Raw genomic sequence first — 45,089 nt, forward strand, 5'->3', positions numbered from 1 at the left:
CCCCCGCGCACCCTCCCCGACCGGCTCCAGCACATGCCCGCCCAGGCCGACGACCCGCGCCACCGCGTCGTCCACGTCGGCCGTCTCGAAGTACGTCACCCAGTGCGGCCCCCGGTCCCGGGGCAGGGCGTCGCCCACACCGCGGACATCGGCGACGGGCCGGCCGTCGACATGCAGGGTCACGTGGTCGGGGCCGGCGGCGGACCCCGCCTTCGGCGCGTGGCCGAACACGGTCGCGTAGAACGTGGCGACGCCCGCCGCCTCGTAGGTGATCAGCTCGTTCCAGGCGGGCGTGCCCGGGACCCCGGTGACGGCCGTGCCGAGGTGGGCCGCGGCCTGCCAGACGCCGAAGACGGCGCCGGCCGGGTCGGAGGCGATCAGCATCCGCCCGGCCTCGGCCGCGTCCAGCGGCCCCACGCCGATCGTGCCGCCGCACAGCCGGACGGCGCCGGCCGTCCGGTCCACGTCGTCGGAGGCCAGGTACGGCGTCCAGGCGACGGGCAGGTGCCGGTCCGGGGGCAGTTGTCCGAGGCCGGCCACCTCCCGTCCGTCGAGCAGGGCCCGTACGTAGGGGCCGAGCTGCTGGGGGCCCGGCCGGAACTCCCAGCCGAACAGCGCTCCGTAGAACTCCTGGGTGGCGTCCAGGCCGTGCACCATCAGGCTCACCCAGCACGGTGTGCCGGGCGGGCGCCGGGCGCGCCGGTCGCCATCGCGGCCGGTCCGTCCCCGTGACTCGGTCATCGTCGCTCTTCTCTCGGCCCCTCGCGGTGGCCGGTCGCTTCCGCACTGACGGACCCCGTGGCCGTACGGCATCGCGCCGGCTCGCTCCGCGCTGTCCGTTTCCGCACGCTGGTGGTCGGATGCCGATCGGCTGTACAGCATGTGCCCGATCCCGTACGCCTCGTGATCGAGGCTGCCCGGCGGGCAGGTTAACGCGACAACGACATGTCGGCCAGACGGTGCGTCAGGATGGTGGCCATGAACGCCATCATCTCCGCACCCGACCTCGCCGACGACCTCGCGGGCACCGACCCGCCGGTCCTGCTCGACGTCCGCTGGCAGCTCAGCGTGGCCAAGGCGGCCGGTGAGCCGCCGTTCGACGGCCGGGCCGAGTACGCGGCCGGTCACCTCCCCGGCGCGGTCTACGTCGACCTGGACCGGGAACTCGCCGCCCCGCCCGGGCCGGGCGGCCGGCACCCGCTGCCCGACCTCGCGGAGTTCGGCGCCGCGATGCGCCGGGCGGGCGTGTCGGCCCGGCGGCCGGTCGTCGTCTACGACGGCGGGCAGGGCTGGGCGGCGGCCCGTGCCTGGTGGCTGCTGCGCTGGACCGGCCACCCCGACGTGCGGGTCCTGGACGGCGGGCTGCCGGCCTGGCAGGGGCCGCTCGTGACCGACGCGCCGGTCCCCGCGCCCGGCGACTTCGAGCCGGCCCCGGCCGCTACCGGCCTGCTCGACGCGGACGGCGCCGCCGAACTGGCGCGCACCGGTCTGCTGCTGGACGCCCGCGCGGGGGAGCGCTACCGGGGCGAGGCCGAGCCGATCGACCCGGTCGGCGGGCACATCCCGGGCGCGGTGTCGGCCCCGACGGCCGAGAACGTCGCGGCGGACGGGCGGTTCCGGTCCGCCGGGGAACTCCGCGCCCGCTTCGCGGAACTGGGCGCCGCCGGGGACACCGAGGTCGGCGTGTACTGCGGGTCGGGCGTCTCCGCCGCGCACGAGGTGCTGGCCCTCGCGGTGGCGGGCATTCCGGCCGCGCTGTACGTGGGGTCGTGGTCGGAGTGGTCGGCGGACCCGCAGCGGCCGGTCGCCGTGGGACCGGACCCGCGCTGAAGGCACGGGTAAGGGCCGCTCTCCTGGAGAGCGGCTCTTGCCTATGGGCCGTACGGCAGCCCGTCTACTCCTGCTTCTTGCGCCGCGTCCCGAACACGATCTCGTCCCAGCTCGGGACCGCCGCCCGGCGCCCGGGCCGGACCCCGTCGGCCTCGGCCTGCCGGTCGGTGGAGCCGACCAGCCGGTCCCGGTGGCTGCCCACCGAACGCGGCATCAGCACATCGGCGTACGCGGAGCCCGCCCCGGCCGACGCGGCGGGGGCCGGGGGCTCCTCGGCCTCCGGTTCCTCGGCCGGCTCCTCCACGGGCTCGGGTGCGGCGGCCGGGCGCTCGGGCACGACCAGGTCGCCCCGGAAACTCGGCACCGCCTCAAGGAGGCTGGTCAGCGAGTCGCGCTCGCTCTCCTCGGCGACCGGCTCGGCCGACGGGGCCGGCAGGCCCGGCCGCTCGCGCTCCCGGTCGCCGGGCCGGTCCAGCGGCCGGTCGCGCGGCAGCCGGGCGATGCGCGGCACGAACGGGAAGCTCGGCTCGGGCGCGGCGAGGTCGTCGGACTCGCCGATCAGCGCGCGCGCCTCGTCGTCGACGGCCTGGACGAGCCGCCGGGGCGGGTCGTACGTCCAGCTCGCCGAGTGCGGTTCGCCCGCGACCAGGTAGACCAGCAGCACTTCCCAGGTGCCGTCGTCGCGGCGCCAGGAGTCCCACTGGACGGTGTCCTTGTCGGCGCCGCGCAGCAGCAGCCGCTCCTGGACGGCCTCGCCGAGCGGCGGACCGGAGTTCTCGCCGGGGCGGCGGACGGGTGTCTTGCGGGCCCGCTCGGCCATGAAGGCGCGCTCGGCTAGGACGGGTCCCTCGAACCGGCGGACCCGGTCGACGGGGATGCCGGCCATCTGGGCGACCTCTTCCGCGGTCGCGCCGGCTCGTATACGTGCCTGGATGTCGCGGGGGCGGAGATGGCTCTCCACCTCGATCTCGATCTGGCCGAGGCGAGGACGGTCGCCGCGTACGGCGGCGCGGAGGCGCTCGTCGATCGGAAGCGTGTACTCCGTCGCGTCGGCAGCCTTCAGCACCAGCCGTGTGCCGTCATTCGAGACGGCCACGACACGCAGTTCGGGCATGGGGACCTCCCGGGTGGTGCCTGCCGACGTCACGTGCGTCGCTGCTTCCGCTCTGTCGAGTGTGGCCTGCCCGGGTGCAGCCTGCCACAACCTTGCCGAGTTGCCCGGCGTGTCGGGCGAGGGCCCTGGATCGCCGTTATGGCACGGTTACCTATTCGCAACGCTAAGTGACCACTTTAGTCACCCAGTGCAACTAGCCCCCTCCCGGCGGTCCTTGCAGGCCCTGAACCCCCTGACGGGAGACCGGACCCAGGGCTCGCAACAGTACTCCATTCGGGCCACGCGCGTGGATCGGCGCGCCGCCCGACTTCCACCGGGAAGGGGCGCCCGGCCCCTTCCCGCCCGGTACCTGGACCTTTCGGGTGGCGTACTTCACGTAATCACCAGAAACGGAACTAAAGATTTCGCCTGTACGTCCCCCTCTCGTGCAGTTGTCGGCTCACGTTCGGAAAAGACAGGCAAGGTCCGGTGATGCGGGAAAGGTCCGTTGACGACGTCACGGAGAACAGCACCGAGGGCGACTCGGGCAGGCGGATCGACCTGAGCGTGCCCCAGGTCGCGGGCAGCGCCCTGGCGGCCGTGGTGGCCGCCAAGCTCGCCGCCTCCTTCGGGGTGTACGGCACGATCCTCGGCGCCGGTGTGGTCAGCGTCGTCGCCACCTGCGGCGGCACGCTCTTCCAGCACTTCTTCCGGCGTACCGGTGAGCAGTTGAAGGTCCGGCGCACCGCCGAGCAGCCCCGGGCGGCCGGCGGCCCGTCCCGCTCCGGGGAGTTCGGCGAGGGCACGGTCTACCGGGCGCGGGTCAGGAGCTGGCGGCGGCCGGTGGTCGCCGCGGCCGTCGTCTTCGGCGTCACCATGGGCGGCATCACGACCTACGAGCTGATCACCGGTCAGAACCTGAGCGGCGGCAGCAGTACGACGGTGAGCGACGCGCTCTCCGGCCACAGCGGCTCCTCCTCGGACTCCGGGGACTCGGGCGGCACGGGGGACGAGGACGGCTCCACGGCGTCGCCCGACCCGGGGGAGTCCACCGGCTCCGGTGCGGGCGGCACCCCGGCGGCCACCCCGTCCGGCTCGGCGGACGCGACCGACGACGGCACGTCCACGCCGGACGACGGCTCCGCGGCGGACGGCGGTACGACGACCTCCCCGACGCCCACGCCGAGCGCCACCGCCGGTCAGGACGACGCCGACGGCTCCGGCGACACCGCCGCCCAGGACCCCACCGCGTCGGCTACGGCCCCAGAATCCTCCGCAAGTGGTCGTTCCGGAACCGACGATCAGGGTCAAGACGATCCCGCAACGCCGTGAACTCACCGAAGCGCGGATACACCCGGGAGAGGTACTCCGCGTCCCGGGTGTGCAGCTTGCCCCAGTGCGGCCGGCCCTCGTGCGCGGTGAAAACACGCTCGGCGGCGGTGAAGTACGACCGGTAGGGCGTGCCGCGGAACATGTGGACGGCGATGTAGGCGCTGTCCCGGCCCGACGCGGTGGAGAGCGCGATGTCGTCGGCCGGGGCGGTGCGCACCTCGACCGGGAAGCTGATCCGCAGCCGGGAGCGGTCCACCATCGCCTTCAGCTCGCGCAGCGTCTCGACCACGGCCGCGCGCGGAACGGCGTACTCCATCTCCACGAAGCGCACCCGGCGCGGTGAGGTGAAGACCTTGTAGGGGATGTCCGTGTACGTACGCGCGGACAGGGCCCTGCTGGAGATCCGGGCGATCGCCGGGACCGTGGCGGGTACGGCGCGGCCGACCCAGTTGGCGGCCTGGAAGACGCCGTTGGAGAGGAACTCGTCCTCGTAGAAGCTCCGCAGCCGTCCCACCGGGCGCTCCGGGCCCGCGCTGCGGTTGTTGCGCTTGGTGTTGGTGTTCCCGGTGTGCGGGAACCAGTAGAACTCGAAGTGCTCGTTCTCCGTCCACAGTTCGTCGAACCGGGACAGGACCTGGTCCAGCGGCATCGGTTCCTCGCGCGCGGTGAGCAGGAAGAGCGGTTCCACGGCGAGGGTGAGGGCGGTGACGACGCCCAGCGCGCCGAGGCCGACGCGGGCGGCGGCGAAGACGTCCGGGTTCCGCTCCGCGGAGCAGGTGAGGACGGAGCCGTCGGCGGTGACCAGTTCCAGGGCCCGGATCTGGGCGGCGAGCGAGGCGGAGTCGCGGCCCGTGCCGTGGGTGCCGGTGGAGGTCGCCCCGGAGACGGTCTGCTCCATGATGTCGCCCATGTTGGCCAGCGACAGGCCCTCGCGCGCGAGGGCGAGGTTGAGCCGCCTGAGCGGTGTGCCGGCCTCCACCGTGACGGTCATCGCCTCCCGGTCGATGTGGCGGATGCCGGTCAGCAGGTCGGGGCGTATCAGCAGTCCGTCGGTGGCCGCTATCGACGTGAACGAGTGCCCGGTGCCCACGGCCTTGACCGGCAGTCCGTCCTCGGCGGCCCGGCGCACCGCCTCGGCCAGTTCCTCGGCCGAGGCGGGGGCGACCACCCGCGCGGGACGGGCGGAGACGGTGCCGCCCCAGTTACGCCAGGTGCCGTTCCTGCCGCTCACGCTCGCTGTGCTGCTCAACGATGCCTCCCCGACCCGCGGCCGGCCGCTCGAGCCGGCGGAACCCGAGGAAACCGACCGCCAGCGCGACGGCTCCGGCCACCGCCGGAACCCCGTACCCGGCACTCGCCCCCGCCGCGTCGATCACCCAGCCGCCGGCGGCGGAGCCGAGCGCGACGCCGACCGCGAGGCCGGTGCTCACCCAGGTCATGCCCTCGGTGAGCTGTGCGCGTGGTACGTGCTCTTCGATGAGGGACATCGTCGTGATCATCGTCGGAGCGATGGACAGGCCCGCAACGAACAGCGCCACGGCCAGAGACGGCAGGTTTCCGACCAGTAGGGGTGGGATCATACTCACGGCCATCGCGCAGACGCCCAGCAGCCAGCGGCGCGCGGGCGGTCCCGCGAAGCGCAGCAGCCCGAACACCATGCCCGCCACGCAGGACCCGGCCGCGTAGACGGCGAGGACCAGGCTCGCGGCGGCCTTGTGCCCCTCCTCCTCGGCGAAGGCCACGGTGACCACGTCGACCGACCCGAAGATCGCGCCGGTGGCCACGAAGGTGCCGACGAAGACCTGGAGCCCCTTGGAGCGCAGCGCGCTGCCGCCGCTGCCCCGGTCACGCGGATGCGGCGCGGGCTCGGTGGCGCGCTGCGCGGTCAGCCAGAAGACGCCGGCCGCCAGGAAGCAGGCGGCCAGCAGCGGCCCGGCCTCCGGGAACCAGGCCGTGGACAGGCCGATGGAGATGATCGGCCCGAAGATGAAGCAGACCTCGTCGACCACGGACTCGAAGCTGTACGCGGTGTGCAACTGGGGCGTGCCCCGGTACAGGGCCGCCCAGCGGGCCCGGACCATCGCGCCGAGGCTGGGCACACAGCCGATGCCGGCGCAGCACACGAACAGCACCCAGTCCGGCCACCGGGAGTGCGCGGCGAGCAGCAGCCCGGCCGCCGCGGCCAGCGAGACCAGGGTGGCGGGCCGCAGCACCCGCCGCTGCCCGTACTGGTCCACCAGCCGGGAGACCTGGGGGCCGCACAGCGCGGCGGCCAGCGCGATGGTGGCGGAGAGCGCCCCGGCCAGCCCGTACCGCCCGGTGAGCTGCGAGACCATGGTCACCACGCCGATGCCCATCATCGACAGCGGCATCCGGCCGAGGAAGCCCGCGGCGGAGAAGCCCTTGGAGCCGGGGGCGGCGAACAGGGCGCGGTAGGGGCTGGGCAACGGGGTCTCCGGGAAACGGCTCAGTAACGGCTCAGTGGGATCCGAGTAAGGTCCGAACGCAGTCGATACAGCTTACTGGGCGGGTGACCCGGGTGCACCCGTCCGGACCAGCCGGTACGGGGAACACCCCCGCCGTGGCCCCGTTGTCAGTGGGGGGTGGCAGGATCGAGACATGCCAGACGTGCTCGATGCCACCCCCTACGACGCCCTCCTCCTGCTCTCCTTCGGCGGCCCTGAAGGACCCGACGACGTCGTCCCGTTCCTGGAGAACGTGACGCGCGGCCGCGGCATCCCCAAGGAACGCCTGAAGGAGGTGGGCCAGCACTACTTCCTCTTCGGCGGGGTCAGCCCGATCAACGACCAGAACCGCGCCCTGCTGGACGCCCTGCGCAAGGACTTCGCCGAGCACGGCCTGGACCTGCCGGTCTACTGGGGCAACCGCAACTGGGCGCCCTACCTGACGGACACCCTGCGCGAGATGGTCCGCGACGGCCGCCGCCGCATCCTGGTCCTCGCCACCAGCGCGTACGCCTCCTACTCGGGCTGCCGCCAGTACCGCGAGAACCTCGCCGACGCCCTGGCCACCCTCCAGGAGGAGGGCCTGGAGCTGCCGAAGATCGACAAGCTGCGGCACTACTTCAACCACCCGGGCTTCGTCGAGCCGATGGCCGACGGCCTGGTGCAGTCGATCAACGACCTTCCCGAGGAGGTCCGCGACGGCGCCCAGATCGCCTTCACCACCCACTCCATCCCGACCTCCGCCGCCGACACCTCCGGCCCGGTGGAGGGGCACGGCGACGGCGGCGCCTACGTCCGCCAGCACCTGGACGTGGCCCAGGTGATCGCCGACGCGGTCCGCGAGCGCACCGGCATCGACCGGCCCTGGCAGCTCGTCTACCAGTCCCGTTCCGGCGCCCCGCACATCCCGTGGCTGGAGCCCGACATCTGCGACCACCTGGAGGAGCGGCACGCGGCCGGGGTCCCGGCCGTCGTCATGGCCCCCATCGGCTTCGTCTCCGACCACATGGAGGTCCTCTACGACCTCGACACGGAGGCCACGGCCAAGGCCGAGGAGCTGGGGCTGCCGGTGCGCCGGTCGGCCACCGTCGGCGCCGACCCGCGGTTCGCCGCCGCGATCCGCGACATGATCCTGGAGCGCGCCGCCGCCGAGCAGGGCCGCGGCGTCACGCCGTGCGCCCTGGGAGCGCTGGGCGCCAGTCACAACCTCTGCCCGGTGGGCTGCTGCCCGGCCCGCGCCCCCCGCCCCGCCGCCGCGGGCGCCGACAGCCCCTACGCGTGAGGAAGGCCGTGACCAGCCCTGTGACCGACGTGACCGACCCCCTGTACGCCGAGCTGTCGGAGACCGCCCGGGAGGCCGCCCGCCGCGCCGGTGAGCTGCTGCGGGACGGGCGCCCCGCCGACCTCGCGGTCGCCGCCACCAAGTCCAGCCCGATCGACGTGGTCACCGAGATGGACATCGCGGCGGAGAAGCTGATCACGACGCTGATCGCCGACCGCCGCCCGGACGACGGCTTCCTCGGCGAGGAGGGCGCCTCCGTCGAGGGCACCAGCGGCATTCGCTGGGTGATCGACCCGCTCGACGGCACGGTGAACTACCTCTACGGGCTGCCGACCTGGTCCGTCTCCATCGCCGCCGAGCAGGACGGCGAGACCGTCGCCGGAGTGGTCGCGGCGCCGATGCGCGGCGAGACGTACCACGCGATACGCGGCGGCGGGGCCTGGGCGACCGGCTCCTGGGACGGCGAGCGCCGGCTCACCTGCCGGCCCGCGCCGCCGCTGGACCAGGCCCTGGTCTCCACCGGGTTCAACTACGTCGCCGAGGTCCGCGCGCACCAGGCGGAGGTCGCCCGGCAGCTGATCCCGCGGCTGCGGGACATCCGGCGCGGCGGCTCGGCCGCGATCGACCTGTGCGACCTGGCCGCGGGCCGCCTCGACGGGTACTACGAGCGCGGTCTGCACCCCTGGGACCGTGCCGCCGGTGACCTCATCGCCCGGGAGGCGGGCGCGCTGACCGGCGGACGTCCCGGTGAGCGCCCGACGGACGACCTGACGGTCGCCGCCACCCCGGGCGTCTTCGAGCCCCTCCAGCGGCTCCTGGAGGAACTCGGCGCCTGGCACGACTGAGGCCGCCCGCTCCGACGGACGCACCGCACCCCCGGCGCTGGATTCGCCGGGGGTGCGGTGTCGTGCGGGCGCGGTCCTGCGAGCGCGCGGGGCGGTCAGCCGCTGGTCGCGGTGACCTCCACGCCGTGCTCGGCGGCGAGGCGGCGGAGGTCGTCCAGCTCGCCGAGTTCCACCTCGACGAGGAAGTCGTCCCCCTCGTCACGGGCCCGCGACAGGTCGGACTCGGTCGCCTTTATGCGCTGCAGAAGTCCTGTGGTGAAAGCGTCCATGCTGCGCCCCCTCGTCCTGGGTCGTGGGTCGATGGCACGGGGGTGTGCCGTTCGGAAGGGGCGATCACGTCTGCGACAGGTGCCCAGCGCCGCGCGGCCGGGCGGCGACGGTGCCGGACACCCGCGCCCGCCCTGCGGCGAAGGGTCGCCGCGTACCGCCGGTCGTGCGGTACGGGCAGAGCGTGATCGCGGGGTGTAAAGCCGTCCTCCCCCCGCTCCCTTCCGCGGAAACCTCAACCTTCCGAGAAAATCTCGCATTCCCGTTCGGACCGGCTTTCTCCCGGGCACCGGGGTCCCGGCCCGCCGGGCACCGCGGTCTGTGACCGCCGGATACCTCGGGCACCGCGGTCCGGGACCTGGACCGCCGAATCCCGCCGGGGGGGATACCGCCGGATACCGGCAGACACCGGCGGGCATCGCAGGGTGCCGCGGGAGAGCCGCCGAACACCGTCCGGCACCCCCGCCGAATTGCCGGCGGACACTCCTGGCCACCGCCGAGCACCGCCCGGCATCCCGTCGAGCACTGCCTGGCCCCGCCCGGCCCCGTCGGCCCCGCTCCCGCCTTACAGCCGACTTATAGCCGAAAAGGGCAGGATGGAGGTCAACACACCCACCAGACCCCTGCCCGCGTGCGCCCGCCAGGCGCGGCCGGGCGGACACAGGAAGGACAAGCGACGTGCGCGTACTCGTCGTCGAGGACGAGCAGCTGCTCGCCGATGCGGTGGCCACCGGACTGCGCCGGGAGGCCATGGCCGTCGACGTCGTGTACGACGGTGCGGCCGCTCTCGAGCGCATCGGCGTCAACGACTACGACGTGGTCGTCCTCGACCGCGACCTCCCCCTCGTCCACGGCGACGACGTCTGCCGCAAGATCGTCGAGCTCGGCATGCCCACGCGCGTGCTGATGCTCACGGCCTCCGGTGACGTCAGCGACCGGGTCGAGGGGCTGGAGATCGGCGCCGACGACTATCTGCCCAAGCCCTTCGCGTTCAGTGAGCTGATCGCCCGGGTCCGGGCCCTCGGCCGGCGCACCAGCGTGCCCCTGCCGCCGGTCCTGGAGCGCGCCGGGATCAAGCTCGACCCCAACCGCCGCGAGGTCTTCCGCGACGGCAAGGAGGTGCAGCTCGCGCCCAAGGAGTTCGCCGTCCTGGAGGTGCTCATGCGCAGCGAGGGCGCGGTCGTCTCCGCCGAGCAGCTCCTGGAGAAGGCCTGGGACGAGAACACCGACCCGTTCACCAACGTCGTCCGGGTGACCGTGATGACCCTGCGCCGCAAGCTCGGCGAGCCCCCGGTGATCGTCACCGTGCCCGGCTCCGGCTACCGGATCTGATCGGCCGTGGCTGCGTCCCCCGCGCCCCCGCAGGCGCCTCCGAAACCCACCTGGGACCCCCCGTCGGCCGCCCCTTTCCCCTGGCTGCGCCCCACCATCCGGATAAGGCTCACGCTGCTGTACGCCGGCATGTTCCTGATCGCGGGCATCGTGCTGCTGTCGATCATCTACCTGCTGGCGGCCCAGGCCCTGGACGTGGGCAGCGATCTGCCGTTCAAGATCACCTCGGGCAGTGTCACCAGCGACACCTGCAACCTGCCCACCAACGCGGTGCCCGAAGTGTTCAACTCCGCGATGAACGACTGCGTCAACGAGCAGCGCCAGCACGCCTTGGACAGCCTGCTCAGCCGCTCGCTGCTGGCCCTGCTGGGCCTGGCCGTGATCGCCTTCGCGTTCGGCTTCGCCATGGCCGGCCGGGTCCTGCTGCCGCTGGGCCGCATCACCCGCACCGCGCGCGCGGTGGCGGGCTCCGACCTGTCCCGCCGGATCGAGCTGGACGGCCCGGACGACGAGCTCAAGGAGCTGGCGGACACCTTCGACGAGATGCTGGAGCGCCTCCAGCGGGCGTTCACCGCACAGCAGCGCTTCGTCGGCAACGCCTCGCACGAACTGCGCACCCCGCTGGCGATCAACCGCACGCTTCTGGAGGTGCACCTGTCGGACCCCGGCGCCCCGGTGGAGCTCCAGCAGCTCGGCAAGACCCTGCTGGCCACCAACGAGCGCAGCGAGCAGCTCGTCGAGGGCCTGCTGCTGCTCGCCCGCAGCGACAACCAGATCGTGGAGCGCAAGCCCGTGGACCTCGCCGAGGTCGCGACCCAGGCCGTCGACCAGACGCTGGCCGAGGCCGAGGCCAAGGGCGTCGAACTGCGCGGGCAGCGCGCGCCCGCCGTAGTCCAGGGCAACGGCGTCCTGCTGGAGCGCATCGCCCTGAACCTGGTGCAGAACGCCGTGCGGTACAACATCGCCGAGGGCGGCTGGGTCGAGGTCACCACCGAGGTGGAGCACGGCCAAGCGGTCCTCGTGGTGACGAACACCGGCCCGGTGGTGCCGGCGTACGAGATCGACAACCTCTTCGAGCCGTTCCGGCGGCTGCGCACCGAGCGGACCGGCAGCGACAAGGGCGTCGGCCTCGGGCTGTCCATCGTCCGTTCCGTGGCCCGGGCACACGGCGGTCACATCTACGCCCAGCCGCGCGAGGGAGGTGGACTCGTGATGAGGGTGACCCTGCCGGTCTGAGACGGAGCGCCGATCTGAGATCATGACGCCGATCACTGTTCCGAGGTCCGGGCTTGTTCGCTTTGCGCGGAATTTTCGGACCGAGGCTCCGGTGCTCGCCTGTGTGATCGATCACAGCGGCGCTTTTCCGGCCATCCACTCTCCGTGGCCAAGAACTCTGCCGGAAAGCCGGGAAAGTCCGGGTTTTCAGGGGTCTTGATCACGGGAAGTACACGGTGAGACGCCTTTGGCGTGCGGTATTCGGACCGTGTACGGTCCCCATCGCCATCCAAGCCGATCACTCGAGCGGAGTCCGGTTGGGTGTCGATTGAGTAACAGACCTTGATGTGAGGCAAAATCTCCGCCTCGGGTCGGGCACAAGTCCGGCCTCTCACGCGTTACGTGCGCTGGAGACACCGCAGACACCCAGAGGGGGAGAGCGACATGGCAACCGATTACGACACTCCACGCAAGACCGACGACGACGTCGACTCGGACAGCCTCGAAGAGCTGAAGGCTCGCCGGAACGACAAGTCGGCTTCCGCCGTGGACGTCGACGAGTTCGAGGCCGCCGAAGGCCTCGAGCTTCCCGGAGCCGACCTCTCGAACGAGGAGCTGGCAGTCCGAGTACTGCCCAAGCAGCAGGACGAGTTCACTTGCATGAGCTGCTTCCTGGTGCACCACCGCAGCCAGCTGGCCCGGGAGAAGAACGGCCAGCCGATCTGCCGCGACTGCGACTGAGGCGGGGTCGGCCGTGACTGGCTCGACCCCTCCCTGGAAGCGCCGCTTCTCCCAGCGGGGAGCGGACCAAGGGCCGTCCGACGGCCCCCACCGCGCGCGTGACGACGAGCGAGGCCCGACCCTCCCGGGGACGGCCTCGCTCGAACCGGCTGCCGACCGGACTGACCTCCCGGTGCCGGTGCCGACCGAGGTGCCCGCTGCCCGACGCCGGGCGGCGGTGCTCCGGCAGAAGGCGACAGCGGGTGCCCGCAAGGGCGGCGACCGTGCCAGGGCTGCCCTGGCGCACCTCGCCGACCGCGTCATCGAGATCGCCCCGCGGGTCCCGGTACGGGACCTGGCGACGCTCCGTCGTCAGTTCCCCGGCCTCGGGCCCGAGGAACTGGCCGACCGGCTGGTGGCCGGTGCCACCAAGGCCACGGCCACCGTCGGCGCGGGCGTCGGCGCGGCGGCGATGCTGCCCGTGCCGCCGGCCATGCCCACCGAGCTGGCCGCGGAGGTGACCGGCGTCGCGGCCATCGAGCTGAAGCTGATCGCCGAACTCCACGAGGTCTACGGCGTACGCCCGCCCGGCGGCCTCAGCCGGCGCAGCACCGCGTACCTGAACGCCTGGTCGGACGAGCGCGGCATCGACGTGACCAAGCCGTCGACGTTCGGCACGGCCATGAACGGCCACCTGAAGCGCCAGCTGCGCCAGCAGATCATGAAGCGGATGGTGCGCAACCTGCCCAACCTGATGCCGTTCATGGTCGGAGCCGCCGTCGGCGCGGTCATGAACCGCCGCGACACCCACAAGCTCGCCGCCCGCGTCCGCGCCGACCTGCGCAAGCACCAGGTGCCCTGGGAGGAACTGCCCGCCCTGCCGGCCCTGGAGATGCCCGAGGACGCGCTGGAACTGGACGGCCGGGAGTGGCGGGGCGACGAGGAAGGCCGCTGACGGCGAGGGCCGGGAGCGGCGTTGCGGAAGGCCGCTGAGCACGCGGGCCCGGAGCGGCGCGGCGGGAAAGGCGGCTGATCACGCGGGCCCGGAGCGGCGTTGCGGGAAGGCCGCGGATGGTGGCGGCCGGGAGCGGCGCAGTAAGAAGGGCTGCTGAATCACCTGGGCCGAGGGCGGCGCAGCAGGAAGGGTCGCTGATCACCCAGGCCAGGAGTGACGCGAGGGGAAGGCCACTGACGGCGGCGGTCCGGAGTGGCGCGGCGGGGGAGGTCGCTGGTCACGCACGCCCGTAGCGGCGCCGCAGCCAAGGTGCTGACCACGTGCGCCCGGAGCGGTGCGGTCGGAGAGGCCGGGGTGGCCGAAGAGGGGTGTGGTCCGGGAAGGGCCGCCGGCTACGCGGCCGCCTTCGCCGCCTCCAGTGCCTCGGCCAGCCGCTCGGGCTCGCGGGTCGACAGGTACAGGTACGGCGTCGGGTCGTCGGGGTCGGTGACCTCGACGCGCAGCGCCGTGGGGATGTAGGCGCGCAGCAGCAGGAAGGCGCGGGTGTCGGCCTTGTACGTGCGCCAGGCACGGGCCTCCTCCGCGTCCATCACCGTCGCCTCGCCCAGCGCCGTGACCGGGATCTTCGCGTCGCCCGCGATCAGCGAGCCGCCCACGACCCGGATGCGGACCGAGCCGTACGAACTGGCGACGACCGCCGCCGCGGCCGTGCCGCAGGCCAGGCCGCCGAGGATCGGGAGCGTGCCGAAGGGCACCAGGACGATGGCGATCGCGAGACCCACCAGGAAGCACAGCAGCCACGAGGAGCGGGGCGTGGTGAGACGTTCTTCGTACGGGGCGGCGGAGAGCTGCATGGAGCCAAGCTTGGCACGGGTTCGCGGCGGGGCCGCAGCCAGGTCGGACAGGTAAGGTCTGCGCCTGTGAGTGGTACTTCCCCGGCCCTTCAGCCCCCCGTCGACGCGGTGAAACCCGTACGGCACCCCGACGCGCCCGCCCCCGGCGAGCTGCTCGGCGCGCATTACGGACAGTGCTTCGGCTGCGGCGGCGACCAGCCCCACGGACTGCATCTGGCGGCGCGGGCCGGCGAGGGCGTGACGATCACCGCGGAGTTCACCGTCCAGCCCGCCCACCAGGGCGCCCCCGGCCTCGCGCACGGCGGGGTGCTGGCCAGCGCCCTGGACGAGACCCTCGGCTCGCTCGGCTGGCTGCTGCGCACGATCGCGGTGACCGGACGGCTGGAGACCGACTTCCTGCTGCCCGTGCCGGTCGGCACCACCCTCCACCTGGCGGCCGAGGTGACCGCGGTGGCCGGCCGCAAGATCTACTCCACCGCCACCGGCCGGATCGGCGGCCCCGACGGCCCCGTCGCGGTCCGCGCGGACGCCCTCTTCGTCGAGGTCGAGGTCGAACACTTCACCGACCACGGCCGCCCCGAGGAGATCCGGGCCGCGCTGGACGACCCGGACCAGGTGCGCCGGGCGCGCGCCTTCGAGGTGAACCCGTGAGCCGCGCCCCGCTGGAGGTCCTGCTCCGGCGCGTCGATCCGGACGTACCGCTTCCGACGTACGCGCACCCCGGCGACGCCGGCGCGGATCTGCGGACCACCGTCGCCTGCGAGCTGGCGCCCGGCGAGCGGGCCGTCCTGCCCACGGGCGTGTCTGTGGCCCTGCCGGAGGGGTACGCGGCCTTCGTGCACCCCCGTTCCGGCCTCGCGGCCCGCTGCGGTGTCGCCCTCGTGAATGCCCCGGGGACGATTGATGCCGGGTACCGTGGGGAGATCAAGGTGATCGTGGTGAATCTCGACCCGCGTGAGGCCGTGCGGTTCGAGCGCTTCGACCGGATTGCCCAACTGGTCGTCCAGCAGGTCGAGAGGGTCCGCTTCCGCCAGGTCGCGGAACTTCCCGATTCGGCACGGGCCGAGGGGGGCTTCGGGTCCACCGGCGGACACGCCGGAGCGGACCCGGCAAGCGGCACAAGCGGTCGGGCCGTCGAAGGCGGTCCGACGGGTGGGAATCGATACGCTTCGGTCGTATCCGACCGGGAAGGACAGTGACGTGTTCGGACGTCGCAAGAAGAAGGGTGCCGCCGAGGACGCGGCCGGCGAGGCCGAGCAGGTCGTCGACAGCGTCGACACCGAGGCGGACGACGAGGGCACCCGCGTACGGCTGGAGCCGGAGCCGCGGCCCGACGGGCCGTGGGACAGCACCGAGGTCCGTGACCCGGCCGAGGGCCGGGTGGACCTGGGCGGCCTGTTCGTGCCCGGCGTCGACGGCATGGAACTGCGGGTGGAGGTCGCGGGCGACGCGATCGTCGCGGCCACCGTCGTGCTGCGCGACAGCGCCATCCAGCTCCAGGCGTTCGCCGCCCCCAAGCGCGAGGGCATCTGGGGCGAGGTCCGCGAGGAGATCGCCACCGGGATCACCCAGCAGGGCGGCATCATCGACGAGGTCGAGGGCCCCCTCGGCTGGGAGCTGCGGGCCCAGGTGCCGGTCAAGCTGCCGGACGGCACCGGCGGCTTCCAGGTCGTGCGGTTCGTCGGCGTGGACGGCCCCCGCTGGTTCCTGCGCGGGGTGATCTCCGGGCAGGGCGCGGTGCAGCCGCAGGCGGCGGGTCTGCTGGAGCAGATCTTCCGGGACACGGTCGTGGTCCGCGGCGAGGGTCCGATGGCCCCCCGCGACCCCATCGTCCTGAAGCTGCCGAACGACGCGCAGATGGTCCCCGAGGGCGTCCAGCAGGAAGAGGGCTCCCGCTTCGCCGGCGGCATGGGCCAGCTCCAGCGCGGACCGGAGATCACCGAGGTCCGCTGACCGACGTGGCGCGCGGGGCGGCAGCCCACGCGCGCGTGGAGGGGCCGCGTGCCCGGCTGGGCACAGAGAGGCCGCGTACCCCGCCGGACATGGAGGGCCGCGTACCCCGCCCGGGGTACGCGGGCGGGGTACGCGGCCCTTCGTCGTTGACGGAGGGACACGTCTCCGTGCTGTTGACGGCGGGGCCCGCCCCCGCGTCAGAGTTGCGTCAAAGACGCCTCAGGCGCCGCGATCCGTCCGATTCGCCCCGGTCGCCGGTCGTAGGGTCGACGCTGCGCGGGCAGCGGCACGGCGGCCGGCGGGCGGCGGAAGACAATGAGGACATGGGACGCGGCAGGCTTCGGATCTACCTCGGCGCGGCGCCGGGCGTCGGCAAGACGTACGCCATGCTGTCCGAGGCGCACCGGCGGGTGGAGCGCGGCACCGACTGCGCCGTGGCCTTCGTGGAGCACCACGGCCGTCCGCGCACCGAGGTGATGCTGCGCGGCCTGGAGCAGGTGCCGCGCCGGACGGTGGAGTACCGCGGCACGCTCTTCGAGGAGATGGACCTGGACGCGGTGCTGGCCCGGCGACCCCGGGTGGCCCTGGTGGACGAGCTGGCCCACACCAACGTCCCCGGTGTGCGCAACGCCAAGCGCTGGCAGGACGTGGAGGAACTGCTGGCCGCCGGGATCGACGTCGTCTCCACCGTCAACATCCAGCACCTGGAGTCGCTCGGCGACGTGGTCGAGTCCATCACCGGGGTACGGCAGCGGGAGACCGTGCCGGACGAGGTGGTGCGCCGCGCCGACCAGATCGAGCTGGTCGACATGGACCCCGAAGCGCTGCGCCGCCGCATGGCGCACGGCAACGTCTACCAGCCCGACAAGGTCGACGCGGCCCTGTCGAACTACTTCCGCCCCGGCAACCTCACCGCCCTGCGGGAGCTGGCCCTGCTGTGGGTGGCCGACCGGGTCGACGCGTATCTGAAGCAGTACCGCAGCGATCACCGGGTGTCGCGGATCTGGGGCTCCCGGGAGCGGATCGTGGTCGGCCTGACCGGCGGTCCCGAGGGCCGGACGCTGATCCGGCGGGCCGCGCGCCTCGCGGAGAAGGGCGCCGGCGGCGAGGTGCTCGCCGTCTACATAGCCCGCAGCGACGGGCTGACCTCCGCCTCCCCGAAGGAACTGGCGGTGCAGCGCACCCTGGTCGAGGACCTCGGCGGAACGTTCCACCACGTGGTCGGCGACGACATACCGGCCGCCCTGCTGGACTTCGCGCGCGGGGTCAACGCCACCCAGATCGTGCTGGGCTCCTCCCGCCGCAAGACCTGGCAGTACGTCTTCGGCCCCGGCGTAGGCGCCACGGTCGCCCGCGAGTCGGGACCCGACCTCGACGTGCACATCGTCACCCACGAGGAGGTCGCCAAGGGCCGCGGACTGCCCGTGGCCCGCGGGGCCAGGCTGGGCCGGTGGCGGCTGCTGTGGGGCTGGCTCGCCGGCATCGGCGGTCCGCTGCTGCTGACGCCCGTGCTGGACAGCGTCCACCTCGGCCTCGCCAACGACGTCCTGCTCTACCTGGCGCTCACCGTCGCCGCGGCGCTGCTGGGCGGGCTCTACCCGGCGCTCGCCTCGGCCGCGGTCGGCTCGCTGCTGCTGAACTGGTTCTTCACCCCGCCGGTCAGCCGCATCACCATCTCCGACCCCAAGAACATCCTGGCGCTGGCGATATTCGTCGGCGTCGCCGTCTCCGTCGCCTCGGTCGTCGACCTGGCGGCCCGGCGCACCCACCAGGCGGCCCGGCTGCGCGCCGAGTCCGAGATCCTCTCCTTCCTCGCCGGTGACGTGCTGCGCGGCGAGACCAGCCTGGAGGCGCTGCTGGAACGGGTCCGGGAGACCTTCGGACTGGAGTCGGCCGCCCTGCTGGAGCGCGAGAGCGACGTGGCGCCCTGGACCTGCGCCGGCCGGGCCGGCCAGGGACCGCCCGTCGAACGCCCCGAGGACGCGGACGTGGACATGCCGGTCGGCGACCACATGGCGCTGGCGCTGACCGGCCGGGTCCTGCCCGCCGAGGACCGCCGGGTGCTCGCCGCCTTCGCCGCCCAGGCCGCCGTCGTACTGGACCGGCGGCGGCTGCGCGAGGAGGCCGACCAGGCCCGCACGCTGGCCGAGGGCAACCGCATCCGCACCGCCCTGCTGGCCGCCGTCAGCCATGACCTGCGGACCCCGCTGGCCGGGATCAAGGCGGCCGTCTCCAGTCTGCGCTCCGACGACGTGGCGTGGTCGGAGGAGGACCAGGCCGAGCTGCTGGAGGGCATCGAGGAGGGCGCCGACCGCCTCGACCACCTGGTGGGCAACCTGCTCGACATGTCCCGGCTCCAGACCGGCACGGTCACCCCGCTGATCCGCGAGATCGACCTCGACGAGGTGGTGCCGATGGCCCTGGTCGGGGTCGCCGAGGCCGACGTGGAGGCGGACATCCCCGAGACGCTGCCCATGGTCGCCGTCGACCCCGGGCTGCTGGAGCGGTCGGTGGCCAACCTCGTCGAGAACGCCGTCAAGTACAGCCCGCCCGGCGCCGGCGTCCTGGTCGCCGCCAGCGCCCTCGGGGACCGGGTCGAGGTCCGGATCGTCGACCGGGGGCCCGGCGTGCCGGACGAGGCCAAGGACCGCATATTCGAACCCTTCCAGCGGTACGGGGACGCCCCGCGCGGCGCCGGGGTCGGGCTCGGCCTGGCCGTGGCCCGCGGCTTCGCCGAGGCCATGGGCGGCACCCTCGACGCGGAGGACACCCCCGGCGGCGGCCTCACCATGGTCCTCACGGTGCGCGCGGCGGGACCGGCCGCTCGACCTCGTAGTGCTTCCCCAGCAGAAAGGCAGGCTGCCCGATGACCCGGGTGCTCGTGATCGACGACGAGCCGCAGATCGTGCGTGCCCTCGTGATCAACCTCAAGGCGCGCCAGTACGAGGTCGACGCCGCCCACGACGGCGCCACCGCCCTCCAGCTCGCCGCCGCCCGCCACCCCGACGTGATCGTCCTCGACCTGGGCCTGCCCGACATGGACGGCGTCGACGTGATCAAGGGGCTGCGCGGCTGGACCCGGGTGCCCATCCTGGTGCTGTCCGCCCGGCACTCCTCCGACGAGAAGGTGGAGGCGCTGGACGCGGGCGCCGACGACTACGTCACCAAGCCCTTCGGCATGGACGAACTGCTGGCCCGGCTGCGGGCCGCGGTCCGCCGGGCCGAGCCGGTGCCGGGCGGCACGGACGAGGTGATCGTGGACACGGGCGGCTTCAGCGTCGACCTGGCCGCCAAGAAGGTCGTCCGGGGCGGGAAGGACGTACGGCTGACCCCCACCGAATGGCATCTGCTGGAGGTGCTGGTGCGCAACACCGGCCGTCTTGTCAGCCAGAAACAGCTGCTTCAGGAGGTGTGGGGGCCGTCGTACGGCACGGAGACGAACTATCTGCGCGTCTACATGGCGCAGCTGCGCCGCAAGCTGGAGGCGGACCCCGCCCACCCGCGGCACTTCGTCACCGAGCCCGGCATGGGATACCGGTTCGAGAAGTGAGCGTTCCGGCTGCCTCCCCGGCGGCTGCGTGGCTGTCGGCGCGTCCCGGTACGCTTCAGGTATGAGCGCTGTTCCTCGTCCCGACAAGCCGGTGGGCCGTTTCCGGCGCATGTTCGACCGGCTCTCCTCCTCGCAGGAGGACCTGGAGTCGGAGGAGCTGCGGGAGGACGCGGAGACCACCGGCTGCACCCGCATCGGCGACTGCCAGGACCGGCAGATCGTCTCGGTTACTGGTACCTTGCGCACGGTCACGCTGCGCCCTCGGGCGGGAGTCCCGGCGCTGGAGGCCGAGTTGTTCGACGGCTCCGCGGCTTTGGACGTCGTGTGGCTGGGCAGGCGTTCCATCACGGGCATAGAACCGGGACGCAAGCTCATCGCATCGGGCCGGATCTCCATGAGCCGGGGCCGCCGGGTGCTGTTCAACCCCAAGTACGAACTGCGACCCCTCGGACGGGAGTAGCCGGTGACGTCCCTCGACAAGCCGACTGAGGACATTGAGGACACGGGAGCGGACGACGCGCGGGCGGTGACGGAGGCCGCCCTCTTCGAAGCCTTCGGCGGCGTGCGGGGCATGATCGAGACGGTTCTGCCGGGTCTGCTCTTCGTCACGATCTACACGGTCAACAAGGACCTGCGCATGTCGGCGATCGCCGCGCTGGCCGTGTCGGTCGTGCTGGTCGTGGTCCGCCTGGCGATGAAGGGCACCGTCAAGCACGCCTTCAGCGGTGTCTTCGGGGTGGCCTTCGGCGTCGTCTTCGCGATGATGACCGGCAACGCCAAGGACTTCTACCTCCCCGGCATGCTCTACACGTGCGCGCTGGGGCTGGCGTACATCATCACGACGCTCGCCGGTGTCCCGCTGATCGGCCTGATCCTCGGCCCGGTCTTCAAGGAGAACCTCTCCTGGCGCACCCGCAACCCGGGCCGCAAGAAGGCGTACGCCAAGGCCAGCTGGGCCTGGGGGCTGATCCTGCTCGCCAAGTGCGCGATCCTCTTCCCGCTGTACTGGTGGGCGGACACCACGCAGCTCGGCTGGGTCCTGGTGGCCCTGAAGATCCCGCCCTTCCTGCTCGCCGTCTGGCTGACCTGGGTCTTCCTGGCGAAGGCGCCCGCGCCGATCGACGTGTTCGCGGAGATGGAGGCTGCGGAGAAGGCCGAGGAGGCGGAGCGGGCCGCCCTCGGCACGCATCCCGAGGGCGGCCGCCACCGCAAGGGGTGACGACAGCGCCCCGTGAGGGGCGCGGGGCTGTGTCGGATATGCGGCTCCGCCGCGTGGGCGACCAGCCACGACGCACCCGCGACTGACGTAATACCGCAGGCCGGGGGCGCCCGGAGCATTCCGGGCGCCCCCGGCCCCGCTCAGCCGGCGGAGCCACCCCGCCGAGCCGACAGCAGGTCCTCCAGCTGCCCCTCCCGGTCCTGCGCCGCGACGAAGAGCAGTTCGTCGCCCGACTCCAGCGAGTCCTCCTGCGACGGCGCCAGGACACGGGTGCCGCGGATGATGGTGACCAGGGACGTGTCCTCGGGCCACTGCACATCGCCGACCCGCGTGCCGGCCAGCGCGGACTCCTCCGGCAGCGTCAGCTCCACGAGGTTCGCGTCGCCGTGGCTGAAGCGCAGCAGCCGCACCAGGTCGCCGACGCTCACCGCCTCCTCGACCAGGGCCGACATCAGCCGCGGCGTGGAGACGGCGACGTCCACGCCCCAGGACTCGTTGAACAGCCACTCGTTCTTGGGGTTGTTCACCCGGGCGACGACGCGCGGAACGCCGTACTCGGTCTTGGCCAGCAGGGAGACGACCAGGTTGACCTTGTCGTCGCCGGTCGCGGCGATGACGACGTTGCAGCGCTGGAGCGCCGCCTCGTCCAGGGACGTGATCTCGCACGCGTCCGCGAGCAGCCACTCCGCCATCGGCACGCGCTCGACCGAGATGGCGGTCGGCGCCTTGTCGATGAGCAGGATCTCGTGCCCGTTCTCCAGCAGTTCGCCCGCGATCGAACGTCCGACCGCGCCGGCTCCGGCAATGGCGACCCTCATCAGTGACCGCCCTCCTCTTCGGGACCCTTGGCGAACGCCGCCTCGACCTTGTCGACCTCGTCGGTGCGCATCATCACGTGCACCAGGTCGCCCTCCTGCAGCACCGTCTGCGAGCTGGGCAGGATCGCCTCCCCGAGCCGGGTGAGGAACGCCACCCGCACCCCGGTCTCGTCCTGGAGCCGGCTGACCTTGTGGCCGACCCAGGAGGCCGCCGTGTGCACCTCGGCGAGCTGGACCCCGCCGGTGGGGTCGCGCCACAGCGGCTCGGCGCCCGAGGGCAGCAGGCGGCGCAGCATCTGGTCGGCCGTCCAGCGGACGGTCGCGACGGTGGGGATGCCCAGGCGCTGGTAGACCTCGGCGCGGCGGGGGTCGTAGATGCGCGCGGCGACGTGCTCGACGTCGAACATCTCGCGGGCCACCCGGGCGGCGATGATGTTCGAGTTGTCACCGCTGGAGACGGCGGCGAAGGCCCCGGCCTCCTCGATGCCGGCCTCGCGCAGGGTGTCCTGGTCGAAGCCGACGCCGGTGACCCGGCGGCCGCCGAACGAGGAGCCCAGGCGGCGGAAGGCGGTGGGGTCCTGGTCGATCACGGCGACCGTGTGCCCTTGCTGTTCCAGGGCGTGGGCGAGAGCGGAGCCCACGCGCCCGCAGCCCATGATGACAATATGCATCGCGTCACACCGTGCTTCCTGCGGGCCTTCGGACAGGCCTTCCGACCTGCGTTTCTGTCGTGCTCATGTCTCTCTTTCGGCTCACCTGGCGGCATGGTGCGGCCAGTGCGCGGGCCGCGGGGGACCATCATGCCGGTGACCGTCGGCCCTGACCCCTCCAGGGGCCCGGGACGCCGGGTTCCCCCGTCCGGGACCAACGTATCGGCGGGGTGCGGGGCGGGGGAGGGCACGGGCGCTCGGGTCGTCCAGGACTCCGAGGCGACGGGGCCGCGGGCTTCGGGTCACCGCTGCGGGCTACGGCCGGGCCGGGGGCCGGCGGCGCCCGATGCTGCGCACGCTTGCACGGGTGAGGAATCCGAGGCCGACGAGTGCGGCGAGGGCACCGATCAGCTCTGCGTGCGCGGGCATACGGCCTCCTGGACGGCGGCGAAGGGCCGCTGAAGTGGCGAGATTCGCATGGGTGGAACGAGTTTTGTCATATAGGCACACCAAGCCCGTCACCTGCGGAATCCGTAGCCGCACGGCCCTGTGAATTCACCCGGAGAGCAGAGGACGGCCGCGGCGGGGGTGGCGGGTGGGCGACCCCCCGTTCGAACGCTTACGATCCTCTGTTGTGTCCAAACTGACCGACGTGCCCAAGCGGATTCTGATCGGGCGCGCACTGCGCAGTGACCGGCTGGGGGAGACCCTCCTGCCGAAGCGCGTCGCCCTCCCCGTCTTCGCCTCCGACCCGCTCTCCTCCGTGGCATATGCCCCTGGCGAGGTGCTGCTGGTCCTGTCCATCGCGGGCGTGTCGGCGTACCACTTCAGCCCCTGGATCGCCGTCGCGGTGGTCGTGCTGATGTTCACCGTGGTCGCGTCCTACCGGCAGAACGTCCACGCCTACCCGAGCGGCGGCGGCGACTACGAGGTGGCGACCACCAACCTCGGCCCGAGGGCCGGCCTGACCGTGGCCAGCGCGCTGCTGGTCGACTACGTCCTGACCGTCGCCGTCTCCATCTCCTCCGGCATCGAGAACCTGGGCTCGGCGATCCCGTTCGTCGTCGAGCACAAGGTCTTCTGCGCCCTCGCCGTCATCGTGCTGCTGACGCTGATGAACCTGCGCGGCGTCAAGGAGTCGGGCAAGCTCTTCGCGATCCCGACGTACGTCTTCGTCGCGGGCGTCTTCATCATGATCGTCTGGGGCGTGTTCCGCGGCGCCGTGCTCGGCGACCACATGCACGCCCCGACCGCGGACTACGAGATCAAGCCCGAGCACCAGGGCCTGGCCGGCTTCGCCCTGATCTTCCTCCTGCTGCGCGCCTTCTCCTCCGGCTGCGCGGCGCTCACCGGCGTGGAGGCGATCTCCAACGGCGTCCCGGCCTTCCGCAAGCCCAAGTCCAGGAACGCGGCGACCACCCTCGCCATGATGGGCCTGCTCGCCGTCACCATGTTCTGCGGCATCATCGGCCTGGCCATGGCGACCGACGTGCACATGGCCGAGAACCCGGCCGCCGACCTGATCCACAACGGCGTCGCGGTCGGCGCGGACTACGTCCAGAACCCGGTGATCTCCCAGGTCGCCGAGGCCGTCTTCGGCAAGGGCAGCTTCCTCTTCATCGTCCTGGCCGCCGCCACCGCGCTCGTCCTCTTCCTCGCCGCGAACACCGCGTACAACGGCTTCCCGCTGCTCGGCTCGATCCTCGCCCAGGACCGCTACCTGCCCCGCCAGCTGCACACCCGCGGCGACCGCCTCGCCTTCTCCAACGGCATCGTGCTCCTGGCCGGCGCCGCCATGCTCCTGGTCTGGATCTACGGCGCCGACTCCACCCGCCTGATCCAGCTCTACATCGTCGGCGTGTTCGTCTCCTTCACGCTCAGCCAGATCGGCATGGTCCGCCACTGGAACCGCCACCTGGCCACGGAACGGGACCAGGCCGCCCGCCGCCGCATGGTCCGCTCCCGCGGCATCAACGCCTTCGGCGCCTTCTTCACCGGCCTGGTCCTGGTCGTGGTGCTCTTCACCAAGTTCACGCACGGCGCCTGGGTCGCGCTGCTCGGCATGTGCATCTTCTACGCCACGATGACCGCCATCCGCCGGCACTACGACCGGGTGGCCGACGAGATCGCACCGCCCGAGGGTCCCGACACCGATGACGTCGTCCGCCCCTCCCGCGTCCACTCCGTCGTCCTCGTCTCCAAGATCCACCGCCCGGCGCTGCGCGCTCTGTCCTACGCCAAGCTGCTGCGCTCGGGCAGCCTGGAGGCGCTCAGCGTCAACGTCGACCCGGCCGAGACCAAGACGCTGCGCGAGGAGTGGGAACGGCGCGGGATCGACGTACCGTTGAAGGTGCTGGACTCGCCGTACCGGGAGGTCACCCGCCCGGTGATCGAGTACGTCAAGAGTCTGCGCAAGGAGTCGCCGCGCGACGCGGTGTCGGTGATCATCCCGGAGTACGTGGTCGGCCACTGGTACGAGCACCTGCTGCACAACCAGAGCGCGCTCAGGCTCAAGGGCCGCCTCCTGTTCACCCCGGGCGTCATGGTGACCTCCGTCCCCTACCAGCTGGAGTCCTCCGAGGCCGCCAAGCGGCGGGCCCGCAAGCGCCAGGACTGGAACGCGCCCGGCGCGGTCCGGCGCGGCCCGGCCCACGACCACCACGACCGGGCCAAGGAGTCCTCGCAGTCGACGTAGACTGGTCGGCTGTTGTCGTCACTCGTCCCCTTTCACTGGAGTCACCCCGCCATGCAGGCAGAACAGAACACGTCGCCGGCCGGGTCGCTGGTAGGGGAGGAGTACGAGGTCGAGGTCGGCCCCGTCGCCCACGGCGGCCACTGCGTAGCACGCACCGCCGAGGGCCAGGTGCTGTTCGTCCGGCACGCGCTGCCCGGTGAGCGGGTCGTGGCCCGGGTCACCGAGGGCGAGGAGGGCGCCCGCTTCCTGCGCGCGGACGCGGTCGAGATCCTGGACGCCTCCAAGGACCGCATCGAGGCCCCCTGCCCCTTCGCCGGCCCCGGCCGCTGCGGCGGCTGCGACTGGCAGCACGCCAAGCCGGGCGCCCAGCGCCGCCTCAAGGGCGAGGTCGTCGCCGAGCAGCTGAAGCGGCTCGCGGGCCTCACCCCCGAGGAGGCCGGCTGGGACGGTACGGTGATGCCGGCCGAGGGCGACAAGCTCCCCGCCGGCGAGGTCCCGGCGTGGCGCACGCGCGTGCAGTACGCCGTGGACGCCGACGGCAACGCGGGACTGCGCCGCCACCGCTCGCACGAGGTCGAGCCGATCGACCACTGCATGATCGCGGCGCCGGGCGTCTCCGAGCTGGGCGTCGAGAAGCATGACTGGGCGGGCATGGAGTCGGTGGAGGCCATCGCTGCCTCCGGCTCCCAGGACCGCCAGGTGATCCTCACGCCCCGGCCGGGAGCGCGGCTGCCCCTGGTCGAACTGGACCGGCCGGTGTCGGTCATGCGGGTCGGGGAGAAGGACGGGGGCGTGCACCGCGTCCACGGCCGCCCCTTCGTCCGCGAACGCGCCGACGGCCGCACCTACCGCGTCGGCAGCGGCGGCTTCTGGCAGGTCCACCCGAAGGCCGCCGACACCCTGGTGACGGCGGTCATGCAGGGCCTGCTGCCGCGCAAGGGCGACATGGCGCTCGACCTGTACTGCGGTGTCGGCCTCTTCGCCGGCGCCCTGGCCGACCGTGTCGGCGACACGGGCGCGGTCCTGGGCATCGAGTCCGGCAAGCGGGCGGTGGAGGACGCGCGGCACAACCTCGCCGGGTTCGACCGGGTACGGATCGAGCAGGGCAAGGTCGAGGCGGTCCTGCCGCGCACGGGGATCTCCGAAGTGGACCTGGTCGTCCTGGACCCGCCACGGGCCGGTGCCGGTCGGAAGACGGTGGAACACCTGGCGTCGCTGGGCGCGCGGCGGATCGCGTACGTGGCCTGCGATCCGGCGGCGTTGGCCCGGGATCTGGGGTACTTCCGGAGCGGGGGGTATCGGGTGCGGATGTTGCGGGTGTTCGATCTGTTTCCGATGACCCACCACGTGGAGTGTGTCGCCATCCTTGAACCGGCCGCGAAGGGCTCCTGACCTGCGGTTTCTTACGCGCGCATTATGTGCGTTGTGGGCGTTACGGGCGATATCTTGACGCTGAAATGACGCTCGTGACGCTCATTTGACGCTCGTTCTGATGGGGCGTCAGGCGTTCGTCTCCGCAGGTGACGCCGCGTCGGGTGTGGCCCGAGAAGACTTGTCCTTTACCTGCTCTTGGTGAAGTCGTGTTCAATATGCTCCGTTTTGGGCTCAGTAGGAGTGGGGGCCGTAAGGGCTCCAATGGCCGAGAAAGGGCTTGAGGTCGTCGCCGCTGGGCTTCGGCGGCGTGGGTAGTTTCGGTGTCGAGGTGGACTGGGAGAGGCGTTGAAGATGGGCGTCTGCGAACGTGAGCCACTCCTCGATCTCGGTCCTTTCCAGCCCGGGCGGCAGTGAGGTGACCCCGTCGCGCACCGTTGTGACGTATTCGGTCAGGCGCTTGGCCTGGTGCCAGATGCCCGACTGTTCTTCGAGTTGTTTGGCGCGGTAGGTGTGGGCGTATGCGACGCGGGCCTCCTGCATGGCGGCTTCCCAGCGCTGTTGCTTCGCTTCTCGGGCTTGCTGGTCTGCGAGGCGCGGTGCGATGGGGTCGGCCCGCCTTGTGCTCCGTCAGCCGGTGGTCAGGGTGATCGCGTCGGGAATGGTGTCGAACGCTTCGCTCACGCGGGCGGCGAGTGTCGCACGGCCGCCCTTGCCTCGCTGGCCAGCGCCTTTGCCGCGGCCCGCGGTCCAGTTCTTGGCGCCGACACGGTAGGCGCCGAAGGCGATTTCGCCGAGCAGGCGCAGTCGTATGTCCTCGCGGCCATCGCGTCCGAGTTTGGCTTCGAGCTGCTCGACGATCTGCTCCTGGTGGTGGCTGGCCATGACGAGACTGTGCCTGCGCAGGCCACTGTGGCCGGCGGCGAGGCGGCGGGTGGCCAGGAAGCGGCGGGGCCAGTCCTCGTCCATGCCGGTGATGGCCGTGGTCAGGGCGGTCCGTAGGGCGGTGAGGACGTCGCCGTGCAGATCGGTCGCCGTGAACTCGTCCACGTAGGCGATCCACAGCTCGGCCTCCGCGGCGAGGGCCACGGACTCCTTGGACGAGTAGTAGCGGAAGAAGGTCCGCTTGGAGATCTCGACCTCGTCGACGAGTTCGTCCAGGGTCACCTCGTCGAAGCCCCGCTCGGTGAAGCGCGTGAGTGCCACGTCGGCCAGGGAGCGGAAGGTGCGCTGCTTCTTGCGCTCGCGCAGGGGCAGAGTGCGGTCGGCCGCGCTGTCGACGGCGGAGGAGCCGGAGGTCGGGGTCGCCATGCACGTCACTCTAAGCCTTCCGAGGGAAAAAGCCTCTGATGCATCTGTGCTCCTCATGGCATACTGCCACTCAGTGACGTTTCTGCTCGCTCGGTCCGGAGTCGCCATGCATCTCGCTGCTCACAGCGGAACACCCGACCAGGCCGCCCCGGGCGGGGGTGAGTGGGCGTGACCGTGCTGTTCCGGCTGCTGACCGCCGGACTCCGTCCCTACGCCCGTGACGTCGCCCTGATCGCCGTGCTGCAGCTCGTGCAGATCACCGCGACGTTGTATCTGCCGACGCTCAACGCGGACGCCATCAACCACGGGGTCCTGACCGGCGACACCGGGCACGTCCTGCAGGTCGGCGGGGTGATGCTCGGTGTGACGCTGGTGCAGATGGCGTGTGCCGGCGTGGCTGTCCACCTGAGCGCGCGGACGGCGATGGCGCTGGGCAGGGACCTGCGGGCGCAGCTCTTCGCCCGGGTCCAGACGTTCTCGGTACGAGAAGTGGAACGCTTCGGTGCGGCCTCGCTGATCACCCGGGCCACCAACGACGTACAGCAGATCCAGACCCTGGTCCTGCTGGTGTTCACGCTGGTGGTTGCGGCTCCGGTGATGGGCGTGGGCGCGCTGGTGATGGCGGTGGGGCTGGACGCGGAGCTGTCGCTGCTGCTCGTGGTCGTGCTGCCCGTGCTGACCTGTGCGATGGGCGTGATCTTCGGCCGGCAGATGCCGCTGTCGGCCTCCCTGCAGCGCCGGGTCGACCGGGTCACCAAGGTGGTGCGGGAGCAGATCACCGGGATCCGGGTCGTCCGGGCCTTCGTGCGCGACCGGCACGAACAGGAGCGGTTCGCCGAGGTCAACCGGGATCTGCTCGACGTCGGGCTGCGGCTGGGGCGCATCCAGGCGTTCGGGATGCCGACCGGCATGCTGATCCTGGAGTTCTCGGGGATCGCGGTGCTCTGGTTCGGCGGGCACCGGGTGGCGGAGGACGGCATGCAGGCCGGGACACTGATCGCGTTCCTGCAGTACCTCACGCAGATCCTGCAGGCCGTGATGATGGCGATGATGGCGTTCCTCCTCTCGCCCCGGGCGAGCGTCTGCGCGACGCGCATCCGTGAGGTACTCGAGACCCGCAGCAGCCTGATCCTGCCCGACACACCGGTCACCGTCCTGCCCGAGCCCGGCCACCTGGAACTGCGTGACGTCGGCTTCCGCTACCCGGGCGCGCAGGAACCGGTACTGCGCGGGGTCTCGCTCACCGCCAGCCCCGGTCAGACGGTCGCGGTGGTCGGATCCACCGGCAGTGGCAAGACGACGTTGCTCCAGTTGGTGCCCCGGCTGTTCGACGCGACCGACGGGCAGGTCCTCGTCGGCGGCACGGACGTACGCGAGACGGACCGGGCCACGCTTGCGGCGACGGTCGGACTGGTGTCGCAGAAGCCGTACCTCTTCTCCGGCACCATCGCCTCCACTCTTCGCTACGGACACCCGGAAGCGACCGACGAGGAGCTCTGGCAGGCGCTGGAGACGGCGCAGGCACGCGACTTCGTCGAGGCCCTGCCGGAACGGCTCGACGCACCGGTCGCGCAGGGCGGCGGCAACCTGTCGGGCGGGCAGCGTCAGCGCCTGGCCATCGCGCGGGTGCTGCTGGCCCGGCCGGACGTGTACCTCTTCGACGACTCCTTCTCCGCGCTGGACGCGGCCACCGACGCCCGCCTGCGTTCCGCGCTGACCGGCCGGACCGCCGGGGCGACGGTCGTGATCGTCGCCCAGCGGGTGTCCACCGTCCGCCACGCCGACCGCATCGTCGTCCTGGACGAGGGCCGGATCGAAGCGAGCGGCACCCACGAGGAACTGCTGGACACCAGCTCGACCTACCGGGAGATCGCCCTCTCCCAGATGACCGCAGAGGAGGCGGCCGTATGACGGCCGATGCCCCGAGCACGTCGAAGCCCCAGGACTTCCGCCGCTCCGCCGCGCGGCTGCTGCGCGCCATGGGCCCCGACCGGCGTCTGCTGGTCCTGTGCCTGGCGCTGAGTGTCGTGAGCGTGGCGCTCACCGTGTCGGTGCCGATGATCCTCGGGCACGCGACCGACCTGATCGTGTGGGGCGCCGCAGGTGACGGAGTGGACTTCGGGCGAGTGGGGCGGGTGCTCGCGGTGGCGGCCGTCCTGGTCGTCATCTCCGCGTCCTGCGCCTTCGCCCGCGGGCGGCTGGCTCAGGACATCGGCCAGCGCACCGCCTACCGTCTGCGTGAGCAGGCGTCCGCCAAGCTCACCGTTCTGCCCCTGAGCTACCTCGACCGCCGCCCGCGCGGCGACCTGGTCTCCCGGCTCACCAACGACGTCGACAACATCGCCCTCACCCTCCAGCAGCTCCTCACCAAGATCGCCGTGTCGCTGCTCAGCGTCGTCGGCGTCCTCGGGATGATGCTGTGGCTGTCACCGCTGCTCACCCTGATCGCGGTGGCGTCCCTGCCGGTGGTCGCGGTGGTCACCAGGTGGCTGGGGCGCCGCTCCCAGCCGGAGTTCACCGAGCAGTGGCGGGCCACCGGCGAACTCGGCGCCCATGTCGAGGAGATGTTCACCGGGCACGAGCAAGTACTGCTCTTCGGCCGCGGCGAGGACGCACAGCGAATTTTCGACCAGCGCAACCACGGTGTCTTCGAGGCCGCCCACCGCGCCCAGTTCCTGTCCGGCATCATTCAGCCGGCCACGGCCTTCCTCGGGCACCTCACCTTCGTGGCCGTCGCCGTGGTCGGCGGGCTGAGGGTGGCGTCGGGCGCGATGACGGTCGGCGAGATCCAGGCGTTCATCACCTACACCCTGCAGTTCAACAACCCCCTCACCCAGGCAGCCGCCCTGGTCGGCATCGTGCAGTCCGGCGTCGCCTCCGCGGAGCGGGTCTTCGAACTCGTCGACGCGGACGAACAGACTCCCGACCCCAGGGAACCGCAGCGGCTCCCGGAGGCTTCGGGCAAGGTGGAGTTCGAGGAGGTGTCGTTCCGTTACGAACCGGACGAACCGTTGATCGAGAACCTCGACCTCGTCGTCGCACCGCAGGAAACCGTCGCCATCGTCGGCGCCACCGGCGCAGGCAAGACCACCCTGGTCAACCTCTTGCTGCGGTTCTACGAACCCACCAGCGGTCGCATCACCCTCGACGGCATCGACACCCGCAACCTCTCCCGTGCCGAACTGCGGCACCACATCGGCATGGTGCTCCAGGACACCTGGCTCTTCGAAGGCACGATCGCCGCCAACATCGCCTACGGCAGGGACGGAGCCACACACGAGGAGATCGTCGCGGCGGCGACGGCGGCCCGCGCCGGCCACTTCATCCGCACCCTGCCCGACGGCTACGACACCCTCCTCGACGAGAACGGAGCGAACCTCAGCGCCGGGGAGCGTCAACTCCTCACCATCGCCCGCGCCTTCCTCACGAAACCGTCCATCCTCGTCCTCGACGAGGCCACCTCATCCGTCGACACCCGCACCGAGGTGCTGATCCAGCACGCCATGGCCGACCTGCGTACCGACCGGACCAGCTTCGTCATCGCCCACCGCCTCTCCACGATCCGCGACGCGGACACCATCCTGGTCATGGAGCAGGGACGCATTGTCGAACGCGGCCGACACGAGGAACTGCTGGCGACAGGCGGCGCATACACGCGGCTCTACGCGGCCCAGTTCGCCCAGCCTGCCACGCAACCGGCCTAACCGGTCCGCCCAGGGCGGCGCGGCAGGGCGAGCGCGACGACGGCCGTGACGGCCAGGACCATCGCGATGGCCAGGAACGCCCGCGCGTATCCCGCGGTGAGCGCCTGCGCGCCGGCGACGTCGGTCGCGGCGAGCGTGGACAGGCCGGCGAGACCGAGGGCACCGCCGACCTGTTTGGTGGTGTTCATCAGTCCGGACGCCGCCCCCGCGTCTGCCGGACCGACGTCGCTGGTGACCGCGGTGGTGATCGGCGTGAGCAGCAGCCCAGTGCCGATCGAGACGACCAGTGCCGGACCCAGCACCCCGTCGACGTAGCCGCTGCCGGTGCTGATCCGGCTCTGCCACCAGAACCCGGCTGCCGAAACGACGGCACTGGTGATGATCAGGATCCGCGGGCCCGCGAGTTCCATCAGGCGTGGCGCGAGGCGGGCGCTCACGGCCGTGGTCACCAGGGTGTGCGGCAGGAAGCCGACGGCCGTCCGCAACGGGCCGTAGTGCAGCACCTGTTGCATGTAGAGGGACAGGAAGTACCACATCGGGACGAGGCAGGCTCCCGTCAGCAGCAGGATCAGGTTGCCCACGCCCACCGAGCGGATCCGCAGGAGGTGCGGAGGCACCAGGGGAGTGCGTGCCACACGGGCCTGCACCCAGGCGAAGGCCATCAGAGCGAGCAGCCCCACCGTCATCACCCCCACAGTGAGGGCATCGCTCCAGCCGCGTGACTCCACCTGCGCCAGGGCGAAGGTGAGCGCGGTGATCCCGGCGGTCGCCAGCGCGGCCCCCACAACGTCAAGGCGTGGGCGCGACCCGCCGGCCGGCCTGCCTTGCAGGAGCCGTACGCCCGCCAGCGCACCCACGGCTCCGACAGGCACGTTGACCAGCAGAATCCACCGCCAGGACAGGTACTCGGTCAGCGCGCCGCCGATCAGGTTGCCCGCAGCGCCCCCCGCGACCCCGACCGCCGTCCAGGCCGCCAAGGCGCGCGTTCGCGAGGCCCCTTCGGGGAACGTGCCGGTCAGCACCGTCAGCGTCGCCGGGGCTAGCAGCGCCGCGCCGGCGCCCTGCGCCGCGCGGGCCGCGATCAGTGCTCCGGGCGACGCGGCCAGCCCACCCACCAGGCTCGCGCCCGAGAACAACGCCAGCCCGAGCACGATGGACCGCCGGTGCCCCAGGATGTCGGCGAGGCGGCCCCCGAGCAGCAGCAGCCCCGCGAACGCGAGCCCGTACGCGTTGACCACCCACGACAGGTCCGCCGTCGTGAAGCCGAGGGCAGCGCGGATCGACGGCAGCGCGACATTCACCACGGAAACGTCCAGCACCACCATGAACTGCGCGGCACAGGCCAGAGCAAGGACCCAGGCCGCGCGACGGAGCCCGGCGCCGGGAGCCCGCACCATGCTTCCCTCCGGCGCCGCGTTGTCCTTCGTCACGTCACCCAGCCTCCCCAGACGTTCACCGGTCGGGCGCGGCCACCCTCACCGAGCCGCGTGGACCGTTATGATACGCCGTACCAAAACGTCAGGGGAGAGTGAGACGAGCGTGCCGAGGACCGCCGACCATGCCCAGCGCCGGGCCCAGATCATCGATGGCCTGGTCCGCCTTGCCACCCGCTCCGGCCTGCACGCCGTGACGATGCGCTCGGTCGCCGCGGAGGCGGGCGTATCGGTCCGGCTCGTTCAGTACTACTTCGAGACCAAGGCGCAGCTGCTGCTCGCCGCGCTGCGGCAGCTGGAAGAGGACAGCCACGCCCGGTGGGCGGTCCGCCTCGCCGCCCAGCACGGCCCGCAGAGTCCGCGCGAACGGGTCGAGGCACTGCTCGCCGAGGCCCTGCCCACCGATGAGGCGAGCCGGACCTTCCACCTCCTGTGGACCTCGTGCGCGATGCTGGCGATGACCGACCCGGAGCTGGCCGCCCAACCCTTCGTCGAAGGACCCAACCGCCTGGAAACACAACTTGCCGAGCTCTTGCGGCAGGCGCAGAGCGACGGCGTGCTCGACCGGAAGGCGGATCCGGGCGCCGAGGCGGCCCGCCTGCTCGCCCTGAGCCACGGGCTCGGCACGAGTGTCCTGGTGGGCCGGCGCACGGCTCAAGCTGCCACGGAATTACTGGGCTACCACCTCGATCGACTGTTCGCTCCTCGGTAGGCCGCAGCCGAGGCGGCTACTTCTTGCGCGCCACGTACACGGTGTTGGTTGCCGTGCCGTCCTGGAGAGGGTTGTCGAACGTGACGACGTGAGCCTGCGGTGCGGCGAAGGCGTCCGCGAGCGCGGAGGTGAACTGCTCGTCCGGCGGATCGTTCGACCACAGGGCGAACACCCCGTCCGGGTGGAGATGCGCTGCCAGGGCACGAAGGCCGGCAGGCCGGTAGAAGGCCGCATGGCGGGGGTCGAGCACATGGCGCGGTGAGTGGTCGATGTCCAGCAGGACGGCGTGGAAACGACGGCCCGGCATCGTCGGGTCCAAACCACCGGGATCGGCGGCCAGCGCGAAGAAGTCCCCATGTACCAGTCGGCAGCGCGCATCCGAGGTCAGTGCGGTGCCGAGGGGGACCAGGCCGCGCTGGTGCCAGTCGATGACTTCGGCGAGTGCGTCGATCACCGTGAGCGTGCCCACCCGGGGATCGTCCAGCGCCGCCCGGGCGGTGTATCCCAGCCCGAGTCCGCCGACGGCCACGTCCAGCCGGACATCCGGCAGCCTCGCCAGCCCCAGCTCGGCCAGCGCGACCTCACCGGCCGTGAAGAGGCTGGACATCAGGAACTCGTCGCCCAGTTTCACCTCGTAGACATCCTCGCCCGTCGCCGGATGGCGGCGCCTTCGCAGACTGATGTCACCGATCGGCGTCTCCCGCCAGTCGATCTCCTCGAAACGCAGACTCATCCGTTCACCTTTCTGACGTCCGTGCGCTGGGAAAAACTGGCCCCGGGACGGTGCCTGGCAGCAGGGCCGGCCCGGGGCGATGTGGAACGCGCCCCTGTCAGGCGTCGACGATGACGGGAATGACCAGTGGCCTGCGGCGGTGCGTGCGGAACGCCCAGTTCGCCACGGCGCGGGCGATGAGCTGTTCGAGCTGGCGCGCGTCACCGACGCCTTCCTGTGCAGCGGTGGCCAGTGTCTTCTCGATGACGGGGACGACGGGCTCGAAAGTGGTCTCGTCGTGCACGAAGCCACGGGCCAGGAAGTCGGGCGGCTCGGCCAGCGCGCCGGTGTCGGCGTCCACGAGGGCCACGACGGTGACGACACCCTCCTCGGCGAGGGTGAGGCGGTCCTTGAGGGACGCCTCGGTCGCGCCGCCGACCTCCATGCCGTCCACGTACACGTTGCCCGCGGGCACCTTGCCGCTGATGGAGGCGCGACCGTCTACGAGGTCGACGACGACACCGTCCTCGGCGATGACGACCCGCTCGGGGTCCACACCGGTACGAATCGCCAGGTCCGCGTTGGCCCGCAGGTGCCGGAACTCGCCGTGCACGGGCATGACATTGCGAGGCTTGACGATGTTGTAGCAGTAGACGAGTTCGCCGGCGCTGGCGTGGCCGGAGACGTGCACCTTGGCGTTGCCCTTGTGGACGACGTGGGCGCCCCACCGGGTGAGGCCATTGATCACCCGGTAGATGGCGTTCTCGTTGCCGGGGATGAGGGAGCTGGCGAGCAGGACCGTGTCGCCCTTGCCGACGCGGATCATGTGGTCGCGGTTGGCCATCCGTGAGAGCGCGGCCATCGGCTCGCCCTGGGAGCCGGTGCACACCAGGGTGACCTTGTGGTCCGGCAGCTTCTCCAGCTCCTTGGTGCTGACCACCAGACCGGACGGGACGCGGAGGTAGCCCAGCTCGCGGGCGATGCCCATGTTGCGGACCATCGACCGGCCCACGAACGCCACCTTGCGGCCGTACTGGTGAGCGGCGTCCAGGACCTGCTGGATGCGGTGCACATGGCTGGCGAAGCTGGAGACGATGACCCGCCTGGGCGCGGTGCGCATCACCTGCTCGATCGCCGGGTTCAGCTCCCGCTCGGACGTGGTGAACCCGGGCACCTCGGCATTGGTGGAGTCGGTGAGGAAGAGATCGACGCCCTCCTCACCGAGCCGGGCGAACGCCCGCAGGTCGGTGATGCGGTCGTCCAAGGGGAACTGGTCCATCTTGAAGTCGCCGGTGTGCAGCACCAGGCCGGCGCCCGTCCGCAGGGCCACCGCGAGCCCGTCCGGAATGGAGTGGTTGACGGCCACGAACTCGCAGTCGAAGGGACCGAAGCCACGTCGGTCGCCCTCTCGTACGAGAACCGTGCGGGGCCTGATGCCGTGCTCCTTGAGTTTTGCCTCGATGAAGGCGAGCGTGAGCTTCGACCCGACGACGGGGATGTCGGAGCGCTCCCTGAGGAGGTAGGGGACGCCGCCGATGTGGTCCTCGTGGCCGTGGGTGAGCACGATGGCCACGACATCGTCCAGGCGGTCCCGGATCGATGTGAAGTCAGGAAGGATCACGTCTACGCCGGGCTGGTTCTCCTCCGGGAACAGCACGCCGCAGTCCACGATCAGCAGCTTGCCGGCATGCTCGAAAACGGTCATGTTGCGACCGATCTCGCCCAGACCGCCCAAGGCGGTGACCCTCAGCCCTCCGTCAGGCAGCGGCGGGGCAGACTTGAGTTCTGGATGCGGATGACTCATACCCTGACGCTATCCGAGAGTCCTTCGGGGGTGGTTCGTGGCCTGCCTGGTGCAGTCGAGCAGTATGCGGGACTCGGAACTCGGACGCGACGGCAGGGAGGGAGGTGCCGACGCCCCGGGGCCCAGGAAACGGGCGGGTGTCCGACCTCGGGGCGTACGGTCGCGGCTCCGGACCGCACGGGGATACGGGTCCCGGGCCGCGAGGCGGTGCGTCGCCGGTCTCTTCCGCGGCGCCACCCACTACAGCATACCCTCACGTTGCGTAATAGATGACGACTTCGCGGCCTGGACGACAAGACTAGTAAGCAGCGGCTTGTCGATGGTTGCGTCTCGACTGTGAGGTAACACTACACTTGCGTTAAGGTAGTGTTCGACGCTGGACGAGACGATTTGCTCCGGGAGATGCCCACGTCAGCTCTGTCGCGGTTGCGCTTTGGCCAGTTGGGTGCCCGTGGAGGCCGTCCGATTCGGAGCCGCGCCCGTGCGTCGGCCGGCTGTCTCGGATGTGAAGGGGAATCGTGGCTCTGTTCATGCTGCAGCTCGCCAGTGGTGAGAAGGCGGTTATCGACGCGGATGCCGCTGGGTGAACCGCAGCGGGAGAGATCGTCCTCGAACGCACCGACCGGTTCGGCCCGGCTGTTCGGCTGAGGACTTACCGGGCCGAGGAGGTGTCCGCGGTGTTCCGCCAGGCTCCGGTGGACGGCGGCGGCTATGGCTGGGTGCCTCAGCCGGCCACTGGACCGTGGTGGTGCTACTGAGCACCCGCGTCCTTCGAGGGCTGTCCGTGCACGGGGAACGGCGGCCTGCGAGCAACAGCCACATCCTGTGCTCCAGGGAGGGAGAGGAGAGCCATGAGCGAGCAACGAAGCGACATGGACGGTAGACCCGCAGCAGAACTCCCTCCGCAGGTGCGGGCGGTGCCCGAAGGCAGACTCCTGCAGTACTGGAAGGAACGAGAACGCCAGCACGTGCGCGACGTCTACGCAGGACTGCGCATCAAGAAGTTCCCCGAAGACCTGCGTATGTTCGAACACTTGCTGTGGCTCTCCCGCGCGCAGGTGGTCGTCGAGTTGGGAACGCATCTGGGCGGGTCCGCGCTGTGGTTCCGGGACCGGTTGCGCACGCTGGCCGCCTACGGCCGGGTGCCCGAAGACATTCGCGTCGTCACCGTGGACACTGCCCAGGACCGGGTTGCGACGCTGTTGCGGAACGCGGATCCGTACTTCGACAAGGACATCGTTCTGGTCGAGGCGGACGTCACCGATCCGGGTGTCACCGAAGCCGTGTCCCGGCACGTCCCGTCCGGCGCCCGGTGCCTCGTCGTCGAGGACACCGCTCACACCTACCGCACCACCTACGCCGCGCTTCAACACCTTTCCGGACTCGTCGCCACCGGCGGCTGCTTCGTCGTCGAGGACGGCATCGTCGATGTTCCGCAACTGCGCCCCGAAGGCATGCCCGGAGGCGTCGTGCCGGCCATCCAGGACTGGCTCACCACGGATCAGGGGCGCGCCTTCCACGTGCGCCGAGACCTTGAGCGGTACGGCATTACGTCCCACCCCCACGGCTGGCTTCAGCGCATCCATCCGTGACCGGCGCCGGGCATCCCTCCTGCGGTCAGCGTTGAGGCATGGCCAGCGAGCGGTGGAGGCGGTAGCGCCCGCCGTGGGTGAGGCGGACGCCGGGCGTGTCGGACATGATGGCGTGGGCCTTGTCGTGGTCCCCGGCTTCGGCGGCTTCCTGGTGGGCCTCTGGGGTGGTCCACTCGGTGTACAGCAGTACGCGGCTGCCGTCGGCGCTCAGCATGAAATGCGCTGAGATCGCGCCGGGATGGCCGCCGTCCTCAGGCTGGACGGCGATGAGGCCGTCGACGAGATGGCGCTGCCGCTCGGGGCCGTCGGTGTCGAACGCGGCGGTGATCAGGCAGCCCGGGACGCGGGCCTCATTGGGCTCTGTCAGGCTGCGGTGCAGGCGAAAGCGGGGCGGGCCGGCCAAGGCGGCCGTGTAGCCGCCGCCGCGCAGGTGAGCCGGTGTGCCGCCCCATGACCTCGACGATGAGCACCCGCTGGTGGGACTCGGCGGTGGTCTTCAGCCGGTCCAGGGACTCGGTGGCGACGGTCACGGCCGTGTCGAAGCCGGAGGTCACGTCGGTGACCGCTATGTCGTTGTCGATGGTCTTCGGCACGCCCACGATCGGCAGGCCGCTGTCGGACAGCAGCCGGGCCGCCTTCAGCGGGCCCTCGCCGCCGATCGGGGTGATCGGGTCCAGGCCGAGTTCCCCGAGGTGTCCCCGGGCGCGCTCGACGCCGTCGCGCAGGTGCTCGGGATGGTCCAGGGAGGAACCGAGGATGGTGCCGCCGCGCGCCAGGATGCCGTCGGCCGCGTCCAGGTCGAGCTTGAGGTAGTCGCACTCCAGGAAGCCCTTCCAGCCGTCCCGGAAGCCGATGGCCTCGTCGCCGTGGTCGACGACGGCACGGTGCACGACGGACCGGATGACGGCGTTCAGGCCGGGGCAGTCGTCACTGGACGTGAGGACACCCATACGCATGGCTGGGAAAGCTCCAGAGTGGGGTGGTGCGATTCCGGGCGGATCTGGCCGGCAGTGGTGCACGTGGACGGCAGCGTCACCCCGAGGTGGGTGGGGCGACGCTGCCAGTGACGACGACGGCAATCTGTCCAGGGTTGCCACCGCTCCACGCACTTGCGAACTTACCTTAACGAGAGGGTAGCGTTGTAGTCGGCAACGGTGCCAGCACATCGAGCGAGGCGGTGAGCCATGGGCGGAAGACTGATGCAGATCGGCGAGGTGTCCGAGCGCACGGGACTCTCCCTGCGCACCATCCGCCACTACGAGGACGTCGGTGTGGTCGCTCCCAGCGAGCGCAGCTCCGGCGGGTTCCGTCTCTACACCGAGGCCGAGGTGCGCCGCCTGGCGCTGGCCCGGCGCATGCGCCCACTGGGCTTCTGCCTCGAAGACGTACGAGCCGTGCTGGACGTACTGGAACAGCTTCCGGACGGTGGCGAGCCGCTGCCCGAGACCGACGAGCAAGCACACGAGGAACTGGTGGCACGACTACGCACGTACTGGGTGGAGGCCGACGCGCGGTGTGGCGATCTGCGGCGCCAGCTGGCGTCCGCCGAGGAATTCGCCCACTCCCTGCACGGACACCTGGCCCGGCTCATGGACGCCGACGCGGTCGGCCGGAAGGCGGCACGATGAGCCCGAACAGCGAGTGGGCTGCCGGCGAGGCCGCGCGTCGGCGCACGTTCGCGGTGATCAGTCACCCGGACGCGGGCAAGTCCACGCTCACGGAGGCTCTCGCCCTGCATGCCCAGGCGATCACCGAGGCGGGCGCGGTGCACGGCAAGTCCGGACGGCGCGGGGTGGCCTCGGACTGGATGGAGATGGAGAAGGCCCGCGGTATCTCGGTCACCTCCGCCGTGCTGCAGTTCGCACATCACGGGTGCGTGCTGAATCTCCTGGACACGCCCGGCCACGCGGACTTCTCGGAGGACACCTACCGGGTGCTGGCCGCCGTGGACTGCGCGGTGATGCTGATCGACGCGGCCAAGGGGCTGGAGGAGCAGACCCGCAAGCTCTTCGACGTCTGCCGCCACCGCGGTATCCCGGTCATCACGTTCATCAACAAGTGGGACCGGCCCGGCCGCGAGGCCCTGGAACTGCTGGACGAGATCGAGCGCGAGTTCCGCCTCAAGCCCACCCCCATCACCTGGCCGATCGGCGACGCGGGATACCTGCGTGGCCTGATCGACGTACGCGAACCGGGACGGATGCTCCGCTACACCCGCAGCCCCGGCGGTGCGCACGAAGCGGTCGAGGAGACGGTGCCGGCCGATCAGGCGGCCCAGGAGGAAGGCGCTGACTGGGGCAAGGCGCTGGAGGAGTTGGACCTTCTGCGGGTCGACGGTGCCGTGCACGATCAGGAGACGTTCCTGACGGGGCGCTCCACCCCCGTGTTCTTCGGCGCTGCCGTGTCCAACATCGGCGTGCGGCTGCTGCTCGACGCCGTCGTCGACCTCGCCCCGGCCCCCGGTCCACGCGAGTTGGCGGGCGGCGGCTCGCGGCCGGTCGACGCCGCGTTCTCAGGGCTGGTGTTCAAGGTCCAGGCCAACATGGACCCCGCCCACCGCGACCGGATCGCCTTCATGCGGGTCTGTTCCGGCATCTTCGAACGGGGCATGACCGTCACCCGCGCCGCCTCCGGCAAACCGTTCGCCACCAAGTACGCCCACAGCGTCTTCGGCCAGGACCGCTCCATGGTCGACATCGCCTACCCCGGCGACGTCGTCGGCCTGGTCAACGCCGCCGCCCTGCGTGTCGGCGACACCCTGTACGCCGACCAGGCCGCGGTCTTCCCGCCGATGCCCACCTTCGCGCCCGAGCACTTCGCGGTGGTCCGTCCCGTCGACATCAGCCGCTCCAAGCAGTTCCGGCGCGGCATCGCGCAACTGGACGAGGAAGGGGTCGTCCAGGTCCTCGTTTCCGACCTGCGCGGGGACCAGGCACCGGTACTCGCAGCTGTCGGCCCCATGCAGTTCGACGTTGTCAGCGCACGGATGGCTGGGGAATTCTCCGCTGCTGTCAGGCTGGAGAGCCTCCCGTACCACCTGGCCCGGGCCACCGACACGGCCGGCGCCGACGCGCTCAACCGCTCCCGCCTGGTCAAGGGGGAAGCACTCACCCGCCTGCGCGACAAGGCCCAGCTCGCCCTCTTCCCGGACCGCTGGCAGGCCAACTCCTTCCAGCGCGAGTTCCCCGACGCCCACCTCGCCCACCTCATCGCCGCCCACGATCAGGTGCCGTGAGCGACTTGGCCCACCGGAGCGGCTGTAGAGCGAGCCGCGTATGCACGGTAGGCAGGTGCTGCGGCTGTGGCTCCCTGAGTCCCGGCGTCGGCCGACGCACAGCCCTTCAGCACAGTCAGCCTACCCTCACGTGAGGGTAGGCTTTAAGGCGTCGTCCAGGGAGGAGGTGGAGGATCATGGCGAGCGTGACAGCCTGTCCTGCCTGCGGGGAGGCAGAAGAACTACGCGGGACCCCCGCGGACGATGACATCCGGGTCACCTGCCTGAGGTGCGGCGAGCAGTGGATGCGGGGCGGACTCCGGTGCGTGAACTGCGGCGGTCAGGACATCGTTCACCGGCCGCAGGCCATGACCCGGCACTCACGTGGAACACAGCTGTCCATCATCGGCTGGCGCGAACTTCCCCTGTGCCGCATATGCGACGCCGATGCACTGGAGACATCCACCTCCCAGAACATCCCCGTGCCCAGCGACTACGTCGCGGCCTGCCTCGGAGCCGCTGCCTCTGCCACTCCGGACGCGGAGGTGACCACCGAGCTGCCCGCGACCTCGACTGCCTCGCCACCCGCCCCGCGGCCCGTGTCGACGCCCGAAACGAAGCCGGCCGCAGTCCAGGGCGAACCGAGGCAACCGCGCACTCCTCCGCGCCCACGACCCCCTCGGTCGAAAGCCGCACCCTCACCGTCGACGGTGCCGACCGTCCGGCAGGCGATCGCTGCCTTCATGGGTGAAGCCTCCGGTCAGCCCGACGCCACCGCGATGCTGCTGCTGGGTACGCACTTGGGCTCTCACCAAAGGCTTGGCGTGTTGGAACAGGAGGGCGCCGCCGACCGGCTGGCTGACTGGTGTCAGGGGCACTGGGGTGGCGGCAGCGACCGCGATCAACGCGCCCTGAGCACCATCTGCCGGGCAGTCGACTTCTGGGGGACCCGCGGCTGGCTCACGTCCGACCCCGCTGCGCGGCTGCGCTAGCGGCGGGCAGGGCGGCAGTCCCGGGCCATGAGCAGCATGGAGGACCGTCCCGGGACTGCCGTGCCGATGGTGACCTGTCCAGTGGATCCATCGACAGAGGCAATCTACTCGTACGTAAGAATAGGAAGCCAATCCTGTCAGTCAGGAATGGGCTTCACAGCGTGCGTACTCTCGCGTTAGGTTAGGGATGAACGGTCGGCGCCGATGTCCTGCGTCCCGCCTCGGGCCACAAAGGCGGGGCTCGGCAGCGGCCCCGAGGCGGCCGTCGGCCGCAGCCCGCGAGGCCAGGTTCTGGCGTGACCGAAGCGGTCTCGCGGGCCCGGTTTCCTCCGGGCACTGCTGCGGGCGCCGCTCCCCGACGCATGCCCGGTCCTCAGCCCGCAGACAAGGAGCCCGCATGCCGTCCTCCGCTTCGCACTCCGGCGCTTCCTGTACCGGCGAGACGTCCGACATGCGGCACCTGGCTGCGGTCGCTGCTCGCCTGGCTCGTACGCTGCCGTCCCCGTCACCACCCCTGGGGGTCCTGCGCGGTTGGAACCGAACCGATCGGGACAGGGCGAAGCGGCTGCGTCACCACTTGAACGAACACGGCATCCGGTCGATGGAATTGAGTCCGGTTCCCGAAGCCGGCGAACGCGACGCAGGGCACCGAAGCCCGGCGCGACCTCGGGTCGAGCTGCTGGTGCATGCCGGCGGGCCGCAGCCGGAGCAGGCCATGCGGGCCGCGGCCCTGTGGCGGATTCCGCTGCTGATGGAGCCGCAGGAAGGGGCGCCGGGTGGCGAGCCGAACTCCTTCCGGGGCCACCGTAGACCGGTCATCGGAATCCACCTCGCCGATGGGGACTTCGTTGTGGCGGTGCGTGAGAATGCACTTGTGGCACTGCAGCCGCACCCCGGCAATGCCCGGCTCATCCTCGACAACGAGAAGATCCTCGCCCCCGGTGAACAACCACTGGGCATCCGCCTGACCGGCGAGGGGCAGTTGGAAGTGCGAGGTGACGCCTTCGGTCTTCGCCGCGTCCGGCGACTGCGCTTCGAACGGGCCTGGGGTGCCTACCGGTTGGACATCGACGGCACACCTTCGCGGGACGTCCGCGCCCCGCTGCGCATGGAAGCCCAACCGGGGCGGCTGCACCTGCTGCATCCCTGACCAACAGCCGCTTACCGCGCGCATCAGTGGGTCACCGCGCTGGCGAAGTCTGTCACACCCTCCCCATATGGCAGTGTTCAATCGAGCGGGCAGTGCATCGGCTGCGCCCTTCGAGGCCAGGCCATGACCACTACTTGATTTCCCGAAGGAGTGAAGCTTGCCATTCGACTCTACCCTTGCGTTAGAGTAGAGGGGCTCGCCGACAGTGTCGGTCTGCTTTCGAGTGCTGTTCCCGGGCCGTGCCCGAGCCTGTGGTGAAGGGCGGCCCGGGAACAGTGCAAACGCCGCCCGTCGGGCTGCCCCGACCAGTGCCGCGAGGTAATGCCTGCGAGCGCGCTCGGACTTCACACCTGGGGAGAGCCATGACCGAAGATGTCACCCGCATCGAGATCGCAGACCATCTGGCCGGCGTGTTCGCCAACGGCGCGGTCACCAAGCACGACCTGCTGATCGCCGCCGCCGTTGCCCGGGCCGAGGTGCGTGACGTTCTTGCAGAACTGCGGGATCGCCGCTACACGGAACTGCGTCAGGTCTGGGAGGACCTGCCGTGGGTTCCGGTCGGCGCCTGAGCCGGCGGACAGCGTGATCGTGCCGGTCTTCATGTTGCGGCACGCCGACGGCCACGACGCGGCCGTCGAGGGGGCCGCTGTCGGTCGCACGACCGAGGGCGAGATCGTCCTGGAAGGAATCGATGAGCAAGGCAGTGTCAAGCGGCTGCACACCTTCCGGGCCGGGACGGCCACTGCCGTCTTCCGTCGTCGTCCCCTCGACGGCGGAGGACACGGCTGGTTTCCGCAGCCCGCTGACGGGCACGTGGCGGTGCCGCTGACGCGGGCGCCGAGGGAAAGGAGAAGGGCGGAGCAGTGGGTCTCTTTCTGCTGCAGATGAGCGACGAGTCCGAAATGATCCTCACCGCCGGCCGAGCCACACGCACGGACACCGGAGACATCGGGTTCGAGAGAGTCGACGCCTGCGGCAACTGGTCCCGCTTCTGCACGGTCGCCGGCGGGCAGATCAAGGCAGCCTATGCGCGCAAGACTGACGGAGACGGGGCGGAGCGCTGGGAGCCCCAGCCGTCCACCGGACGCTGGTGGGCCTACTGACCATCGACCGGGTCCGCCGTACGCCCATAGCGAGGGAGGGCCTCACTTCGGGAGGTGCGGGCCCATCCTCGCGCTCTACCGTTGCGGCCGCTTCCTGCCGGAGTCGGTCTCGAGCCTTCGCTGCAGAGTGGCGGCGAAGTCCTCGGCCATCGTCAGGCGCGCGCGCAACGTCTCGCAGCGCGCGTCGGCCACTTTCCGGTAGGAGTCCAGCCGCTCCCGCAACCGCTCCCTCTCCTCGCCGGCCGGGGCCTCATCGGGAGCAGCGAGCCGGTCGGTGATGTCCAGCAGGTCCCGCATCTCCTCAAGGGAGAAGTCCAACGGCTTCATGCGGCGGATCACCATGAGCCGTTCGACATCGGCCTCCGTGTAGAGGCGGAAACCGCCCTTGCTGCGGGCCGAGGGAATAACGAGGCCGACTTCTTCGTAGTGACGGATGGTGCGCAGCGACAAACCGGTCCGTTCGGCGACCTCGCCGATCTGCATGTGCCGCTGTTCCGTCATCGTCCTGCCATCTCCCTCTGTTCGGTCTGCCGGGGCTTCGAAACCGTTAAGTGAACTACTCTACGTGAGAACAATCACAGGGCCTCGTGCGCTGTTTACCTGCGCTTCACAAGCCGCAACTCGCACTCTGCCCTCACGTCAGGGTAAGCTGCTTAGGTGCTCGCCTTCACCGTCCATTGCAGGGTAGGGGCGAAACTGCAGTGGTGTCGGCCCCGACCGGGTCTCTGGCGGCACTGAAGACTTCCGGGCAATGATGCCCGACCGGCGACCTGAGGGTCGCCGCCCTGTCCGGCAAGGCCCCCGCCGAGGCGGCTGGGCTGCCAGACGATTCCTCACCGGGATCACGTACGCCGAGCGCGTGTGTCCAGCGGCAACGGACGCCTGCGCCTGAACAGAAACGGTTGCATGTCCTCAC

The 45,089-nt window shown here is 71.1% G+C and carries 42 protein-coding genes and 1 pseudogene; 27 read left to right on the forward strand and 16 right to left on the reverse strand.

All coding sequences use genetic code 11. The features are described from left to right. Positions 1 to 741 (reverse strand): VOC family protein (locus J7I94_RS31485; RefSeq protein WP_215172617.1); only part of this gene is annotated, 741 nt, incomplete at its 3' end. A 237-nt stretch (positions 742 to 978) separates the two neighbouring features. Between J7I94_RS31485 and J7I94_RS31490 the strand changes: the two genes are divergently transcribed. After that, positions 979 to 1,830 (forward strand): sulfurtransferase, encoded by an 852-nt coding sequence (locus tag J7I94_RS31490; RefSeq protein ID WP_215172619.1) that lies wholly within the window; start codon positions 979 to 981, stop codon positions 1,828 to 1,830. A gap of 64 nt (positions 1,831 to 1,894) precedes the next feature. Here the strand turns inward: J7I94_RS31490 and sepH are convergent, their stop codons facing one another. Continuing rightward, on the reverse strand, positions 1,895 to 2,944 hold the full coding sequence (sepH, locus tag J7I94_RS31495) for a septation protein SepH (RefSeq protein ID WP_215172622.1): 1,050 nt from the start codon (positions 2,942 to 2,944) through the stop codon (positions 1,895 to 1,897). Between the two features lie 471 nt (positions 2,945 to 3,415). On the opposite strand from sepH, the gene J7I94_RS31500 reads away from it, so the two are divergent. Continuing rightward, a complete protein-coding gene (locus tag J7I94_RS31500) occupies positions 3,416 to 4,255 on the forward strand; it encodes a hypothetical protein (protein WP_215172624.1) in 840 nt (279 codons plus the stop codon). Here J7I94_RS31500 and J7I94_RS31505 read toward each other — a convergent pair. Then, positions 4,179 to 5,504, reverse strand: a complete 1,326-nt coding sequence (locus J7I94_RS31505; RefSeq protein ID WP_215172626.1) for a D-arabinono-1,4-lactone oxidase — start codon at positions 5,502 to 5,504, stop codon at positions 4,179 to 4,181. The two genes, J7I94_RS31500 and J7I94_RS31505, sit on opposite strands and share 77 nt — an antisense overlap. After that, positions 5,458 to 6,702, reverse strand: a complete 1,245-nt coding sequence (locus J7I94_RS31510) for an MFS transporter (protein ID WP_215172628.1) — start codon at positions 6,700 to 6,702, stop codon at positions 5,458 to 5,460. Before J7I94_RS31510 ends, J7I94_RS31505 begins: the two co-directional genes overlap by 47 nt. 172 nt (positions 6,703 to 6,874) lie before the next feature. Between J7I94_RS31510 and J7I94_RS31515 the strand changes: the two genes are divergently transcribed. Beyond that, the gene (locus J7I94_RS31515) at positions 6,875 to 8,002 is read left to right on the forward strand and encodes a ferrochelatase (RefSeq protein WP_215172630.1); all 1,128 of its coding nucleotides are present in this window, start codon (positions 6,875 to 6,877) and stop codon (positions 8,000 to 8,002) included. 29 nt (positions 8,003 to 8,031) lie between these two features. After that, complete coding sequence (locus J7I94_RS31520) at positions 8,032 to 8,847, forward strand: inositol monophosphatase family protein (protein ID WP_215172686.1); 816 nt, start codon at positions 8,032 to 8,034, stop codon at positions 8,845 to 8,847. A gap of 95 nt (positions 8,848 to 8,942) precedes the next feature. On the opposite strand, the gene J7I94_RS31525 is transcribed toward J7I94_RS31520, so the two are convergent. Beyond that, positions 8,943 to 9,116 (reverse strand): hypothetical protein, encoded by a 174-nt coding sequence (locus tag J7I94_RS31525; RefSeq protein WP_215172632.1) that lies wholly within the window; start codon positions 9,114 to 9,116, stop codon positions 8,943 to 8,945. Between the two features lie 676 nt (positions 9,117 to 9,792). On the opposite strand from J7I94_RS31525, the gene J7I94_RS31530 reads away from it, so the two are divergent. From J7I94_RS31530 to J7I94_RS31545, 4 genes are all read left to right on the forward strand, one after another. Next, a complete protein-coding gene (locus tag J7I94_RS31530) occupies positions 9,793 to 10,446 on the forward strand; it encodes a response regulator transcription factor (RefSeq protein WP_003993508.1) in 654 nt (217 codons plus the stop codon). A 6-nt stretch (positions 10,447 to 10,452) separates the two neighbouring features. Further along, the gene (locus J7I94_RS31535; protein WP_215172634.1) at positions 10,453 to 11,682 is read left to right on the forward strand and encodes a HAMP domain-containing sensor histidine kinase; all 1,230 of its coding nucleotides are present in this window, start codon (positions 10,453 to 10,455) and stop codon (positions 11,680 to 11,682) included. A 423-nt stretch (positions 11,683 to 12,105) separates the two neighbouring features. Further along, on the forward strand, positions 12,106 to 12,402 hold the full coding sequence (locus J7I94_RS31540; protein WP_003993510.1) for a DUF4193 domain-containing protein: 297 nt from the start codon (positions 12,106 to 12,108) through the stop codon (positions 12,400 to 12,402). A gap of 13 nt (positions 12,403 to 12,415) precedes the next feature. After that, complete coding sequence (locus J7I94_RS31545) at positions 12,416 to 13,336, forward strand: hypothetical protein (protein WP_215172636.1); 921 nt, start codon at positions 12,416 to 12,418, stop codon at positions 13,334 to 13,336. A 392-nt stretch (positions 13,337 to 13,728) separates the two neighbouring features. Here the strand turns inward: J7I94_RS31545 and J7I94_RS31550 are convergent, their stop codons facing one another. Further along, positions 13,729 to 14,190: a DUF3093 domain-containing protein gene (locus tag J7I94_RS31550; RefSeq protein ID WP_215172638.1), complete on the reverse strand. Its 462-nt coding sequence runs from the start codon at positions 14,188 to 14,190 to the stop codon at positions 13,729 to 13,731. 66 nt (positions 14,191 to 14,256) lie between these two features. Here J7I94_RS31550 and J7I94_RS31555 point away from each other — a divergent pair, with 66 nt between their 5' ends. The 7 genes from J7I94_RS31555 to J7I94_RS31585 all read left to right on the forward strand — a co-directional run bounded on the left by J7I94_RS31555 (position 14,257) and on the right by J7I94_RS31585 (position 20,912). After that, positions 14,257 to 14,841, forward strand: coding sequence for a PaaI family thioesterase (locus J7I94_RS31555; RefSeq protein ID WP_215172640.1), 585 nt, complete (start codon positions 14,257 to 14,259; stop codon positions 14,839 to 14,841). Further along, positions 14,838 to 15,389: a dUTP diphosphatase gene (dut, locus tag J7I94_RS31560; RefSeq protein ID WP_215172642.1), complete on the forward strand. Its 552-nt coding sequence runs from the start codon at positions 14,838 to 14,840 to the stop codon at positions 15,387 to 15,389. The genes J7I94_RS31555 and dut overlap by 4 nt, the downstream gene beginning before the upstream one ends. Position 15,390: 1 nt before the next feature. Then, positions 15,391 to 16,143: a DUF3710 domain-containing protein gene (locus J7I94_RS31565; protein ID WP_215172644.1), complete on the forward strand. Its 753-nt coding sequence runs from the start codon at positions 15,391 to 15,393 to the stop codon at positions 16,141 to 16,143. 323 nt (positions 16,144 to 16,466) lie between these two features. Further along, positions 16,467 to 19,013 carry a sensor histidine kinase KdpD gene (locus J7I94_RS31570; RefSeq protein ID WP_215172646.1) on the forward strand — a complete coding sequence of 849 codons (2,547 nt, stop codon included), beginning with the start codon at positions 16,467 to 16,469 and terminating at the stop codon, positions 19,011 to 19,013. Further along, complete coding sequence (locus tag J7I94_RS31575; protein ID WP_215172648.1) at positions 19,010 to 19,693, forward strand: response regulator; 684 nt, start codon at positions 19,010 to 19,012, stop codon at positions 19,691 to 19,693. Before J7I94_RS31570 ends, J7I94_RS31575 begins: the two co-directional genes overlap by 4 nt. A 61-nt stretch (positions 19,694 to 19,754) precedes the next feature. Then, positions 19,755 to 20,153: an OB-fold nucleic acid binding domain-containing protein gene (locus J7I94_RS31580; RefSeq protein ID WP_215172650.1), complete on the forward strand. Its 399-nt coding sequence runs from the start codon at positions 19,755 to 19,757 to the stop codon at positions 20,151 to 20,153. Between the two features lie 3 nt (positions 20,154 to 20,156). Then, on the forward strand, positions 20,157 to 20,912 hold the full coding sequence (locus J7I94_RS31585; protein WP_215172652.1) for a DUF3159 domain-containing protein: 756 nt from the start codon (positions 20,157 to 20,159) through the stop codon (positions 20,910 to 20,912). A gap of 140 nt (positions 20,913 to 21,052) precedes the next feature. On the opposite strand, the gene J7I94_RS31590 is transcribed toward J7I94_RS31585, so the two are convergent. Further along, entirely contained in the window at positions 21,053 to 21,730 is a 678-nt protein-coding gene (locus tag J7I94_RS31590; RefSeq protein WP_215172653.1) for a TrkA family potassium uptake protein, read from the reverse strand. Continuing rightward, positions 21,730 to 22,401, reverse strand: coding sequence for a TrkA family potassium uptake protein (locus tag J7I94_RS31595; RefSeq protein ID WP_189421006.1), 672 nt, complete (start codon positions 22,399 to 22,401; stop codon positions 21,730 to 21,732). Before J7I94_RS31595 ends, J7I94_RS31590 begins: the two co-directional genes overlap by 1 nt. Positions 22,402 to 23,014: 613 nt before the next feature. Between J7I94_RS31595 and J7I94_RS31600 the strand changes: the two genes are divergently transcribed. Both J7I94_RS31600 and J7I94_RS31605 read left to right on the forward strand, forming a co-directional pair. After that, on the forward strand, positions 23,015 to 25,075 hold the full coding sequence (locus J7I94_RS31600; RefSeq protein WP_215172654.1) for an APC family permease: 2,061 nt from the start codon (positions 23,015 to 23,017) through the stop codon (positions 25,073 to 25,075). 51 nt (positions 25,076 to 25,126) lie between these two features. Then, positions 25,127 to 26,467: a class I SAM-dependent RNA methyltransferase gene (locus J7I94_RS31605; RefSeq protein WP_215172655.1), complete on the forward strand. Its 1,341-nt coding sequence runs from the start codon at positions 25,127 to 25,129 to the stop codon at positions 26,465 to 26,467. Positions 26,468 to 26,680: 213 nt separating this feature from the next. Here the strand turns inward: J7I94_RS31605 and J7I94_RS31610 are convergent, their stop codons facing one another. Together J7I94_RS31610 and J7I94_RS31615 are read right to left on the reverse strand one after the other, a co-directional pair. Further along, positions 26,681 to 26,989, reverse strand: a complete 309-nt coding sequence (locus tag J7I94_RS31610; RefSeq protein ID WP_215172656.1) for a hypothetical protein — start codon at positions 26,987 to 26,989, stop codon at positions 26,681 to 26,683. Positions 26,990 to 27,076: 87 nt separating this feature from the next. After that, positions 27,077 to 27,757: a TetR/AcrR family transcriptional regulator gene (locus J7I94_RS31615; RefSeq protein WP_215172657.1), complete on the reverse strand. Its 681-nt coding sequence runs from the start codon at positions 27,755 to 27,757 to the stop codon at positions 27,077 to 27,079. 174 nt (positions 27,758 to 27,931) lie between these two features. Between J7I94_RS31615 and J7I94_RS31620 the strand changes: the two genes are divergently transcribed. Next, positions 27,932 to 29,668, forward strand: a complete 1,737-nt coding sequence (locus J7I94_RS31620; protein WP_215172688.1) for an ABC transporter ATP-binding protein — start codon at positions 27,932 to 27,934, stop codon at positions 29,666 to 29,668. Beyond that, a complete protein-coding gene (locus J7I94_RS31625) occupies positions 29,665 to 31,461 on the forward strand; it encodes an ABC transporter ATP-binding protein (RefSeq protein WP_215172658.1) in 1,797 nt (598 codons plus the stop codon). The genes J7I94_RS31620 and J7I94_RS31625 overlap by 4 nt, the downstream gene beginning before the upstream one ends. Here the strand turns inward: J7I94_RS31625 and J7I94_RS31630 are convergent. Then, positions 31,458 to 32,891 (reverse strand): MFS transporter, encoded by a 1,434-nt coding sequence (locus J7I94_RS31630; RefSeq protein ID WP_308114781.1) that lies wholly within the window; start codon positions 32,889 to 32,891, stop codon positions 31,458 to 31,460. The genes J7I94_RS31625 and J7I94_RS31630 overlap by 4 nt on opposite strands. A gap of 109 nt (positions 32,892 to 33,000) precedes the next feature. On the opposite strand from J7I94_RS31630, the gene J7I94_RS31635 reads away from it, so the two are divergent. After that, complete coding sequence (locus J7I94_RS31635; RefSeq protein WP_215172660.1) at positions 33,001 to 33,606, forward strand: TetR/AcrR family transcriptional regulator; 606 nt, start codon at positions 33,001 to 33,003, stop codon at positions 33,604 to 33,606. Positions 33,607 to 33,622: 16 nt separating this feature from the next. On the opposite strand, the gene J7I94_RS31640 is transcribed toward J7I94_RS31635, so the two are convergent. Both J7I94_RS31640 and J7I94_RS31645 read right to left on the reverse strand, forming a co-directional pair. Further along, positions 33,623 to 34,339 carry a spermidine synthase gene (locus tag J7I94_RS31640; protein ID WP_215172662.1) on the reverse strand — a complete coding sequence of 239 codons (717 nt, stop codon included), beginning with the start codon at positions 34,337 to 34,339 and terminating at the stop codon, positions 33,623 to 33,625. Positions 34,340 to 34,436: 97 nt separating this feature from the next. Then, positions 34,437 to 36,122: a ribonuclease J gene (locus J7I94_RS31645; protein WP_215172664.1), complete on the reverse strand. Its 1,686-nt coding sequence runs from the start codon at positions 36,120 to 36,122 to the stop codon at positions 34,437 to 34,439. Between the two features lie 851 nt (positions 36,123 to 36,973). On the opposite strand from J7I94_RS31645, the gene J7I94_RS31650 reads away from it, so the two are divergent. Beyond that, positions 36,974 to 37,714, forward strand: a complete 741-nt coding sequence (locus J7I94_RS31650; protein WP_215172666.1) for a CmcI family methyltransferase — start codon at positions 36,974 to 36,976, stop codon at positions 37,712 to 37,714. A gap of 25 nt (positions 37,715 to 37,739) precedes the next feature. On the opposite strand, the gene J7I94_RS31655 is transcribed toward J7I94_RS31650, so the two are convergent. Together J7I94_RS31655 and J7I94_RS31660 are read right to left on the reverse strand one after the other, a co-directional pair. After that, on the reverse strand, positions 37,740 to 38,117 hold the full coding sequence (locus J7I94_RS31655; protein ID WP_215172668.1) for an antibiotic biosynthesis monooxygenase: 378 nt from the start codon (positions 38,115 to 38,117) through the stop codon (positions 37,740 to 37,742). A gap of 31 nt (positions 38,118 to 38,148) precedes the next feature. After that, a pseudogene (locus J7I94_RS31660) lies at positions 38,149 to 38,670 on the reverse strand (6-phosphofructokinase); the annotation flags it as partial. A 228-nt stretch (positions 38,671 to 38,898) separates the two neighbouring features. On the opposite strand from J7I94_RS31660, the gene J7I94_RS31665 reads away from it, so the two are divergent. The 6 genes from J7I94_RS31665 (at position 38,899) to J7I94_RS31690 (ending at position 44,173) form a co-directional block, all read left to right on the forward strand. Next, complete coding sequence (locus J7I94_RS31665; protein WP_215172670.1) at positions 38,899 to 39,342, forward strand: MerR family transcriptional regulator; 444 nt, start codon at positions 38,899 to 38,901, stop codon at positions 39,340 to 39,342. After that, entirely contained in the window at positions 39,339 to 40,949 is a 1,611-nt protein-coding gene (locus J7I94_RS31670; protein ID WP_215172672.1) for a peptide chain release factor 3, read from the forward strand. The genes J7I94_RS31665 and J7I94_RS31670 overlap by 4 nt, the downstream gene beginning before the upstream one ends. Before the next feature lie 689 nt (positions 40,950 to 41,638). Continuing rightward, positions 41,639 to 41,920: a hypothetical protein gene (locus J7I94_RS31675; RefSeq protein ID WP_215172674.1), complete on the forward strand. Its 282-nt coding sequence runs from the start codon at positions 41,639 to 41,641 to the stop codon at positions 41,918 to 41,920. Positions 41,921 to 42,497: 577 nt separating this feature from the next. Then, on the forward strand, positions 42,498 to 43,070 hold the full coding sequence (locus J7I94_RS31680) for a hypothetical protein (protein WP_215172676.1): 573 nt from the start codon (positions 42,498 to 42,500) through the stop codon (positions 43,068 to 43,070). Positions 43,071 to 43,432: 362 nt separating this feature from the next. Continuing rightward, complete coding sequence (locus J7I94_RS31685; protein WP_215172678.1) at positions 43,433 to 43,639, forward strand: hypothetical protein; 207 nt, start codon at positions 43,433 to 43,435, stop codon at positions 43,637 to 43,639. 294 nt (positions 43,640 to 43,933) lie between these two features. Next, positions 43,934 to 44,173, forward strand: a complete 240-nt coding sequence (locus J7I94_RS31690) for a hypothetical protein (RefSeq protein WP_215172680.1) — start codon at positions 43,934 to 43,936, stop codon at positions 44,171 to 44,173. Between the two features lie 75 nt (positions 44,174 to 44,248). Here J7I94_RS31690 and J7I94_RS31695 read toward each other — a convergent pair whose 3' ends face one another. Further along, the gene (locus tag J7I94_RS31695; protein WP_215172684.1) at positions 44,249 to 44,674 is read right to left on the reverse strand and encodes a MerR family transcriptional regulator; all 426 of its coding nucleotides are present in this window, start codon (positions 44,672 to 44,674) and stop codon (positions 44,249 to 44,251) included. Positions 44,675 to 45,089 lie beyond the last annotated feature (415 nt).

Source organism: Streptomyces sp. ISL-12 (assembly GCF_018614415.1).
In the GTDB taxonomy this organism is placed as follows: Bacteria; Actinomycetota; Actinomycetes; order Streptomycetales; family Streptomycetaceae; genus Streptomyces.

Coding starts and splice junctions, on each gene's coding strand:
- J7I94_RS31595 (WP_189421006.1), bottom strand. CDS start 22,401: ATGCATATTGTCATCATGGGCTGCGGGCGCGTGGGCTCCGCTCTCGCC.
- J7I94_RS31640 (WP_215172662.1), bottom strand. CDS start 34,339: ATGAGTCTGCGTTTCGAGGAGATCGACTGGCGGGAGACGCCGATCGGT.
- J7I94_RS31695 (WP_215172684.1), bottom strand. CDS start 44,674: ATGACGGAACAGCGGCACATGCAGATCGGCGAGGTCGCCGAACGGACC.
- J7I94_RS31665 (WP_215172670.1), top strand. CDS start 38,899: ATGGGCGGAAGACTGATGCAGATCGGCGAGGTGTCCGAGCGCACGGGA.
- J7I94_RS31590 (WP_215172653.1), bottom strand. CDS start 21,730: ATGAGGGTCGCCATTGCCGGAGCCGGCGCGGTCGGACGTTCGATCGCG.
- J7I94_RS31610 (WP_215172656.1), bottom strand. CDS start 26,989: ATGCAGGAGGCCCGCGTCGCATACGCCCACACCTACCGCGCCAAACAA.
- J7I94_RS31625 (WP_215172658.1), top strand. CDS start 29,665: ATGACGGCCGATGCCCCGAGCACGTCGAAGCCCCAGGACTTCCGCCGC.
- J7I94_RS31550 (WP_215172638.1), bottom strand. CDS start 14,190: ATGCAGCTCTCCGCCGCCCCGTACGAAGAACGTCTCACCACGCCCCGC.
- J7I94_RS31570 (WP_215172646.1), top strand. CDS start 16,467: ATGGGACGCGGCAGGCTTCGGATCTACCTCGGCGCGGCGCCGGGCGTC.
- J7I94_RS31525 (WP_215172632.1), bottom strand. CDS start 9,116: ATGGACGCTTTCACCACAGGACTTCTGCAGCGCATAAAGGCGACCGAG.
- J7I94_RS31615 (WP_215172657.1), bottom strand. CDS start 27,757: ATGGCGACCCCGACCTCCGGCTCCTCCGCCGTCGACAGCGCGGCCGAC.
- J7I94_RS31670 (WP_215172672.1), top strand. CDS start 39,339: ATGAGCCCGAACAGCGAGTGGGCTGCCGGCGAGGCCGCGCGTCGGCGC.
- J7I94_RS31540 (WP_003993510.1), top strand. CDS start 12,106: ATGGCAACCGATTACGACACTCCACGCAAGACCGACGACGACGTCGAC.
- J7I94_RS31605 (WP_215172655.1), top strand. CDS start 25,127: ATGCAGGCAGAACAGAACACGTCGCCGGCCGGGTCGCTGGTAGGGGAG.
- J7I94_RS31490 (WP_215172619.1), top strand. CDS start 979: ATGAACGCCATCATCTCCGCACCCGACCTCGCCGACGACCTCGCGGGC.
- J7I94_RS31580 (WP_215172650.1), top strand. CDS start 19,755: ATGAGCGCTGTTCCTCGTCCCGACAAGCCGGTGGGCCGTTTCCGGCGC.
- J7I94_RS31500 (WP_215172624.1), top strand. CDS start 3,416: ATGCGGGAAAGGTCCGTTGACGACGTCACGGAGAACAGCACCGAGGGC.
- sepH (WP_215172622.1), bottom strand. CDS start 2,944: ATGCCCGAACTGCGTGTCGTGGCCGTCTCGAATGACGGCACACGGCTG.
- J7I94_RS31515 (WP_215172630.1), top strand. CDS start 6,875: ATGCCAGACGTGCTCGATGCCACCCCCTACGACGCCCTCCTCCTGCTC.
- J7I94_RS31685 (WP_215172678.1), top strand. CDS start 43,433: ATGACCGAAGATGTCACCCGCATCGAGATCGCAGACCATCTGGCCGGC.
- J7I94_RS31650 (WP_215172666.1), top strand. CDS start 36,974: ATGAGCGAGCAACGAAGCGACATGGACGGTAGACCCGCAGCAGAACTC.
- J7I94_RS31575 (WP_215172648.1), top strand. CDS start 19,010: ATGACCCGGGTGCTCGTGATCGACGACGAGCCGCAGATCGTGCGTGCC.
- J7I94_RS31645 (WP_215172664.1), bottom strand. CDS start 36,122: ATGAGTCATCCGCATCCAGAACTCAAGTCTGCCCCGCCGCTGCCTGAC.